The sequence below is a fragment of the Micromonospora sp. NPDC093243 genome, from assembly GCF_044753725.1.
Classification (GTDB): Bacteria; Actinomycetota; Actinomycetes; order Mycobacteriales; family Micromonosporaceae; genus Micromonospora.
In genome coordinates this window covers 391186-436950 of record NZ_JBIVNT010000007.1, presented here as the reverse complement: position 1 = coordinate 436950, position 45765 = coordinate 391186, and the positions used below count along the sequence as shown (strand labels likewise).

General features: G+C 68.6%; 44 protein-coding genes, 1 tRNA gene and 3 pseudogenes (1 of these 48 only partly in view). 28 read left to right on the top strand and 20 right to left on the bottom strand.

The genetic code is table 11. The annotated features are described in order from the left end of the window. The first annotated feature begins 544 nt into the window (after positions 1-544). The 3 genes from ACIP9D_RS25425 to ACIP9D_RS25415 are packed head-to-tail and all read left to right on the top strand — an operon-like array spanning position 545 to position 2659. Positions 545-1150 carry a 1-deoxy-D-xylulose-5-phosphate synthase N-terminal domain-containing protein gene (locus ACIP9D_RS25425; RefSeq protein ID WP_350873391.1) on the top strand — a complete coding sequence of 202 codons (606 nt, stop codon included), beginning with the start codon at positions 545-547 and terminating at the stop codon, positions 1148-1150. Positions 1151-1159: 9 nt separating this feature from the next. Then, complete coding sequence (locus tag ACIP9D_RS25420; protein WP_350873371.1) at positions 1160-2383, top strand: MFS transporter; 1224 nt, start codon at positions 1160-1162, stop codon at positions 2381-2383. Positions 2384-2407: 24 nt separating this feature from the next. Next, a complete protein-coding gene (locus ACIP9D_RS25415) occupies positions 2408-2659 on the top strand; it encodes a hypothetical protein (protein ID WP_350873370.1) in 252 nt (83 codons plus the stop codon). A 241-nt stretch (positions 2660-2900) separates the two neighbouring features. Here ACIP9D_RS25415 and ACIP9D_RS25410 read toward each other — a convergent pair. Beyond that, positions 2901-4023: pseudogene (locus ACIP9D_RS25410) on the bottom strand (IS3 family transposase); the annotation flags it as partial. Between the two features lie 114 nt (positions 4024-4137). Here ACIP9D_RS25410 and ACIP9D_RS25405 point away from each other — a divergent pair. The 5 genes from ACIP9D_RS25405 (at position 4138) to ACIP9D_RS25385 (ending at position 11193) form a co-directional block, all read left to right on the top strand. Further along, positions 4138-4812: a YdbC family protein gene (locus ACIP9D_RS25405; RefSeq protein WP_350873369.1), complete on the top strand. Its 675-nt coding sequence runs from the start codon at positions 4138-4140 to the stop codon at positions 4810-4812. A 1485-nt stretch (positions 4813-6297) separates the two neighbouring features. Then, positions 6298-7287, top strand: a complete 990-nt coding sequence (locus ACIP9D_RS25400) for a hypothetical protein (RefSeq protein WP_350873368.1) — start codon at positions 6298-6300, stop codon at positions 7285-7287. A gap of 1318 nt (positions 7288-8605) precedes the next feature. Then, positions 8606-8986, top strand: a complete 381-nt coding sequence (locus ACIP9D_RS25395; RefSeq protein ID WP_350873367.1) for a hypothetical protein — start codon at positions 8606-8608, stop codon at positions 8984-8986. Between the two features lie 16 nt (positions 8987-9002). After that, on the top strand, positions 9003-9521 hold the full coding sequence (locus tag ACIP9D_RS25390; RefSeq protein WP_350873366.1) for a hypothetical protein: 519 nt from the start codon (positions 9003-9005) through the stop codon (positions 9519-9521). Positions 9522-9876: 355 nt separating this feature from the next. Continuing rightward, positions 9877-11193, top strand: coding sequence for a hypothetical protein (locus ACIP9D_RS25385; protein WP_350873365.1), 1317 nt, complete (start codon positions 9877-9879; stop codon positions 11191-11193). Between the two features lie 555 nt (positions 11194-11748). Here the strand turns inward: ACIP9D_RS25385 and ACIP9D_RS25380 are convergent. The 3 genes from ACIP9D_RS25380 to ACIP9D_RS25370 are packed head-to-tail and all read right to left on the bottom strand — an operon-like array spanning position 11749 to position 14731. Further along, positions 11749-12969 (bottom strand): tyrosine-type recombinase/integrase, encoded by a 1221-nt coding sequence (locus ACIP9D_RS25380; protein ID WP_350873364.1) that lies wholly within the window; start codon positions 12967-12969, stop codon positions 11749-11751. Further along, the gene (locus ACIP9D_RS25375; protein WP_350873363.1) at positions 12969-13166 is read right to left on the bottom strand and encodes a helix-turn-helix domain-containing protein; all 198 of its coding nucleotides are present in this window, start codon (positions 13164-13166) and stop codon (positions 12969-12971) included. Before ACIP9D_RS25375 ends, ACIP9D_RS25380 begins: the two co-directional genes overlap by 1 nt. After that, a complete protein-coding gene (locus ACIP9D_RS25370; protein WP_350873390.1) occupies positions 13163-14731 on the bottom strand; it encodes a replication initiator in 1569 nt (522 codons plus the stop codon). Before ACIP9D_RS25370 ends, ACIP9D_RS25375 begins: the two co-directional genes overlap by 4 nt. A 1134-nt stretch (positions 14732-15865) precedes the next feature. Here ACIP9D_RS25370 and ACIP9D_RS25365 point away from each other — a divergent pair. Then, complete coding sequence (locus tag ACIP9D_RS25365; protein ID WP_350873362.1) at positions 15866-16663, top strand: hypothetical protein; 798 nt, start codon at positions 15866-15868, stop codon at positions 16661-16663. Positions 16664-16683: 20 nt separating this feature from the next. Here the strand turns inward: ACIP9D_RS25365 and ACIP9D_RS25360 are convergent, their stop codons facing one another. Continuing rightward, positions 16684-17394, bottom strand: a complete 711-nt coding sequence (locus ACIP9D_RS25360) for a hypothetical protein (protein ID WP_350873361.1) — start codon at positions 17392-17394, stop codon at positions 16684-16686. A gap of 252 nt (positions 17395-17646) precedes the next feature. Here ACIP9D_RS25360 and ACIP9D_RS25355 point away from each other — a divergent pair. Continuing rightward, positions 17647-17771 (top strand) — tRNA-OTHER (locus ACIP9D_RS25355). A 217-nt stretch (positions 17772-17988) separates the two neighbouring features. Here the strand turns inward: ACIP9D_RS25355 and ACIP9D_RS25350 are convergent. Further along, positions 17989-18585 (bottom strand): hypothetical protein, encoded by a 597-nt coding sequence (locus tag ACIP9D_RS25350; protein WP_350873360.1) that lies wholly within the window; start codon positions 18583-18585, stop codon positions 17989-17991. A gap of 111 nt (positions 18586-18696) precedes the next feature. Between ACIP9D_RS25350 and ACIP9D_RS25345 the strand changes: the two genes are divergently transcribed. Then, positions 18697-19284 (top strand): hypothetical protein, encoded by a 588-nt coding sequence (locus ACIP9D_RS25345; RefSeq protein ID WP_350873359.1) that lies wholly within the window; start codon positions 18697-18699, stop codon positions 19282-19284. 214 nt (positions 19285-19498) lie between these two features. Here the strand turns inward: ACIP9D_RS25345 and ACIP9D_RS25340 are convergent, their stop codons facing one another. Then, the gene (locus tag ACIP9D_RS25340; RefSeq protein ID WP_026268779.1) at positions 19499-19723 is read right to left on the bottom strand and encodes a winged helix-turn-helix domain-containing protein; all 225 of its coding nucleotides are present in this window, start codon (positions 19721-19723) and stop codon (positions 19499-19501) included. A gap of 507 nt (positions 19724-20230) precedes the next feature. Here ACIP9D_RS25340 and ACIP9D_RS25335 point away from each other — a divergent pair. Together ACIP9D_RS25335 and ACIP9D_RS25330 are read left to right on the top strand one after the other, a co-directional pair. Continuing rightward, positions 20231-20449: a flavin reductase gene (locus ACIP9D_RS25335; protein ID WP_350873358.1), complete on the top strand. Its 219-nt coding sequence runs from the start codon at positions 20231-20233 to the stop codon at positions 20447-20449. After that, a complete protein-coding gene (locus tag ACIP9D_RS25330; protein WP_350873357.1) occupies positions 20446-20619 on the top strand; it encodes a hypothetical protein in 174 nt (57 codons plus the stop codon). The genes ACIP9D_RS25335 and ACIP9D_RS25330 overlap by 4 nt, the downstream gene beginning before the upstream one ends. A 219-nt stretch (positions 20620-20838) precedes the next feature. On the opposite strand, the pseudogene ACIP9D_RS25325 reads toward ACIP9D_RS25330, so the two are convergent. Next, positions 20839-21020 (bottom strand): annotated as a pseudogene (locus ACIP9D_RS25325) (site-specific integrase); the annotation flags it as partial. A gap of 138 nt (positions 21021-21158) precedes the next feature. Between ACIP9D_RS25325 and ACIP9D_RS25320 the strand changes: the two are divergent. From ACIP9D_RS25320 to ACIP9D_RS25300, 5 genes and pseudogenes are all read left to right on the top strand, one after another. After that, positions 21159-21698 carry a hypothetical protein gene (locus ACIP9D_RS25320; RefSeq protein ID WP_350873356.1) on the top strand — a complete coding sequence of 180 codons (540 nt, stop codon included), beginning with the start codon at positions 21159-21161 and terminating at the stop codon, positions 21696-21698. A 1382-nt stretch (positions 21699-23080) separates the two neighbouring features. Next, a complete protein-coding gene (locus ACIP9D_RS25315; RefSeq protein WP_350873355.1) occupies positions 23081-23245 on the top strand; it encodes a hypothetical protein in 165 nt (54 codons plus the stop codon). A gap of 94 nt (positions 23246-23339) precedes the next feature. After that, complete coding sequence (locus ACIP9D_RS25310; RefSeq protein WP_350873354.1) at positions 23340-24098, top strand: HipA family kinase; 759 nt, start codon at positions 23340-23342, stop codon at positions 24096-24098. Beyond that, positions 24095-24463 (top strand): DUF3037 domain-containing protein, encoded by a 369-nt coding sequence (locus ACIP9D_RS25305; protein ID WP_350873353.1) that lies wholly within the window; start codon positions 24095-24097, stop codon positions 24461-24463. The genes ACIP9D_RS25310 and ACIP9D_RS25305 overlap by 4 nt, the downstream gene beginning before the upstream one ends. A 57-nt stretch (positions 24464-24520) precedes the next feature. Beyond that, positions 24521-24667: pseudogene (locus tag ACIP9D_RS25300) on the top strand (translocation protein TolB); the annotation flags it as partial. A gap of 301 nt (positions 24668-24968) precedes the next feature. Here the strand turns inward: ACIP9D_RS25300 and ACIP9D_RS25295 are convergent. Both ACIP9D_RS25295 and ACIP9D_RS25290 read right to left on the bottom strand, forming a co-directional pair. Next, on the bottom strand, positions 24969-25934 hold the full coding sequence (locus tag ACIP9D_RS25295) for a CU044_5270 family protein (RefSeq protein WP_350873352.1): 966 nt from the start codon (positions 25932-25934) through the stop codon (positions 24969-24971). A gap of 18 nt (positions 25935-25952) precedes the next feature. Next, positions 25953-26522: a sigma-70 family RNA polymerase sigma factor gene (locus ACIP9D_RS25290; RefSeq protein WP_350873351.1), complete on the bottom strand. Its 570-nt coding sequence runs from the start codon at positions 26520-26522 to the stop codon at positions 25953-25955. Between the two features lie 78 nt (positions 26523-26600). Here ACIP9D_RS25290 and ACIP9D_RS25285 point away from each other — a divergent pair, with 78 nt between their 5' ends. Next, the gene (locus tag ACIP9D_RS25285) at positions 26601-26852 is read left to right on the top strand and encodes a DNA-binding protein (RefSeq protein WP_350873350.1); all 252 of its coding nucleotides are present in this window, start codon (positions 26601-26603) and stop codon (positions 26850-26852) included. Positions 26853-27050: 198 nt separating this feature from the next. Here the strand turns inward: ACIP9D_RS25285 and ACIP9D_RS25280 are convergent, their stop codons facing one another. Then, positions 27051-27575 carry a hypothetical protein gene (locus ACIP9D_RS25280; RefSeq protein ID WP_350873349.1) on the bottom strand — a complete coding sequence of 175 codons (525 nt, stop codon included), beginning with the start codon at positions 27573-27575 and terminating at the stop codon, positions 27051-27053. Between the two features lie 536 nt (positions 27576-28111). Between ACIP9D_RS25280 and ACIP9D_RS25275 the strand changes: the two genes are divergently transcribed. Beyond that, positions 28112-28918: a methyltransferase domain-containing protein gene (locus ACIP9D_RS25275; RefSeq protein WP_350873348.1), complete on the top strand. Its 807-nt coding sequence runs from the start codon at positions 28112-28114 to the stop codon at positions 28916-28918. Beyond that, positions 28915-29607, top strand: coding sequence for a demethylmenaquinone methyltransferase (locus tag ACIP9D_RS25270; protein ID WP_350873347.1), 693 nt, complete (start codon positions 28915-28917; stop codon positions 29605-29607). The genes ACIP9D_RS25275 and ACIP9D_RS25270 overlap by 4 nt, the downstream gene beginning before the upstream one ends. A 362-nt stretch (positions 29608-29969) precedes the next feature. On the opposite strand, the gene ACIP9D_RS25265 is transcribed toward ACIP9D_RS25270, so the two are convergent. Next, on the bottom strand, positions 29970-31175 hold the full coding sequence (locus ACIP9D_RS25265; protein WP_350873346.1) for a hypothetical protein: 1206 nt from the start codon (positions 31173-31175) through the stop codon (positions 29970-29972). Between the two features lie 430 nt (positions 31176-31605). Between ACIP9D_RS25265 and ACIP9D_RS25260 the strand changes: the two genes are divergently transcribed. Next, positions 31606-32007, top strand: a complete 402-nt coding sequence (locus ACIP9D_RS25260; RefSeq protein WP_400451032.1) for a hypothetical protein — start codon at positions 31606-31608, stop codon at positions 32005-32007. Between the two features lie 380 nt (positions 32008-32387). Here the strand turns inward: ACIP9D_RS25260 and ACIP9D_RS25255 are convergent, their stop codons facing one another. The 3 genes from ACIP9D_RS25255 to ACIP9D_RS25245 all read right to left on the bottom strand — a co-directional run bounded on the left by ACIP9D_RS25255 (position 32388) and on the right by ACIP9D_RS25245 (position 34783). After that, positions 32388-32984: a hypothetical protein gene (locus ACIP9D_RS25255; protein ID WP_350873344.1), complete on the bottom strand. Its 597-nt coding sequence runs from the start codon at positions 32982-32984 to the stop codon at positions 32388-32390. A gap of 88 nt (positions 32985-33072) precedes the next feature. Beyond that, positions 33073-33732, bottom strand: coding sequence for a response regulator transcription factor (locus tag ACIP9D_RS25250; protein ID WP_350873343.1), 660 nt, complete (start codon positions 33730-33732; stop codon positions 33073-33075). 7 nt (positions 33733-33739) lie between these two features. After that, positions 33740-34783, bottom strand: a complete 1044-nt coding sequence (locus tag ACIP9D_RS25245; protein WP_350873342.1) for a sensor histidine kinase — start codon at positions 34781-34783, stop codon at positions 33740-33742. Between the two features lie 85 nt (positions 34784-34868). Between ACIP9D_RS25245 and ACIP9D_RS25240 the strand changes: the two genes are divergently transcribed. From ACIP9D_RS25240 to ACIP9D_RS25230, 3 genes are all read left to right on the top strand, one after another. Next, positions 34869-35441 carry a sigma factor-like helix-turn-helix DNA-binding protein gene (locus tag ACIP9D_RS25240; protein WP_350873389.1) on the top strand — a complete coding sequence of 191 codons (573 nt, stop codon included), beginning with the start codon at positions 34869-34871 and terminating at the stop codon, positions 35439-35441. A 109-nt stretch (positions 35442-35550) separates the two neighbouring features. Then, entirely contained in the window at positions 35551-36222 is a 672-nt protein-coding gene (locus ACIP9D_RS25235; RefSeq protein WP_350873341.1) for a TetR/AcrR family transcriptional regulator, read from the top strand. 113 nt (positions 36223-36335) lie between these two features. After that, complete coding sequence (locus ACIP9D_RS25230) at positions 36336-37310, top strand: phosphatase PAP2 family protein (RefSeq protein ID WP_350873340.1); 975 nt, start codon at positions 36336-36338, stop codon at positions 37308-37310. Between the two features lie 463 nt (positions 37311-37773). On the opposite strand, the gene ACIP9D_RS25225 is transcribed toward ACIP9D_RS25230, so the two are convergent. Beyond that, complete coding sequence (locus ACIP9D_RS25225) at positions 37774-38286, bottom strand: polyketide cyclase (protein ID WP_350873339.1); 513 nt, start codon at positions 38284-38286, stop codon at positions 37774-37776. An 86-nt stretch (positions 38287-38372) separates the two neighbouring features. On the opposite strand from ACIP9D_RS25225, the gene ACIP9D_RS25220 reads away from it, so the two are divergent. Continuing rightward, positions 38373-39116: a methyltransferase domain-containing protein gene (locus tag ACIP9D_RS25220; protein ID WP_350873338.1), complete on the top strand. Its 744-nt coding sequence runs from the start codon at positions 38373-38375 to the stop codon at positions 39114-39116. A 62-nt stretch (positions 39117-39178) separates the two neighbouring features. Here ACIP9D_RS25220 and ACIP9D_RS25215 read toward each other — a convergent pair whose 3' ends face one another. The 3 genes from ACIP9D_RS25215 to ACIP9D_RS25205 form a co-directional block, all read right to left on the bottom strand. Then, positions 39179-40114, bottom strand: coding sequence for a hypothetical protein (locus tag ACIP9D_RS25215; protein ID WP_350873337.1), 936 nt, complete (start codon positions 40112-40114; stop codon positions 39179-39181). 139 nt (positions 40115-40253) lie between these two features. Continuing rightward, the gene (locus tag ACIP9D_RS25210) at positions 40254-41198 is read right to left on the bottom strand and encodes an acyltransferase domain-containing protein (protein ID WP_350873336.1); all 945 of its coding nucleotides are present in this window, start codon (positions 41196-41198) and stop codon (positions 40254-40256) included. Between the two features lie 112 nt (positions 41199-41310). Then, a complete protein-coding gene (locus ACIP9D_RS25205) occupies positions 41311-42411 on the bottom strand; it encodes a CapA family protein (protein ID WP_350873335.1) in 1101 nt (366 codons plus the stop codon). A gap of 163 nt (positions 42412-42574) precedes the next feature. Between ACIP9D_RS25205 and wrbA the strand changes: the two genes are divergently transcribed. Together wrbA and ACIP9D_RS25195 are read left to right on the top strand one after the other, a co-directional pair. Further along, positions 42575-43183 (top strand): NAD(P)H:quinone oxidoreductase, encoded by a 609-nt coding sequence (gene wrbA / locus ACIP9D_RS25200; protein ID WP_400451028.1) that lies wholly within the window; start codon positions 42575-42577, stop codon positions 43181-43183. 234 nt (positions 43184-43417) lie between these two features. Continuing rightward, positions 43418-45451, top strand: coding sequence for a hypothetical protein (locus ACIP9D_RS25195; RefSeq protein WP_350873333.1), 2034 nt, complete (start codon positions 43418-43420; stop codon positions 45449-45451). A gap of 72 nt (positions 45452-45523) precedes the next feature. Here ACIP9D_RS25195 and ACIP9D_RS25190 read toward each other — a convergent pair whose 3' ends face one another. Continuing rightward, on the bottom strand, positions 45524-45765 hold the 3' portion of the coding sequence (locus tag ACIP9D_RS25190) for an HAD family hydrolase (protein WP_350873332.1). 430 nt of this gene lie beyond the right edge of the window; 242 of the gene's 672 nt are visible here — the last part of the coding sequence; its start codon lies beyond the right edge, outside the window; its stop codon occupies positions 45524-45526.

The following is a 45765-nucleotide window of genomic DNA, read 5'->3' as shown; positions in this document are numbered from 1 at the left end:
TCTTGGTCGACCGCTGTCTTACCGGGAGCCTCGTCCTGTCGACACGGCCTTCCTTGCACCTGCCGTGACCAGCGCCACCACGATGAAAATGCCTCTGGTGGTTCAGTCTCTAACACCCACACCGGCGAGCATGGCCGACGCGGGAGGCGTCCGAGACGGTGGGCGCACAACCCCGGTCGGGCCATGCAGCCGAGTGCTCCTTGTTCACGTGGCAGCTGGATGCTATGGTCCATCGGCCGACCGGTCGGTCGGCACGCTGATGCGCCCGGGGGATGGGAGCAGGTTCCACCAATGACTCGAGCTTGCCCGCCATAACCCGCCGACACCTTGGAGTTGGGCTAGATGCAAATCTTGGCAGGCCAACCGGCCGGTCGGCGACTCCGAGCCGCAGCAGCGACATTGAGTAGACCTGGACGGCCGCCACTCATGACCGCGATCAGCCGAGGTCGGGGCGGGCTGATGCTGGCACCAGCCAGACCTCGTCGGCGGACCATCGTCAGCAATACGCCTAACGCGCTGCGCTAGATAGGGCGTGTTGACCACCGTGCTGTCACCGATTCGCGGACCGCAAGACCTGGATAGGCTCGGCCCGACGCGACTGGCAACCTTGGCCGAGGAGATTGGGAAGTATCTGATCGCATTAGTAGCCTGCACAGGCGGACATCTCAGGCCAGATTCGGGTGTCGTAGGACTGACCATCGCCCTACATGGCGTTTTCGGCTCCTCTTGCGCCAAGGTCCCGCTCGAAGTCGGTCACCAGACATACGTTCGCAAGCCTCTCGACTCGGCGCTGCCGGAGCTGGCCCCACGCCATCGCCTGGTCGAAACGGTGGAGGACGGTGTCCGCGCCTGCGGCGTCGGGACCATGGTCAGCCAGGTGCTCAACGACGCGAATGTATGGGTTTCCGAACGCAATCTCGATACCCCCGTCGCTTTCCTCTTTCCCGGCAGCCAGGGACTCCGGCGCTGCGGCCTGACCGTCCGTGAGATCGCCGGCCAAACCGAACAGACGCAGACTGTCATGGGCGGGGTGGAGGCTCCAGCTGGCGAGGGTCCACGCGCGAAAACAGCCCGAGTCGCCCGCCGCCGGCCCGTGGGAAACTCGGACGTCGAACGCCGCTGTTTCGCGGCGGCCCGGTCGGATTGCTAGACAGCGCACGTGGCCCTCCGACGCAAGCTGATCCCCCTCGCCCTGGCGCTCGCCGTCGATATGCTCGGCAGCGGCGTTCTGTTGCCGGTCTCCCTGCTGTACTTCACGAACGTCACCGGTATGCGGCTTAGCACCGTAGGACCGGTGCTGAGCATCGCGGCCCTGGCCTCCCTGCCGGTGCCGCTGATCGTCGGCCATTTCGCCGACCGCACTCGCCCACTCGACCGAGTGCTCGCCGCGCAGGTGCTGCAGGGTGCCGCCTACGCGGCGTTCGGTCTGGTGCGCGGACCGGTCACCCTCTTAATCGTGGCGATCGTCGCCGCGCTAGGGCAGCGACTGTTCTGGTCCTCGTTCTTCTCGGTCGTGGCCGGCCTGGCCGAACCCGGCGAGGACGGCCACCATGCCGACCGCCGCTTCGCCGTGGCCGGCATGATCCAGATGGGGGCGACCGGGGTGGGCGCGCTGCTCGGCGGCCTCGCCGTGGCGTACTCCTGGTACCAGCCGGTCGTCTACTTCAACGCAGCGAGCTTCCTAATCTCGGCGATATTGCTGCTGTTCGTCCCGCGCGACGCCCGACCGACGGCACGCGAGCACGTGCGGGGCGGCTACGACGCACTCCTACGTGACCGACCCTACCTGCTGCTTATCGCGGTCAACACGATCTTCGCGCTCTGCAGCATCTTCGTCGGCGTCGCCGTCCCGGTCTACCTAGTGGACGGACTGCCCGCGCCGCACTGGCTGGTTGGCCCGCTGCTCGCCGCCAACACGGTGCTGCTCGCATCGGGCCAGCAGCTGGCCGTGCGGCTGCTGCGGCGGCTCTCTCGCGCGCAGAGCCTCGCCCTCGCAGGCGCGTTCTGGGTGGCGTGGGCAATCGTCTACGCGGCGGCGGTGCACGTGCCAGCGTGGGCGCTGGTGCCCTACCTGCTGGCCGGGATGCTCCTATACGCTGCAGCCGATGTCGTCCACGCGCCGATATCGAACTCGCTGTCGGCCGCCGCGGCACCGGCCGCCCAGCGGGGACGGTATCTCGCGGTCTACCAGTACACATTCGCTTTCGCGAATATCTTGGCGCCGACGTTCTTCACTGCCCTCTATGCCCGCGGGGCAGCGGTGCCATGGTTGACCCTCGCGACGGTCACGGCGGTGGCGACGGCGGTCATGTGGAGATTGCGTACGTCCTTGGCCGCGAGGGAAAAGGCGCCGCAGCCAGCCTCGGACCCGGCAGCGGCCTAAGGGTGCGTCTCTTTTAGTGAGGCGGTGGTAGCAGATCAGGGTGTTTGCGGTGGTGGCGATGGCTTCGAAGTGCTCGCCCTTGCGGTCGTGCCGCCGGATGAGGCGCCGGTGGAGCATGAGTTAGGACATGCAGGCTTCGACGATCCAGTTGTGGCGGTCCAGGCGTTGCGAGGACTCGATGTCCTTGCGGGCGATGCGTATCTGGATCCCTCGCCGCCGGATTCCGCGGCGCAGCAGGCAATGACTACTGTGTTGCCGGGGCGCAGCAGCTGGTAGCTGGCGGACAGGATCGCGGCGAACCCGCCGAGCAGACCGGACCAGCCGGCGTAGGCGAGGTTGCCGCGCTCGCCGTCGCCATAGCGATAGGCCCGCTTCCTGACCTCGGTACCGGTCACCCGGACCAGTCCGTGGGTGAGCCGCCCGTACGGTGGTGAGGTGAGCACGAGCCCGACCTCACCGACCGCCGCGGGGGCGAGATCACGCGGGCGGTCGCCGATAGGGCGATCGGGTGGAGGCTTTCATACTCGATCGGGGTGAGCACGCCCAGTAAGCTGCGGCGGCGTTGCCGGTTGTGGAAGATCTCCAGGTACTCGAAGATCGCGTTGGCCAGTTCGATGCGGGTGCGCCAGCGGCGGCGGTTGAGCAGTTCGGTCTGCATCCGGGCCCAGAATGACTCGATCATGTCGTTGTCGTTGTCGTAGCAGTCGCCGATCGATCTTATTGACGGCGCCAAGCCGGGCTTCCTGGACCCGGCGGGTGAAGGCCCATGAGGTGAACTGCACGGCGTGATCGCGTGGATCAAGGTGCCGGCCGGTTGGCGGTTGCTGATGGCCATACCCAACGCGTTGGACCCCAGCGTGGCCGTCTGAGTGGCTTCGATGGACCAGCCGACAACTCTGCGGGAGAAGGTGGCCAGCACGACCGCGCAGTACACCTTGCCCTCCCGGGTCGGGTGCTCCGTGATGTCGGTGACCCGCAACTGGTTCGGCGACGACGGGCGAAGTCGCGGTTGACCAAGTCCGCCGCGGTAGGGGTCTGGTGCTTCGGCCGGGGCCGGCGACTGCCTGGCAGCCCCCGGACGCCGGCACGGCGCATCAGCATCTCCACCGCGTGATAGCCCACGACCAGTCCGCGGCCCAGCCGCAGCTCGGCGTGCACCCGGCGAGAACCGTACCTGCCTCGGAATGCCAGATGCACCGCACGGATCTGTTCGGTCAGCCATGCGTGACGCAGCGCCCGCTTTGAGGGCGATCGGTTGCGTTGCGCCAGGCGTAGTACCGGACGCAGAGACGTCGAGCAACGGCAGCAGACCTCGACCGGCAATCCCTCAGCGGCCATCCGTTGGATGACCGCGTACCGGTCTTTTGGGCACCACCTCCTTGAGAAACTCAGCCGCGCGGCGATGCACAGCCAACTCGGTCTCCAACTCGGCGATACGCCGCCGAGCCGCGACCAGGTTCGCCTGATCGGCGGAGGTGACACACGGCGGTTGCCCCGTGTCGATCAACTCCTGACGGCGCCAGTTGTAGATCGTCTGATCACTGATCTCCAAGTCCCGGACCAGCTCTGCGACTGACCGGCCAGCCTTGAGTAGATCGAGGAACTTTACGACGAAACTCAGGCGGATATCTCCTCGGCACGTCGCTCCTCAACGAGCGACGAGCCTGACGAGTCAACCAACCCGACTCCATCAAAGTCCCTACAAGAACCGGGGTGGTTCATGGTTGACACCGCGACCTCGGATGGTGCTCCACATGATCGCGGCCACCGCGCTCCTTGCGGCATGTGTGTGCATCCGTGAGGACTACAGTCGCGGTGTGCTGATCAAGTGGGTGGCATGTCGTGTCGTTGACCGTGAAGCGTTCCACCGCGGGCAGCGGGCTTGGGCCGAACTCCACGGACGTCCAGGATTTCTCGGTCAATGCGGTGGCTGGAGTCGCCGCGAAGACGGGCTGGCGCACATCATCGCCTGCTGGGCCGATGAACCCAGTTATCAAGCGTTCATGACAGGGTCACACGACGAGATCGCCGCCGCTCAAATCGGCACCTACGGTGCGCTCGAAGTGCGTCTCTTCGATCACCGCTCGGACATCGGCGAGGGCTTCCTCACCAAAAACGGCCGCGACGCGCTGCTTCGGCTCGCCTACTGCCACGTCCGTACGCACAGGCAGGCGCACTTCATCCAGGCACAGACCGAGGTGTGGAACCCGGGCATGGCGGCGGCGCCCGGGATGCGCGGAGGAATGTTCGCCCAGCGCGCTGAGGCGGAATTCCTGGTGGTGTCCTTGTGGCGGTCCACGGCTGACCACGAGGGCTATCTCGACGGACGCTTTATGGAGCTGCGCCGGTTAGCGAACGCAGCAGAAGATCTCGACGCAATCACCGGCGACCTGGTTGACCTGGAACCGACATGGACAGTGTCGATGTGATCACGGCCCCACCGGTGGAGGCAAGCAGGGCCCCTGCCGACAAGCACTGTCGGCGCTGCAGCGCGACTGATCGCCGCCTCGGCGCGGCGTAGGTCTGGTCGGGCCGGTGACGTCGACACCGCGCGGTGTGTCGGAGGGCGTCTTGACGGTCACTGCGGGCACAATCGCAGGCGTTGGGGTGTACGAAGGCGTTCCCGTCGGAGGTGCCTGTTGTTGCGGTGTCCAGGCCGGCTGGCTCGGTGGACGCTGCGTGGCGCTCTCCTGATCGGTGGTGTGGTCGGTCTTTGGGGCTTTCACGAGGCGGTCGCGGAGGACGCTGCTCTGGCGGCCGGATCCGCTGCTGCCTCTTGCACCCTCGCCGACCGGCTCGGCGCTGGCGGAACCGTTTTTGGCAGCTCCCTGGGGTGTGAGCCCTTCTCGCTCACCGGCCCCGCGATGGAGAGCGCGTCAGGCCGTGTCGGTGGTGAGGTAACGGTCGCAAGCGGGGGCCAGCTGGCGGGCCTGGACGTGCCGGTGCGAATGCCGGCGGGTAAGCGGCCGGCGGGTGTGCAGCTTGCTGTAGGCCAGGTGGTCGACCCGACGGCCGCCGGCGACGTTGACACGGTCGTCGAGGCAGTCGCCTCGGCGACGCGTCCAGTCGTGGACCTGACGTCGCTCGTTGTGGAGGAGATCGACCGGACAGGCCTGCTGGAACCGGTCGGCACCGTCGTCCGGCCAGTGACCGAGCCGATCGTTGACGTTCTACCGCCCGCTTTGGCGCCGGTGCTCGGCCTGACTCAGCCGATCATCGGCTCACCTGCGGCGCCTGCGATGCCTCCCGCCGGCCCCGCCGTTGACGCGCCGGCGTTGACGGATGAGGTGCCCCCGACGGCGACGCCGACCACGATCGTCCGGCCCGCAGCACCGATGACCGCGGTCCAAGGGACAGCGCCGGGGGCGGCGCGGACGTCCGTGACAGCAGGCCTCGCCCCGTCGCCGAAGGCGGTCGGGACGAGGCAGGTTCCGTGGGCAGGCGACCTGGCCCACGCCCTCGGTTTGACTCCCGGCGCTCCCGCCAACGCCGCCGGCCACGGCTCCGCTGCCGGCGGGACAGGAACCCCGGCTGAGACTTCGCCGCGCTCCTGGGCCCCGACCCTGCAGCCTTGCGACGGTTACGTCATGGGATGCGAGAAGCTCGCGGGCCGCTGCGGTCAACCGGACACCAGGCCCGCCTGAGCAACCCTGGCCATCCCCGCCCGAGGCGGGGCAGCCGCGACGACCGTTCGCCCCACGTAGGGCGCCGTCATCGCCCGCTGCCACCCGGGGTCCGGTCCCGCCTACATAGTCCCGCGCAACCGCTTCTGCCCGTACCGCTCCTGGCCCCATCGGCGCGGTTTGTGAAGAAGAAGCCGCCTCTGCCGCCGGGCGTCATGACGTCCCAGAGCTCTGCACAGCCCGGCGACGACGGCATTGCTGACCAGCCGCATCTACTACCCGGAGAACCGCGTGATCAACCTGCCCGTCTGCCGCGCCCATTGGCACGACATCCCCCACATCGTCGATCTGGTCGTCGGTCCCCTCGCCGATAGCACGATCGGCGCATGGCTCGTACCCGACGAACACCGTCGACGGGACATCCTCAGCGCCGTCGTCCGCGTCTGGACCGAACACGCGCTGCTGTTCGGCGAGGCCTACCTCCTGCAGGACCATTCCGCCGCCGCTGTGTGGCTGCACCGCTACGGCCCCCTCTCACCGCCAACCGGGTACGCCGAGCGGCTCGCCGTCGCCTGCGGCGAGTACGTGGTCCGATTCCTGCACCTCGACGACGTTCTGCACACGCACCGACCCGACGGCCCCCACAATCACCTGGCGTTCTTCACCGTCGCACCAAAGCCGTACCGGATCAGGCGTGCCAGCACCCTGCTCGCCACCACCAACGCCCGAATGGGCCAGGCCCTGCTGCCCACCTACACGGAGGTGACAACCCTCACCGACCGGGACCTGTACGCACGGCACGGCTACGTTCCCCTCGAACCCTTCACACTCCCCGACGGCAGCACCACCTACCCCATGTGGCGCACCCCAGGGCAGCGGCGGCCCCGCCACCGTTCATCCGCCCCACCCGCTCGCCCGGGCCAGCGCGCGCCCACCCTGAACGACCTGCCGATCCGGCTCATCCTCGACACATCCGCCATCCTCGCCTTCACCGAGGGATCGACCGCCGTAGGCGAAGCAATCGCCAAAGTCGCCGACGATGGCTGCCTCTTCGGACTACCCGTGATGTGCCTGGCCGAGGCAGCCCGATCAGTCACCGACACCGACCGGCTCGACCTCCTCGCCAACCATGCGTCCGCGGCAGTACTGACCATTGACCCCCTCCAGTGGAAAACCCTCGCCGCCACCCACCGCGCGGTCGGACGGCTCGACACCGCAGCCGCTCTACTCGCAGCAGCGGGCAACAACTGCAGGGTTCTGGCCGAACGGCCCGGGCGGTAGCGGAGCCGATCTGGCAGGCGAACCGTCAAGCTCAGAAATTCAGGACATGCTCGGCCACGCCTCCTACACCATGACTGCCGACCCCTACACGTCAGTTTTGGAGGGGCTCAAGTGGACAACCGCGGAGGCCGCCAGGAAGCTGATGCCCCCGGACCGCACAGGGCGGCATAGCAGGCTGAGCGACCGGTCGAGGCGTTCGAGGTCGATCGCGCGCGGTCGTTTAGGGGGCGTGCCTTACTGAATCAAGGGCAGACAGTTGACGCCCAGACTAACCCCGGCAACTGTCGGCCGGGGTGGGAGAGTGAAGACCACGTACCGACCATTGCCCGCCTACGACATCCGCCGCTGTTTCACGCCGTCGCTTGCAGGCGCTGCAGCGCCCCGGGTTGCCTGGTGCAGAGAGCTGGTGACAGCCCTCACGCCAGCAGGCCGTTGGCTCCGCCACGCTGCTGGTCGCGGCCCCGGTGCAGGCCGCCGGCTACATCGCCGATCCCGAAACCTCCGCCCTGGAGCCGGGCCTGAAGCCACCGTCCGTCTTACGTGGCAGGCAGTCGGCAGCGGCGCAGGCGGCGACAGGGATGCGCCGAACGACCGTCCCAGAGAGAGAGCGGAACAGGCGACCCATCCATGGCTCGCCGACGCTGTAACACATCATCGACGGACAGCGCCTGTCAAAGTTGAAGGTCGGGTGCGCGGCCTCTTGAGTGGGCGGGACCGCCCGACCCCCCGCAGTCCCGCCCACTCAAACCCGAACAGCGCACCATGACGGCCGTCGGAGGCAACCCGATTATGGCTGAGCCGACACCCCGCACCCCACCGCCACGCTGGCTGGGCCGCCACAACGGCGCAGCTGCGCCCCTGGGCTGGAACTTGCCAACTCAGCCCCTTCCGCAGCAACGGCAAGCTGCAGGCGAGTGGTGGCCGTTCGTTATGTTCGGCGGAATCACGATGCTGATCGGGTGTTCGCCATGATCGTGGTCGTGTTAGCACGATGACGCTCCGCGGCCCGCCCCCGGTGCCTGCCGCCGAGGCGGGACCCTCCCTCGATTCCCCCGTCCTGAGCGAACGTGCTGCCCCCGCGCCAGGGCCGGTAACAAGCGCAGCGTGCTCAAGGAGTTGAGCGACGTTACGATCGCAGGCGACGAGCCGTTGGCCAACATCGACCGCCCCTGGTTCCGCCGGTCTCTGGCTGCCGACACCGCGGACGAACAACTATCGGAACTCGTCCACAGGGCGCGCGGAATCCTCAAACGGCGGCGGTCGTCGAGAGCCGCTACCTGATCCCACCAGCCGACGACACCACCCCTGGATCGCGGAGGTGCTGGGGCTGACCGGCCCGGACGACCATGTCCTGATCGCTGCCGTCGGCACCCGGCTCGACCCGGCCACCACCTTCCACCTCGCCCTGGTCACCGCGAATAGCGCGGTCCGCGACCGGCTCCCGCTGCACACCGACTCGGTCGCGTCTGGTCAGCGCGGCGCACGTCTCGTCCTGCGCGACGGATCTGGGCTGTTCACCGCCCGCCTGCAGGCCGAGCACCCGGACCACGGCGGCTCGATTACCACCCAGCTCACCAGCGTGAGCATGGCCTGGCACCACCCCTACCAGCTGCTGGGTGCGCTGCAGCTGTTCCGGCACGCCGAGGCCACCGATCGGCTCGAGGTGCGCCTCAACGACCACGCTCGGCCCACCGGTTGACGTCAACGCCGAGCAGATGGGCCAGATTCTGCTGGCGTTCCGCTACGACGGCGACCTGATCGCCGCCCTCGACCGGATCCATGCTCACACCCGGCAGCGGCACCCGGTCCCCGAAAAGATCACCGCCGCGGAGCGTGCCGACCTGCTGGCCGCGCGGCTACTTGACGGCGAGGCGATCACCCTGACCGACGACATTCTGGCCATGACCGTCAAGCCCGACGCGATCGACGCCTTCCTGCAAGACCAGCACGAGGGACAGCCCGGCGAGCTCATCGCCCTGGGTGCCGGGTACGCCGTCACCTGTGGCGACCACCGGATGGACCTGGGGCCGGTCGAAATCCGTGCCCTGCAGGTCACCCTGACTAGCGTCGGCGAGATACGCGCCGCTGCGGGGGCCGGAACGCCGGTGAAGGCCCGCTACCGATGCCTGCCGGGCAACAAGATCGCGATGCGGCTTGTGCTGGCGGACGCACCCGATGAATCCGCTGAGAGCTTCGGATCAGCGCCTGGCCGGCAGCAAGAACCGACGCCGTGACATGCAAATGCACGCGCGGGTTAAGCCTCGGCTGTCCGGCCAGTCACGGCTGCCTCCTCGCTCGTCATGTCTCTCCGATCGTCATCATCGGGGAGGTGTGCCCAGCAGGAGCTCTCCCGGGCCCCTTCCTCCCGAGAGAGCGACGCCTAACGACGATCGCTGCACATATTCCGAGTATGGCCGGGCCCACCGACACACGAAGCTTCCCGGCCGTCGGCTACGCGTCCTGATGATGCGTGCGTGTCCGAGGTCCTCGCCCGCCCGGCTTTCGAGAAACCCTGGCGTCGGCGGTGGATGACACAATCGACATATGCCTGCTGATCCCGCCCCGGCTAAGCCCCCCGAGCCAAAGCCCGTGACGCTCGCGACCGACGTCATCCCGCTCGGTGAGCGCGGTCAGCGGAGCATTCTCGACCACGTGGTCGCCGTCGGCGACGAGGCCGAGACAACCTACCTCGAGGTCAAGAGCAGCCTCGATCTCAGCAGCAAGGCCGGCGTGGCGAAGGTGGCCAAGTTCCTGCTGGGAGCGGCCAACCGACGTCCGCGTGAGGCGGCACGGCACTTCCAGGGCTATGCGGTGCTGGTCATCGGCGCGCAGAAGGGCAGCACTCCGGGCGTTCCCCGTGGCGTCGAGCCTCACGAGCTGGAGGACCGGCTCCGCCCCTATCTCGGGTCGCAGTTCCCCGCGTTCGAATTCGGGAGGATCGGCGTCGGCGACGATCGTGAGGTGTTGTTCGTCATCGCGCAGCCGCCGCAGGATGGTCAGCCCATCTTCCCCTGTCACAAGAGCTTCCAGGGAGTTGACCGTCGGGACAGTCTCGAGGACGGTGCGGTCTACGTCCGAGGAACCAGCAACACTCGACCGGCCCGGGCCGGCGAGGTGCTTGCCCTCGTCGAGCGGGCTCGCGGAGGGGACAGAGCGCCGATCGATCTCGACGTGGAGATCCTCGGCTCCATCGAGCGCGTTGACCGCGTTGACGAGGTGCTGGAGCGCCTGTACGAGTTCGAAGAAGAAGAGTTCAGCAAGCAGCACGAGCCGGAGGTGGATACTTTCGCGTCCACGTCAGCGCTCCTAGCAAGAAACATCCTCTCAGGGGGTCGGCCGCCGACGGCAGAAGAGCGAGCGGCGCGTTTGGACGCGTGGCGGAGTGAGAAGTCCGCCCATATCGCGAATGGGCGGGAGCACTTCCTCGGCGTCGGTCTGCCTGGCGCAGGAATCAGGGTTGTCAGCCGCGACCGGTTCGTCGCGAAGCCCCATCTCATCGTGACCTTTCATGGTTGTGAGGCTTTCGACTACCGCGAGGCTGACGATGCCGATTTCGAGAAGGTAGTCGAGCCCGTCATGCGACGGCACGACCCGTTCGGAACGGGATTCGATACCGGCGAACTTCTGATCGCGCCCCGTGGCTACCCCGTCGTATGGACCAATCGAGGCGACGACGCCGAGGTCGTGCTCACGCCGGAATCGTTCCGACCCAACGTGCCATGGACGAGCGCCCAGGACGACTACGTGATCCTCGCGCGGGACCCGCAAGCGAGGCTGGTGCCCGTGACGTGGGTCCTGACAGAGGATGGTAACGACGCGGTCACCAGGGGCGAGTTCGAGGTCACCACAGCCGAGATCATCGACGCTGCCGAACTGTTCGAGACAGCGTTCTTCAAAAACGAGTGACGGCCGGTCGCCCTGGCTGAAGGCCAGCGAGAGGAACAAGTCCCACGGTAACGGGTAGCCCGACGACGGCATAAACGGTCTGAGGGGGCGATCGGTATGGGGCGATGCCCAGCTCGCCGACCGCCGGTCCACTACCTGGCCGTGGGAGCAAATCGGGAGCGTCTTAGGCCACTACTCCTTGGCTAGGCATCGGCGTCAGCTAATGGTCACTCTGGCTTGCGGGCGCGACGGAATGGCGAACGACCTGCGGCACCATCCATCCGCCCCGGCCGGCATCAGTCCGGTCGCGGGGCTTGGGTCGGGGGAGCAGGTTGGGAGCAACGGGTTGCACTGAACGGTCTTGGACTGCGCCGAACGCCCTGGAAGGGCGTTCAACTGCACCCACCCCGACCTGCGGCTCCTCGTTCACGCAGGTCAGAGTTGGTGCGGCGTCCTGTTTCACACCGAAGAGGTCACTGGTTCGATCCCAGTATCGCCCACACAGTTCAAAGGCCACTTCCCATTGATGGGGGTGGCCTTTTTGCTGTCTGTACAGCAGCGAAGTACAGCAGTAGGTCAGCTGCCCAGTGAATCGCCGAGGCGCTTGAGGGCGTCGCGAGTCGCCTTCGACGAGACCTGGGTGTAGATCTCCATCGTCACGGAGAAGCGGGCGTGCCGGAGGACGTGCATGGCGACTCGCGGATGAACGTCGAGATCGGCCAGGAGTGTCGCGCAGGTCCGCCGAGCGTCGTGGACGGTGATCGGCTTGACTCCCGCCTTGTCGCACCGCGTCTGCCAGGAACGCTGGAAGTTGCGCGGCTCGATGGGTGTGCCGTAGCGGGTGGTAAATACGAGGCCGTTCTCGTGCCATGCCTTGGCGGCGGCTTCTCGGGCCTCGTCGCGTTGTTCGCGTCTCAGCTTTAGCGCGGTCAGGCAGATGTCGGGCAAGGGGAGGGTGGCGTCGGAGGCTCGGGTCTTGGTGTCGCGGTGCAGGAGCCGGCCGCGGACTCGTTGCAATTGGCGGCCGATGGTCAGCTCTCCGGCATCGAGGTCGACGTCCTCCCCGGTGAGCCCCAACGCCTCGCCTTTGCGCAGGCCGGTGACGAGGACCAGGGCGTAGGCGGCGTAGAGCGGGTCCTCGTCGTGACGCGCGGACTCCAGGAACCTCCGGGCCTCGTCGCTCGACCACGACTTCCCCCGCCGCCGTCGGACGGTGGCCAGGGTGACCGCCACGGCCGGGTTCTTGGTGATGAGGTCTTCGGCCTGGGCGTGGGTGAGGGCGGCCCGCAGCGCGGCCCGGATGTCGCTGACCGTGCGCGTCGACGGGACGGCTTGGCAGCAGCGGCCGACGGCGCAGCAGCGCCGCTTCTCCTTCCGGCGGGCAGCGTCCTTGCCCTGGGCGCAGCACTGGCAGGTGCGGGCCACCTGGTTGATCCATGTCTGCACGTCGCGCGACTGGAGCCGGTCGAGCCGCTTGGTCCCGAGGCCTGGTGCGATGTAGCGGCGGACGAACGTCTCGTAGGTGGCGTAGGTCAACGGTGCTCGGTTCGGCTGGATGATCTCGGTCAGCCAGTAGGTGAGGAACGTGCCGACCGTCGGGACGCTCGTCGCTACCGGTCCCTGCTTCGCCTGCTGGTGCAGCTTGATCCACTTGTCGTGGACGGCCTCCCGGGTCTTGCCGTAGACGTACTTGCGGGTGCGTTTGCCGTCGGGCTTGGTGACCCAGACGTAGGCGGCGAAGCCGTTGCGGTACGGAAAGATCGAGCCTTCGCCGTTGGCGCGGGCGCGTCCGGGCATCAGGCGGCCTCCTGGCGTTCGACCTGTTCGCGGATGTAGTCATCGACCCATTTGGGGAGGATGCGGCGGTACTTTCCGTCCTTGATGGAGCGCAGCTCGCCGGTGGCGATCTTCATCTTGACCTTGGAGATGCCGAAGCCGAGCAGGACGGCGACTTCGGCGGGGGAGTACCAGCGCGGGGTGAAGTCATGGCTCATGCGGCGGCCCCGGTGAGCCAGGCTTCGTGGGCGAGTTCTTCCCGGCAGATGCGTCTGCTCTCGCGGCGCTGCTTGGCGGCGGTGTTGGCGAGCAGGGCGTCACCGTCGCTGAGCCAGCCAGCCCCGACGAAGGTGAGCAGGCCGACCGTCACGGTGTCCGTGTCCTCGTTGTCCTCGGTTCGGCGATGAGTGGCGCGGGTGTCGCGGAGCTGGCCGAAGGTGACCGAGTAGCGACGGGCCTTGGTGAGGAAGTGGCCACCGAAGCCGAGCATGTGGGCCCACCGACGTAGGCCGGCGTAGGCGCTGGATTTGGCGTCAAGCTCGCCTTGACGGTCGTCGGCTGTTGCGGCGCCGCTGGTCGTGGCGTCGTTGGTGGGGCGGCCAAGTCGCCAGCAGGCGTCGATGAGGCGGGCGAGGTGATCGCCCCTGGGATCGGCGTAGTCGTCGATGGTGGCGGCGATGAGTCGGGTGGAGCAGTGGCCGGTGGCTTCGGTGGCCTTGGTGGCGTATTTGGCGAGGTAGGCGGCGACCTTGCTGTCGGTCAACTCGCCGCCGGCGGTGTTGATGCGGCGGACGTCGACCTGCTCGCCCCAGGCGACCAGCCAGCCCTGCGGCCGGTCGAAGTGTGGGGCCGCGCTGACGGTGATCCGGGAGGCGGCGACGTCGACTGCTTCCTCCAGGTCGGCGACGGCGATGCCGGCCGGCGGTGGCACGAGGGCGCCCGGGTCGTCGGGATGGACGCCGTCGAGGCGCAGCAGGACGTGGAAGTGAACGGCTGCCCGGCGCTGCATCTCGGCGACCTTGCCGTGCGATACCCGGACGGGCGGCACCCAGCGGACCCTGCCGGAGGCGGTGACAACCCGAACGAGCGGGATGCCGCGTCGGCGGCACAGACCGGCGAGATGCCGTTCGATGGCCTGCTTGGTGCGCCGCCACAGCTCGCCCGAGAAGTAGTTCCAGACGACCTGGTGGTCGTGGTCGTAGCAGTCCAGGCACAACGGCTGCCCGAGCCGCGGATCGTCGGTGTCGTGGCGGGCGAAGCAGGCTGCGGGCTGCCCGTGCTGGCAGGTGCCGGCGGTGCTGCGGGCGCGGCAGGGAGCGGGGCGGCAGTCGCAGCGCTGCCGGGTAGCGCAGGTGTGGCGGGGGACGTGCCGGTGGTGGACCGGGCCGAAGGACGGTGCGGTGAAGGTGGCGAAGACGACCGGGTGCCGGCCTACCGAGGCGGGGACGCCCTTGCCGCCGGTCAAGCCACAGCGGACAACCTGGTAGGCGTCACCGGCGTAGACCCAGGCGCAGTCGGGGCACTGGGCTTCGCGGCGGTTGCCGCACGCCTTGTAAAGCGTGCGGTCGGGCAGCTCGTCGGTGTGCTGCTCGCCCAGGACCCGGCCGGTGTCTCGCTCGACAACGGCGAGGGTGCCGGTAAGGCGGACCGGGCGGGCGCAGCCGCCCGCAGCAGCGGTGTGCTCCAACCATCCGGCGAACTCCGGCATGGCGGCGCGGTGCAGGGCTTGGGTGTTACGGCCGGCGGCGACGCCGCGCCGGTACAGGTCAAGCGGGGTGGACAGGACTTCCTCCTCAGGGGGTGGCAGGGACGGGAGACGAAGCACCACCAGTCGTGGACGTATGTCCGGTGGTGGTGTTCGTCGTGTCTCCTGGCACCGCCGAGAGGGCGGCTGACGCCGGAGGGCGGATTCGTGGTGGTGCCACGTTCCGCCGATGGTCTTGTCCTCTCGCGCTCGTGGACGTCATGGGGCCGGCACGGGTGGGGAGCCTGGGATGTCGGCATCCGGCGGGTTACCGCAGGCTGCCCCCACCCGTGGAGTTGAGCGAATCCGGGCCAACGTGGACGGCAGGAAAGGCCGTGCTGGGCCGATCAGCGGATTCCGAGAACCGGCACAGCGGCCGGTGCGATCGAGAGCCGGCGGGGCGTGGCCTGCGTCAGCGGCAGGAAGGCCGCTCGGCATCTCCGAGGTCGAGTCCAGCGAGCCGGCAGGAAAGCCGCGCTGGCGTGCTCGACGAGCGCCAGAGTAGCACCGGGTGCCGACACGTCAACCCGCCGTGATCCCTCAGGCCGGGGGCGGGACGGCCGGCTGGCGGCCGGTCTGGGAGGACTTTCTGTACGTCTATCAAGGCGGCCCTTGACGGGCCGCACGCGCCGCCGCCTGGGCGCGCGCCGGCCGCTGCCGCTGTCGCTCTGCGGCCGTCACGGCTGACGCCCGGCGGCTGGCGCGGAGAGCGGGAAGCCCGGAGGGGGCCGCCGCAGAACGACAGACCGTTGACCGGTGGTGTGGCGGGCCGGCAGCCGGCCGGGCCGCGCCGCCACGAGCCGACGCGGCGTAGGGGAGCGCACGCCGGCCGCGTCGACGAGCCAGCGGCGATCGCGGGGTGCGGTTAGTGAGCCTCCGGCGGGGGCGCTCCGGCTCCAGGATGACCGGGGCTCCGCTGGCGAGTCACGGTCCGCGGGTGGTTGCGGTAGGCCATCCCGCCTGCCACCGACCCGGGCAAGCCGAGCAGACCGCCGCCCGACCCGCCAGCGTCCGAACGAGCCGTCAAGGTCCGCTTGACGTGGCGGGCCGGGCGGCGGCCCGCTCCCCGAGAGGGCGGGTCGACGGCAGACGGGATGGCAGATAGGACTCCGACTAGCGTCGATCCGTCACGACGATTCGATTTGTAGTCGAGCTGGTATACCGTCTCGTCACATGGACTGGAGCTGGTTAACGGCTGATCGAGCGAGTGTGACAGTTGCTGTTGGTGCACTGATTTTTTCTGCCGCCGCGTGGCGAACCACAAGACGCGGGGTGCAAGAGGCGACACGCCAGGCTCGGGCCGCAGAAATCCAGGCCACAGCAGCGAGATCGCAAGTAGCTACTGCGGAACAGGCGGTCGCCGTAGCTCAAGAGCAGGCAAAGGCCGCACGAGATCAGGTGGAGCTTGCAGAGCGAGCAGTTGGCGTTGCTCAGGACCAAGCAGCGGCTGCCCGACAACAGGTTGCGCTGGCGACTCGCCAGGCCGAGCAAGCCGAAGAGGCGCGACGGGAGCAGAACCGCCCCTACGTGTTCGCCGACATCCGGGGCGACGAGTATCAGCCCCAACTCCTGGTACTGATAGTGCGGAACCAAGGACCCACCTTAGCGCGTCGCGTTCGAATAACCCTGGACCCGCCATTGGATATTGGCGGAGGGCGGAGGGCCCTTTCAGAATGGCAGATTTCCGCGCTTCCTCCTGGTGCCCAGCTCTCACGGCCGCTGACTATAGGCCACCTCCTCATCGAAGGGCGCGAGCAGACCATCTATCGTATAACGATAGATGCCGACGATCGAGACGGTTCGATCGAAACGCTCTCGTACGAAATCGATCTCAGTGCCCTCGAAGATGTGGGAGCGTACGGCAAGACGATTCACCACGTAGCTTCGGGGGTCGAAAAGATCGCCGACCAACTCCGGGGATTCAGGCGGTCTGGTGGTTTGTTCCCACCGCGTCAGCCGCAAAATGAATAGTCGAGGCGGAGTGCAACCACTTAGTATTTGTCCGACTGATCAACCGAAGGGAAGAATCTGCCGCGATACTCCTCCGCCCATTCAGGCAGTTGCCGACCTGCCGTCTTGGCGTAGAGCTCTAAGGACTCCCAGTGGAACTGCCTCACATCCATCGTCGGATTAGGGTCGCTCAGTTCATAGTTAGCGGCAGCGACATATGCTGCTTCGAAAAGGCGTAGGTCTTCCGGGTGGAGCCCCTTCCTTTGGGATTCTATCCATGCCCGGCTTGCCTGATGCATTCCTCGGGAGCCGAGGAAGACAATCTGTGTCATGGATTCAATCTGACTGTCGGTCAGATCTAGTTGAGCTTGCAGCTCACTCTTAAAGCGCTCCATAAGCGCTATCTGCTCTTGGTTGTACTCCGCATCGGCCGGCAGTAAACCGACTTGGCTTCGCAAGTTTTCTACCATGTTACTTTGGGACGTTAGCTTCTTCGAGAGCCGCCAGAACTCGATGTAGGCAGATTTGCGGGCCTCGTGTGTTCGAGCCTCACGCTCTTTGCGAAGTTCTTCTCTCTGGGTCGCTTTCTCATGGTCTAGCTGAGCTTGGCGAGCCTTTTCGTTTTCCTCCGCCTGCAACCGAAGCAGACGCTCTCCGTTCTTTTTCTGATAGGCGGCCGTGATCCAGCCTGCCGACACGGCTGCCGCCAGAGTGCTCCCCGCTGGGATCGCCAGCTCCCACCAACGCGCCATGCAAGGCAACCTACCGGCGACGTGCAACCGGAAGCGTGATCGTCTCGTGGAGGATTGCTGCCCTCTGCCTGCCAGCAGTGGCCCGTCGCGGAGCCTGGCCGCGTGCCCGATCCGTGCCCGATGCAGCGGTCAACACCGGCCTACAGGACACCCCGCTCGGCACGCTGCGTGCTTCCTGGCCAGGCAGCGCGGCTACCTACGGTCTAGATCAAACCGATTCCCAAGCTGACAGTGTCGGGGCAGACTGTCGACGGACCGGTGGCAGAGCCGGGTTATTGCAGCGCTGGGATGCCGGTGCCGTACGCGCGGCAGCTCGAAGGCGTGTGGGGCCACTGGCGTGCCATGCCCCACCGGGGGTTCGAATCCCCTCCGGTCCGCTCGCAGCGTCCAGGAGGGCCGAGTGACTATCTGAGTGACGATCGGGACGGACACCGGCGGACTGTCACGAACACTGGGGGATCGTCGTGGCAGCTCGGCGGCTTCGGAACCGCAGGTCAGCGTCCTCTGTTGGTTGCCTGGGGGTCAAGGAGTCGCTGAGTTGACATCCATAGGAGCATCGGGATGGCAGATGTCACCATGCAGTTGTCTCGATGCTTATTCCCGTGACTCTCGTTGTTGCAGCAGCAAATCTGAACGGACTACGCCACTTAGCCCCTGCTCGCTCTCGCAAGTCTTTGAGATCGAGCGGATTTCGCTGTCACGCGAAAGCGAGTACGAGATCTGGGCGAAGCCAAACATTCCTTTGTCCTCAAGTCGCAGAGTCGGATTTTGCCATGTGAATGCTCGCGCATCGTTGTCGTGAATATAGAGCGGGAACTTCCCCATCTCCTCGCGTGCGAGGGCAAGACTGAAGGGGGGAGGAAACTCGTAGCGCCCATCGGCCACAACTATCGTCATGTCCACTTCGACCGAATGAACGTAAACGTTCGCGCCAATAGGCCCGATGTGAAACCAGACCGCTCCATCCTTGTGTCGAGCGATCTCCACGCTAAAAGATATCTTTAGCCCGGCTTCGGCTACTGCTGCGGCACGGGCAGAAACCTCAACGGTTTTTTCCGCCATACTTGCTGACTTGTCTGCCGCCTCGGCGGACTTCTCGGCCGCCCTGCTTGACCGAATTGAGTAGACTAGTCCGAATAGGCTGACAATCAGCGAGATTGTAGAGAATGCCATGGTGAGCCACTTGTCCACGGCGTCAGAATAGTGATGTATGGATACAACGGAAGGCGACACGCTGCGCGGTCTACTTCAAGGTCTGACGCTCGGCGTGCACCGCGTGGCGCCCTCGCTACGCTACAGCGCATGCGGCTGAGCAGATCGAATCGCCTCTTGCTAGTCCTATTCGGCGTCCTAGTATTCGGCGTCGGCATCCTCGGCACGGTAGTCGAGTGGCCATGGGGCACACCGATCACCCTGGTCGTGCTCGGCGTGCTACTCGTAGTCTCTGGCATCCTCGGGGTGCTACCCAACGGCAACCTGCGGCAGATGGAGATGCGCTGGCCGGACCCGGCACTCTACGACCGGGTCGACCAGCTGGAGAAGGAGTTGCCCGCACTGCGTAACGAGCTTGCCGCCAAGGAGAAGCAGATGCGCGGCGAGATTAGCGCTGTGGGCCAACGCCTCGATGACTACCTGCTGTCGCTGGAGCCCGAGCCGGTCGACGACTACGAGACCGCAGAGGAACGCGTCGCTGACTGGGAGCAGGCGTACGCCGACCTCGATACGGAGATCAGCTGGCGACGAATGAACGGTGTGCACCCCGAGGAACGCGACGACGGCCTCGACGAAGCGGAGGCGATTGCCGCGCGCGACGAGCTGCACGCTCAGCTGACCCGCGAGCGACGCCGGCTTGACGCCCGCACCCGGTTCGCTCACCTCAAGCGCGGCTAAGCACTCGCAGCCAGCACTGTTGCTGTCGACAGCAACGGCGACAGCAACAGTGCTGTACGTCGAGGGCCAGCGACGGAGGGCTACGGATCCGGGCTCGACGTCAGAGACGTGCCCGGACGCAGCCGGACGAAGCGCGCAGATCTTACAAGCGAGGGGTCACGAGCCGGCAGCGAGCGCGGACGTCGACTGGGTCGACCAGATCGACGCTCACGATCTACCGGGGGAGTGGGTTCGCGACGTAGACGCCCTTGCCTTGCCGGCCGTCGATCAGCCCTTCGGCCTTGAGTAGGAGCATGGCGGCGCGGATGACGGTGTTGCTGACTTCATAGTGTTCGCAGAGGGCGGCGAACGAGGGCAGCTTGTCGCCCGGCTTCAACTGTCCGGAGCTGACCTGCTCGCGGATATCCCGGGCGACCTGTAGGTACGCAGCTTCAGACATGGTGGTGCTCCCAGCTTGGCGGCTGGTGCAAGCAGATCACACCGCAAGCTCGACTTACAACGCTATGTGTCGTAGCTGTTGACCCTGCGCACATTGCGTCCTAAGTTGCTCGTGGGGCTACCCAGCTTGGCGGCCGGGTGTCCTGCCGTGGGTGCCCCTGTTTCCGGATTGCAGCCGGCGGGGTGCCCGCGGCTCCCTCAGGGCGTCACTAGGAGGCGTTGTGACTAGGCCAAACGACACAGCTTCCAGTGCCCCTACTGGCGCGAGCCTTGCTCAGAAGAACACCCAATCACCAGCCCGCGATGAAGGATTCGGCGGCAATCGCCGCCGCGTCTCGTACGAGGAGTACGTCCTGGCGGCAGCGCTCACCCTCGCCCGCCGCCACCGGCCCGTATGGTCTTGGCGGTACTGGCGACACGTCTGCCGATGCGGCGCGACGCTGCCGTGCCGAAGCCGTCACCGCATCCCGATCAACCGCGGTCACTGGCCCAGCCAGGACGGCCCGCGATGACCACTCACCACCCGCTCAAGCCGGAGTGGACGTGCGGCGGCTGTGCGGGAGAGTGGCCCTGCCAGACCCGGCGGCGCGAGCTGCGAGCCGAATACGACCGCGCCCCGGTATCGCTGGCCCTCTACCTGGCCGCCCATCTCGTCGACGCCACCCGGGACCTGGCCCACGTCCCCGCTGGCCACCTGCACCACCGATTCCTCGGCTGGATCCGATGAGCATCCTGCGAGCCGGCGACGAGAAGTTCCACTACAGCGACGGCTCCCACAAGTGGATCCCGCCAGACCCGGACTACGACCAGGACATCTGGGACGAGCAGGTCCGCCAGCACAAGCACGGCCACCTCAAGAACGAACGCCCGAAGGTCCGCATCCAGCGGCTGATCTGATGCCAGCAGTACAGCAGCGAAGTACAGCAACCGTGCCAGCCGAACCGAGCCGAGAGACGTGTCAGTAGGACCCTTGACCTCGCACCAAGCCCGAACCGACCGGCCCGCCGACAGTTCACACCGAAGAGGTCACTAATTCGATCCCAGTAACGCCCACGCAGGTAGAAGGCCATTCCTATCCATCGGGGATGGCCTTTTGCTGCCTGTACAGCAACGGGCTCATTGCGCGAGGGAATCGCCGAGGCGCTTGAGCGCGTCCCGGGTCGCCTTCGACGAGACCTGGGTGTAGACCTCCATCGTCACGGAGAAGCGGGCGTGCCGGAGGACCTGCGTGGCGACTCGCGGGTGGCGTCGAGATCGGCGAGGAGTGTCGCGCAGGTCCGCCGAGCGTCGTGGACGGTGGCCGAGTTGCGAGACGTCCCTTAGGGACAGCGAGGATTGTCGAGCGGCGCTAGGCTCCGCGTGCTGTCATGCAATGGGGAAGCACACCCGGCACTGGTGGTAGTAGATGTCTCGCTAGAGAAAGGATTCGAACTTCCATGTTAGAGCACGAGGAGGTTGAGGTGCAGCACACTCCCGCCTCCAGAAAACTGGTGCGGCCGAGTGGGATGCTACGTCGCATCGTACTTGCGTCGGCGCTTGCGATCGCGTCATTCCTGGGGTCGATCGCTTTGCCTGCCACCGCCCATGCCAGTACCAGAGGTTATAACTTGTGGAACTGTACGGTCGCAGGCGAATCCGGTACTTGTACAACCATCGTCGGCACGTCCCCTGCCGGCGTTAAAGTTTACGACCACATTACCCGAACGGTGGTGACCTGGTACGACGGGACAAGCGTACAGCTTGGTACATGGTCGTGGGATACCTCAAAACAATGTGGCACCTATGGTGACCAGTACGTTTGGAAGGTGTGGTGGTATTCCAACAACAGTTGGCACTGGGCCTACATTGGCGACATTTGGCTGGCAACCGGTGACAGCGACTATTGGCGGAACTGGCCGAGCCCGTGGGGCCCTTTGTGGGGCTTTGAGGAAGGCGACGGATTCGGCTCCGGCTACTGCAACAACTACGTGGTGTAGTGATAGCTAAGCCGCTACGGGGGTGACCCACCCGCGCGTCTTTAAATGCGGTCGCATCTTCGGTTGGTGAGCGCGAGCCCCCGAGACTGCTGGGCATCTGGCGAACCTCGGGGGCTCTCTCGTCGGATCAGGCGGAGCGGCACGCTGAGCAGCAAACGAGCAGCCCAACCGGCGAGCACCGAAGGACGATCACGGACAGGGCAGCATGTCGGGCACCGGGCCCTGACGGTTGGCGAGCACTCGTAAGGCGTGGACCGGGTGGCGATTAGCCACGCGAGTAGCCAAGGCGGTGCACCCGGCTGGACGACTGCGCACCTCGGCGGACCCGTTGAGCTGTGCCGGCCGAGGCTGGCCTCTCTCGGCCGGCTCCTGGCAGTGTGGGGCGCACAGGGGGGCACAAGACACTGTCAAACGTCGCCAACCATCCACTAGCGATGGCAGCCCGAAACACCGTGTGAGCAGGTGTCGCCGGCCGCTCCCGCTGGTGGCGGGACGGCGGCTCTATGTTCCGCTTCAACGTCTGACACTCGGGCCGGGTGACCAACTGGGCGACGACGGGCGCGAACGGCCGGACGTTCGTCGACTCTGGTGTGCCCTTGGCGCAGGTAAGGGTGCTGCTCGGGACCTCGTCGATGACTGATCGCAATTTGGGAGACGACTCAAGCTCCGCTGGCGGGATGGCCAACGGAGCTTGACATCGCATCCAGCTACTCGCCTAACGGGCGACGATGACGGTCCCCGCCTTGACGTGATGACTCCACCCCCGGCGCGTCAGGACGTCCACGACCTCACGAAGCCGCGCAGGATCCGACAAGAGGCGCTTGCACTCACCGCAGACGTCTGGCCCGCTTCCGGACGCCGATCCGCCGCCCGGCTGGCACCTGAGCTCGTCCGGAACGCCACGCGACACCTGGACGCAAAGGTTCAACGTCTGCCCACGGTCCTTGCACCGCAGGCTACGCCCGGAGAGAAATGCCACTTCCGGGGCCAACGGGAAACTGGACGACCCGTCCAACCGGTCCCAACGGGGAGCTTGAGCACCACTCAACCGACTTACCTGGTAGCCGCACTGTCCCGGTGGACTTATCCGACCTCTCACCTGACCCGGCATACCGCGAGCGGGTGCGCGAACTCGACGCGCTTGCCGGGCGATGGGGCGGCAGGCTCCTTGGGTCCGACCGCTAGTTGGCTGTCTGACAGCAGCGGCGACAGCAACGGGCTCGGACGGAAGCAGCCGCACCGGAGGCGTCCGGATCGCCGCTCCACGTGAACGACACCCACGGACGCAGTCGGACGGGTTGCGCAACCCTTACAAGCGGGGCGATGCCGAGTTCCCCGTACTCGCGCTCGGGTTCAAGGGGTCTGCGGCGGTCCTCCATCTCATGTCGGACGAGGGTGTCATCTCTCTGCTGGCTGTGGATGAGCCTGCGGACGCGGACGCGGAGGTGCTGGTGTTGGACGACCTGGCTGCGTTCGCCGCGGATTTCGTGCTCGATCTCGATCGCGCATGGCAGGTGGTCGAGGAGTTTGCTCGCACCGCGCGGTAGGGGACGTGGGCCCTCAAGGCCAGGGGCGTCCTGACCTGCGACTTCCTGCATATGGGCTCGATCGGACGCGGCCTCACTCGGCTAGGGTGGGCGGGTGCTGCGTCATTTCACCGGGATCCGGTACGTCACCCCGCTGCGCGAGGGCGGTTCGCTGCCCGGCGTGGTCGAGGCCGACGACCTGGGCACCTACGTGGCCAAGTTCAGCGGCGCTGGGCAGGGTCGCAAGGCGCTGGTCGCCGAGGTGGTCTCCGGCGAGCTGGCCCGTCGGCTCGGACTGGCGGTGCCCCGACTGGTGGTGCTCGACATCGACCCGGTGATCGGCCGGGCCGAGCCCGACCAGGAGGTGCAGGAGTTGCTGCGCAACAGCGGCGGCGCCAACCTGGGGATGGACTTCCTCCCCGGCGCGCTCGGCTATGACCCGGTGGCGCATCCGGTGGACGCGGCGCTGGCCTCGCAGGTGCTCTGGTTTGACGCGTACGTGGAGAACGTCGACCGTAGCTGGCGTAACCCGAACATGCTGATCTGGCACCGGCAGCTGTGGCTCATCGACCACGGCGCCACCCTCTACTTCCACCACAACTGGCCGCGTGCCGACGCGGTGGTGGACCGTCCGTTTCGGGCCGACGACCATGCGCTCGCCTCGTACGCCACCCGGCTCGCCGAAGCCGACGCCGAGCTCGCGCCCCGGATCACCGCGGACCTGCTCACTGAGGTGCTCGCGCTGGTCCCCGACGAGTGGCTGGCCGGGCCGGACTTTGACGACCCCGACCAGGCCCGGGCAGCGTACACGGATCATCTGGCCCGCCGGCTCGCGCACAGCGCCTCCTGGCTGCCGACGGGGAGCGCGGCGTGAGGAAGCCCTTCGAGTACGCGGTGATCCGGCTGATGCCCCGGGTGGAGCGGGGTGAGCAAATCAACGTGGGCGTGATCCTCTACTGCCAGGCCCTCGGTTTCCTCGGCGCCCGTACCCATTTGGACGCCGACCGGGTGCGGGCGTTCGCGACAGACGTGGACCTGGTGGCGGTGGCTGGGGCGTTGGAATCCTGGGACCGCACCTGCTCCGGTGCCGGCCCGGCGCACCGAATGACGCCGGGGGAACGGTTCCGGTGGCTGGTCGCCCCGCGCAGCACCATCCTGCAGGCCGGGCCGGTGCACACCGGCCTGACCGCCGATCCCGCCGCCGAGCTGGACCGCCTGTTGGAAAACCTGGTCCGCTGACACCTGTCACTTCGGCAATAGAGTTTCGGCTATCCCCTTCTGCGGCGGACGAACCCGCGGATCACCGGCCAGAGCTCATCGGAGATCTGCGGTCCCGCATTCACCCCGGCCGGGGATCGGCTCTACTTCTCGTCCCAACGCGGCACCTCGGGCTCCTCCTCCGGTGGCAATACGTACTGCATCACCGGGCCGTTCCGCACCTGAGCCCCGCTCGCCACGCGACCCCGCCGCGGCGCACGCTCCCTGGGTCCTGAATCGCGGACATCGGAACACAGCGCTCCGGCCACTGCGGAAATTGCGACTGTACGGCCGACCCCAACACCGACGTTCCCGCCGCGCCCCAGTCATCCCGGCTGGGGCGCCGCTGGGTTGTGCGTGGATCCTTGGCGCCGATGGTCAACTTCGTCGGGCACCAGAAGAGCTCTGCTCGCCCACGCAGAGCGACCCAGCCGTGAGCCGTGGCGGCATAGCGCGGATCCGATCCGGATCGGGCGAGCCAACAGTGTCAGGGCAACTGGCCCGGCTGGTCGACGATTGCGAGCCGGAGTAGCGCGGCAGCCGCGTGCAGCGACTCCTTGCCGTTGCGCACCACCGACCCACGGGTGCCAAGGTAGACGTGGGTGTCTCGGTCGAAGATGAAGTCTTCGTTACCACCGATCACACCAGGCATCCGAATCGCCACCCCGTGCCGGCCGGCGGCGTCCACCACGTCGCCCGATATGACGACTGCTCCGGGCTCCCGTGCCAGCAGTTCGAACAGCGCCGCCAGCGCTCGGGGCGGCACGTACCCTCTGAGCATCGACCGCGCGGTGGTGTACGCCATGCCCTCGTCCCCGTAGACGGCCTGTTCATCGGCTGCTTCCGGGAGATGCAGCTCGACCGGATGTTCCCGAAGGTATCGAAGCAGCTCGTCCGGGTCGGCGGGCAAGTCGCCGTGGTACGCGGGCGACGGGAGTTCATCGAGCTCCCTGTCGGGATCGGCGGGATCGTCCGGGCGGAGCACCCTCAATTCGCCCCATCCGTTCGGATCGGTCTCCGGTCGGTAACGTGCCTGCGTGTGCGCTATTCCCCCGGCCGACTGCCAAATCTGCGTCCGTACGGTGGTGTACGGGCCGCTGTCCGGCTTCTCCCGCATCGTCGCCAGGAATTCCGTGAAGACCCACTGATCGGGTCGGGCGGTGAGCTCGGGCTGCTGCCGAGCGGCATCGGCCGCCATCCGGAGGATCTCCGACGCGCTGGCTGTGGGCGGCGGCTGGTTGCCCACCCCCATCGTCTGTACCGCCAGACCACCAACGGTCAGTGCGACCACCAGCCCGAACGCTCCGACGAGGCGCCAACCACCCAGCAGCCGGGTACGGCGTCCGACCGGACGGGACGCCGAAACCAGCTCGGCCCGCCGGGCTACGTGTGCCGTCAGATCCGTGAGGAGCTGCTCTTCGAAACCGTGCGGCGACTGATCGATCTTGTTCATGGCGTCATCTCCTTTTCGTCATGCGAGGGTGGTGGCCGGGTGGGCGAGCACGGTGCGGACAACTCGACGGGCACGATGCAGGCGGACCCGAGCGGCGACCGGGGACATCCCAAGCGCGGTCGCCGCCTCGGCGACGGTGAGGCCGTCCACGGCGACGAGTTCGACAAGCGTCCGGGTGCCCTCGGGCAGTTCGCTCAACGCTCGATAGGTGCGGCGGGCCGCCGACTCGGCGTCGATCCGCTCCTCGATGCGGGCGATGTCGTCGGCGCCCAGGTCCCGTCGTCCGGCCAGTCGGCCGGTCACCCGCAGCCGTTGGGCCGCCCGACGCCGCTCGTCTCCGATGACGTTGCGGGCCACCCCGAACAGCCAGCCGATCTGGCTACCCCGCTCTGGCCGGTAGCCGGCCGCCGATTCGATCACCGCCAGGAACACGTCGGCAGTCAGGTCGGCGGCGAGGTGTGGGTCGTCGACCCGCCGCGCCACGAACCGGCCCACCGCCTCCAGGTGCCGCCGGTAGAAGACCTCGAACGCCACCGGATCGACTCCGATACCGGAGATGTCACCCTCCGCTTGGCTAGGGTCATTCACAGGCCGTCCTCTCTGGTAGCCGTTACACCCCTTCTTCGTGAGTCAGAGCGCGGGTGTTACCGGACCATCCGGCACGAGGTGAGTTCACAGCCTTCCGCTGGTCAGCCGGACCCGCAGCTGTACACGCCGGCGGAAGCCGGCGCGCGGCTACGCGTCCCCGAATCGCGGCTGCGCCGCCGCGCCGGGCGCCGCCAGATCCCCTGCACCTTTCTCGGCAAGCACCTGCGCTTCTCCGCAGCCGGCCTCGCCGCGATCATCGCCGCCTCCGCCGAAGCGGCGACCGGCCGACGCGCCGCCCGCACGGCCGGCATGACTGTGCGCCGGGCATGATGCGACGATCACGGCGAGCGCCGCCGGCATCTCGGGCCGCAGAACTCCGCCGCGGCACCGCTGACAGGCATTGACGAGTGCCGTTCAGGCTGACCTTCAGGAGCGCGCCGGCGTGCCGTCAATTGGGACGCTGATCCCACGGGCAACGCCCTGCCCAGGCGCTGTTGGTTGGAGACCTCTTCGGCAGACCCGAAGGTGTCAGCCTTGGTGCTCCCGGTTGTCAGTTGGGCGACGTCCGCGCAAGTAGCCGATGAGCGGACGTAACTCGAGGATGATGCGGCGGATTTGCGGACGCCAGCTGCCGCCGAGAATCTGGTCCTGGTACCGCTGGAAGTCGTGCCAGCCAGCGATCTGAGGGGGATCGCCGGTCAGGAACTCGCCGCTGGAGATGTCGAGCGCGCGGCCACCAACCGACGCGACTATCCGCGCGACAACAGCCAGAACGTCGTCGCCGCTGCCCCGCACGTGCAACATGATCGAATCAACGGGATCCTCCGATCCGATGTTGAGTTCGATGCTCCACGTCGGGCCGACCAAGTGCCCCCACGCAGGATCCGAGAGATCGAGGTCCCGGAGGTTTCCACGTAACCGCTGCCTGACATCTGGCCCAGTGCCCAAGGGCGGCGGATTGAAGTCCTGCGGTAACTGGTCAACCGATCCGGCGTGGGCCGGGGCGTCGAAGATGAGAACGTCCCAGCTCACAGCGTCCTCCGGCGTGCTCAACCTGGGCAGCTTACTCGTGGTCGTTGCACGACGGGCCGCCTGCCATCCGCTTCTGCCGCCGACCGTGCGCGCGGTGCCTCCGCGCACCGGCCACGCGGAGTACACGTCAGCCCTGGTGCTGTTCCTTGGGAGACGTGCCGAAGCGAAGCGCCGGGGCGCCCGGCGACGCCGCGGTCGCGCGCCGGGATGGGGAGGACCTGGGGCGGTCAATTGAAGATTTGGACACCTAGGACGAACACCGCGAAGGATGTTCCGAGCAGGGCGGCCACGCCGATGACGATCAGCGTTTCCCGACCAGATCATTGATCCGGCTGACCGGGCCGGGTAGTTGATCCTTGAAGCGGTCGAGGACGTGATTCGGCACGGACACGAGCAGGAAGAGCGCGATGCAGCTTTCAGACACGGGGTCGCCGGGACGTATTCCGACCAGTTACGGTCGGCGATGCCGGAGTGAGAGGCGCTGCGACGGACTGGGTCCGCCACGCTCACCCGGGAACATCGGATCCAAGGGCGCCTTCCGCGATGAGGGAGGCGCGATGAGTGCATCCGTGACCACGTGGGCTGCCGGCGATTACCCGGCCATGGCGCGGCGGCTGATGCCGGTCGCCGAAGCGGTGGTGGCCGCCGCGGCGATACGGCCGGATGACCGGGTCGTCGATGTGGGCACCGGTACCGGCAACGCGGCGATACTGGCCGCACAGTGCGGAGCCCGGAGCGTCGGGGTGGATCTGGAGCCCGCTCTGTTGGAGTTGGCCCGGCGGCGTGCCGTGGATGACGGCCTGGCGATCGATTGGCGGCTCGGCGACGCGAGCCGGTTACCTCTCCCAGACGACTCGGCCGAAGTGGTCCTGTCCGTGTTCGGCGTAATCTACGCGAACGACCACGATGCGGCGGCCCGAGAGTTGAGCCGAGTGTGTGCCCCCTCAGGCCGAGTCCTGCTGGCTGCTTGGACGCCGGGCAGTCTGTTGCCGGCCATGGGGCAGGTCCTCGGCGGCTATCTACCGCCGCCACCGGCCGCCGGCGCCCCGCCGAGCCGGTGGGGTGACCGCAAGCTGGTCGGACGGCTCCTAGCAGCCGCCGACCTGTGGATCACGTCGGCGGTCGTTCACCGGCTGGGCTTGAGCTTCACCAGCGCCGACGCGGCGACAAGCCTGCTCATCGACACCGCCGGGCACGTCGTCGCTGAACGGGATCGGCTCGTGGCCCAGTGCCGGTGGGAGGCATTGCGCGCGGACCTGCGCTCGTTCGTTGGCGATCGTGGGGTGACCGGCGGTGGTCGCTTCCGGCTTGAGCTTGAGTACCTGCTCACAACGGCCGTGCCGGCATCAGCGGTGACAGCATGACGCGGGCCGATCTGAACAAGCAGCCGCCAGCGGTCGCGGCGATGTTCGACGGCGTCGCCGAACGGTACGACCTGGCCAACAGGATCATCTCGTTCGGCCAGGACGCCAGGTGGCGGCGAGCGACCAGAGCGGCATTGGACCTTCGCGCAGGCGAACGCGTGCTCGACGTAGGCGCCGGCACCGGCGTTTCCACCGAGGAACTGGCCCGTTCCGGGGCGTTGGCAGTGGGAGTCGACCTTTCCATCGGCATGCTGCAGGTCGGCCGACGCGTCCGGCGAGCAGTGCCGCTGGTGGCGGGCGACGCACTGTGCTTGCCGTTCCCGGATGGCGCTTTCGATGCGGTAGCCATCTCTTTCGCGCTACGCAACGTGGTCGATCTCGATGCTGCGTTGCGCGAGTTCGCCCGGATCGTCAGGCCAGGCGGGCGGCTCGTGGTCTGCGAGTGCAGCCACCCGACGAACCCCGCTTTCCGTACGTTCTACCTCGCCCACTTGCTTCGGGTGATACCCATGGTGACCAGATGGGTGTCCAGCAACCCCGACGCCTACGTCTACTTGATTGAATCCATCCGTGCCTGGCCGAATCAGCCGGACCTGGCGAAGCGGATCGCCGAATCGGGCTGGCAGCGGGCCAGTTGGCGCAACCTCAGCGGCGGTGTCGCGGCGCTGCACCGTGCCACCCGTTGTTAAGGACGTCCAGGTCTGCAACCAACGTCCGCTTCTGCCGCTGACAATGGGCGCGCGCCGTCCGCACATGCGCGGACTTCGAAGAGAGGCTCAGTTGCTCGTGCACTGGGGCGGCCGAGGCCGGCTCGACGATCCCGTTGGCGTGTCCGTGGGGGAGCGGGTTGAGAACTACGGGCGCGTGGGCCCGCGGGTCGCCTGCGCCGCGGCCGAGGGCCGGGGCCGCGTGGTGGCGAGGCGGTCCGCATGGGCGTCGGCTTGCCCGAGGGGAGACCGGTCCAAGCGATCGGTTGTCCCCGGATTTGGCCCGGCGGTCGCGGTCCTGAAGGGCCAGTGACGCACCGCCAACACCGGTCACCCGTCGAGGATCACCGGATGGTCCGGCGCCGTCGGGCCAGGAGCAGCAGCACGCCGCCACCCACCAGCATGACGAGGCCGGTCCCGGCGGTCAGCCCGGCCTGGGACCCGGTGATCGGCAAGCTGCCGCCACCACCGGCGCCACCACCGTCACCGGGGTCGCCGCCACTGCCTCCGCCGCTGCTGTTCGCGGCCACCACGACCGCGAACCCGTCCTGGTTGTCGCTGTCGTCCACGTCGACGGCCGGTACGGCGACGGCGTTGGTGGGAAGGTCGCTCCGCGCCGGGCCGGATCGGTCCGACCGCGGCTGGCTCAGGCCCTCGACCCGGACGGTCCCGTCTCGCAACGTGACCGGCGCCTTCGTGGCGGCCGGCACCGTCACCAGGTGGTACAGCTCGACGGCGGAGTGGAGTTGGTCGTTCGGGTCGGTGTCCTGGTCGACAGGAACGAGGGCCAGCCGGTCGTAGGTGCAGACCGCCGTACGCCCGGCGTCACCGAGGACGCATTCACCCGGTGGCCTGGTGAACGTCGCGCCCGTCGGCGCGCTCAGTTCGACCTTGACGCCATCGACCGGCTCCCGCCCCTGGTTGGCGATCGTGTAGCGCACTGCGCCCGTCTCGCCCGGATTCAGCGCGCCGGTAGATTCGAGGCTGCCGTCGGCAGCGACCTTCACCGACTGCGTCACGTCCGGCGCGACCACCGAAAGGTCGGCTTCGGGGTGATCCACCACTTCGATCGGGAACCACTTCATGTTGTCGGCCGGATTCGTGTCGACCGGTTTGACATCGACCGTCACCTTGATCCGGCCCGCGAGGGGCTCTTCGGTCTGGACGGTGGCGACGACGGGAAGCTCCACCGTCTCGCCCGGCCCCGGAAGGTGATCCGGCAGCAGGTCGCAGTACCAGCCGGAGAAATCGCCGTCGCACTCAGCCAGCCCGCCGGTCGGCCAGAGCATGATCCTGAAATCGAACCTGTCCAGATCCGACGCGTCGACCCGGACGACGACCCGGGTCGGGGTCGCGTCGCCCCGGTTGCTGAGCTTCAGGTGAAGCGTCTTCTTCGTGACCCCCAGCGGAATCGTCCCGCCGGCCAGGTCGACGGTGAGGTCCGGACCCGCCGGCGCCGCCGAGGCGGACGTTGCGGGCACGCCGACCCCTCCGAGAAGAAGCAGCACGGTGGCCACCGTTCGGGGCAGCCACGGAAGTCCGAACCTCATGACGGAGTCCTCCGGATGAACGGGCGGTGCGATCCGTGGACACTATCGGCACCAGGCCGGGTTCGGTATCCCCCGCGTGACCCGTGTCGGAGGCGTCCAGGGCCTGTTTCGGAAGTGCAGGACTGAGAGGTTCAGCCCGGTCGGTTGGGCCTGGGGACTCGGATGCGGGCCAGGGCGCCCGGGTGAATTGCGGGCTGTCGCTGCGCTGTCCGCCGGTCAGCAGCATCGCCAGTGGCTTGCGGCCCTGCCCGTAGCCGCTGCCCAGCCGCACGTGGTCCCGGATCTTGATGTCGGCTGGTTCGCGGTGCCAGGGCAGCGATGGAGATCATTGCGAAGGGACATCGAGGACTTCTCGCATCCCCTACCGTCATTACCCATGACCCACCCGTACCAGGTGCCCCAACCCCCGAAGCGGCGGACGCTGCGAACCGTGTTGATCGTCGTCGGCGTGGTCGTCGTGCTGTGCTGCGGTGGCGCCGGCATCGGTGGTTTCTTCCTCTACAAGGGGGTCAAGGGCGCGACGGATCCGGCGCGGCAGGCCGCCGAGTCGTTCGTGAGCGACCTGGAGGCGGACGACGCGGACGCGGCGTACGGGCTGTTGTGCAGCGGCACACGCGGCGCATACACGAGGGACGCGTTCGTCCAAGGCGTCGCCAAGCAGCCGAAGATCCGCGGCCATAAGGTCCACGGCGTCAACGTGTCGAGCGTGAACGGCCGCACGTCCGCGACGGTAAACATGGCCCTGACGCTGGACAGCGGCTTTACCGACCAGCACATGTTCACGCTGGTGAAGGAGGATGGAGCCTGGAAGGTGTGCGGCCGGCCGTACTGAGCCCTGTGCACCTGCCCAACCACCGGCGGGCGTCGGGTGCTGACCTTGCTGCCCGACCTCGCGCGGGTGATCATCCCCGGCGACCAAGGGGCCGGGGCCCAGACGCTGACGCGGGGACACGGTGTGACCTCACGGCCGACGCGGGACGCGCGTGGTGGTCGTGGCTGGCTCCGTACCCGTGCTCGCAGGTGGATTGGGCGACCAGCCGCCAGGCCCGGACGAGCACCCGCCCGGTGCCTGGATGGTGTGCGGTGAGCACCCACGGCCCGGTCATGCCGATCTGGAGCTGCGGAGACTGCGCGGCCGGCAGGCTGCACGCCGCTTCGTTGGATGGGGCCAGGGCGGCTGGGACGGCCGTCGACCACCAACTCCGGTAGGCCTCATGCCGCGCGGCTGGCCTGGCGCTGCCGCGAAGTGTGCGACGGGTCCCGGGTAGCCAGTTGCCAGGCGATCGCGACGAACGCGACGACGAGGAGCGCGTCGGCCAGGTAGGCGACGACGTCGATCCGGGGGATGCGGCTGAGCGGGAACGCGACCGCTCCCGCGCACAGCAACGCCGCCGTCCACAGTGGTACGAGGCGGGTGCGGGCCAGCACGACGCCGAGCACGAGCAGGCTGAGCGGCATCACCGGGCCGGGTATCCACAGCAGCAGGTTCGCGGCGAACGGGTGCTCGGCGAGCGCGGCGAGGGACGCGTCGGTCGACTGCTCGAAGATGTCCTCGAAGACGCCCTGGAATCCGAACGCCGCGCCGCCGATGACGCCGTACAGGAACACCGGGAGCGCGACGGCGGCATACCGCGGCGCGTGCGGCCGGACCGCGTCGAGCAGGCCGATGAGTCCGTACGCCCACACCACCATGGCGAGCACGAGGACGGTGCCGCCGGTGGCGCCGTAACGTCCGTCGATCCAGAAGTACGTGGCCAGTGCGGAACCGGCGGGGCCCAGAACGAGCGCGGTGCGGTATGCGATGTTCATGGTCCGATCGTCTGCGGGCGTGGGGCCTGGGGAATCCGTCGTGGGCAGGATCCCGGCGTACGCGGATGTTGCGCCCGCCCCCGAGTCGTCACGGGGTGCCCGGCACCACCAGCCCTGATTCGTACGCCATGATCACGAGGTTGGCGCGGTCCCGGGCGCCGACCTTGGCCAGCAGCCGGCTGACGTGCGTGCGGGCCGTGGCCGGGCTGATCCGCAACGCGTCGGCGATCTCGGTGTTGTCACGCCCGGCGACGACCAGGTCGAGCACCTCCCGCTCCCGCGTCGTCAGCCGCTCGAGCCCGAGACGCCCGGTGTCCGGGGACGGCGACCGGGCGAAGACGGCGATGAGGCGACGGGTGACGGCGGGCGCCAGCATGCCGTCGCCCCGCGCGACGGCCCGTAGGCCGTCGACGAGTTGACCCGGGTCGAAATCCTTCAACGCGAAGCCGCTGGCGCCGAGGCGTAGCGCCCGGAACACGTACTCGTCCAGGTCGTAGGTGGTCAGTACGACCACGCGGACGCCGGCGGTCACCGGGTCGCTGAGGATGCGGCGGGTCGCCTCCAGCCCGTCCAACTCGGGCATCCGGATGTCCATCAGCACCAGGTCGGGTTGGTGTTCACGGGCCAGCCGCACGGCTTCGGTGCCGGTGGCGGCCTCTGCCACCACGGTCAGGTCCGGTTCGTCCAGGATGACCCGTAGCCCGGACCGGACGAGTTGGTGATCGTCGGCGATGAGGACGGTGATCACCGGATCATCATCGGGGAATCGTCGCCCAGACCCGGAACCCGCCACCCGGACGGGGCCCGGCGCTGAACCGTCCGCCGAGCGCGGTCACCCGTTCCCGCATCCCGTCGATGCCGTGACCGCCGGCGGTCCGATCGCCGTCGCCCCCGGCTCCGCCGCCCCTGTCGAGCACCTCGATCTCGACGTGGCCCGGCAGGTACGCGAGCCGGACCTCCGCCTCGGTCACGCCGGCGTGCCGGCGGACGTTGGTGAGCGCCTCCTGCGCGATCCGGTAGGTGGCGGCGTCGACGTCGGGTGGCAGCGCGGCGGCGTCGCCGGACACGGTCATCGTCACCGCTAGCCCCGCCCGCGCCCCCAACGCCGGCACCGCGTCGCACGCGTTCCCAGCACCGGCGGGCTCCGCGCGGATGACACCCAGCACCGATCTGACCTCACGCAGGGCGTCGCCGGCGACCTCGCGGACCGTCTCCAGGGCCGGGTAGGCCAGCTCCGGTCGGCTGTCGCGCTTACGGAGCGCGGCACCGGCCTGGACGCTGATCGCGGTCAGCTGATGCGCCAGCGTGTCGTGCAGGTCCCGGGCGATCCGCAGGCGCTCCTGCGCGGCGGCGCGCTCGGCGTACGCGTGCCGCTGCTCGCGGCGGGACCTGGCAAGCTCGCCGAGCCCGACCGCGGCGACCAGGACAGCCGAGACCGCCACCAGGTCCGCACCCTCGGGCGCCCGGCCGGCAGCCACGTCGGTGGCCAGCACCAGCCCGACCGCGAGCGGGACCGCCGTCACCGCGATCCACCGCCGGCCGGCCTCTGCCGTCGCAAAGAGCGCCACGACGAACGGCACCGGCTCCGGACCCAGCGGATAACCGAGCAGGTAGTAGCTGACCGCGGCGGCAGCAGCGACCGCGAGCACGACGGCCGGGCGGCGGCGGCGCCAGTGCAGGGCGGCGGTCGCGCCGAGCAGAAGCGCGGCACCGGGCAGCCAGCCCGCGGCGGACACATCGCCGTCGGCGGCCTGCACCCCTCCGACGACCAGAGCTGCCACCACGATCAGCAACGCCACCCGCCGACGGTAACGCCTCCTGACGACGCGGGAGCCCCCGCCACCGCCCGATGGCGGCGACCGCCGTCATGGCGAGAGCGTGTCGATGGCGATGATGCTCGTCCTCGAGACGCTCTCACCGACCGAGCGCGCCGTCTTCGTGCTGCGCGAGGCATTCGAGATCAGCTACGACGAGATCGCGGCGGCCGTCGACAAGAGTCCGGCGGCCGTACGCCAGATCGCGCACCGCGCCCGGCGGCACGTCGACGCCCGCCGCCCCCGCACGGTGGTCTCCCCGAGCGAGAGGCGGGCGGCGCTGGAGGCGTTCCAGCGTGCGGTCCAGACCAACGACCTGCGGGCCCTGCTCGACGTGCTCGCGCCCGAGGTGGTCGTGGTCAGCGACGGCGGCGGCCTCAAACTGGCCGCGCTGCGGCCGATCGTCGGCGCGGAGAAGGCGGTCCGCATGTTCATCGGCAGCATGCAGAAGGTCGGCGGCACGCTCACCACCGAACCGACCGTGATCAACGGCAGCCCGGCACTGCTGTTTCGCCTCGACGGGGAGATCGACGGCGTCGCCGCGCTGCGGATCGAGGACGCCCGTGTCACCGGCATCTACTACGTCCGTAACCCGGAGAAGCTGTCCCGCATCGAGTCCGAAACCCCGCTCACCCTGCACTGACAGTTCAGCAGGCCCATCAACTTGCCCTGCTGCTCTCGTGTGACCCACTCCACGATTTTTCCGACATGGAAACTTTGCCGGTCCGGAAAGTCGCGCGGATAGTTGTGCCGTGACCTCGGACGTTGGCCTGCGCGAGCGGAAGAAGCGGGCGACCCGCGCGGCGTTGAGCCACGCGGCATGGTCGCTGATGGTCGAGCAGGGGATCGACGCGGTGACCGCCGAGTCGGTCGCCGCGACGGTGGACGTCTCACCCCGGACCTTCCGCAACTACTTCGCGAGCCGGGAAGAGGCGATCCTCGACGGGATCGTGCAGCGCTCGAGCTGGCTCGTGGAGGCGCTGCGCGCCCGCCCCGCCGGCGAGCCGGTGTGGGACTCCTTCGCCCACGTTCTGCCCGACGCGATCATGAGAGTGCTCGGCGAGCGCGAGGACGACGTCCTCGCCCTGGTACGCGTCTCCGCCGAGAACCCGGCGATGCTGGCGCGGCAACTGACGGCGTTCGCTCGCGTCGAGCGGCTCATCGCCGAGGTCATCGCGGAGCGGACCGGAGCTGACGTCGAGCGTGACCTCGCTCCGCACCTGCTGGCTGCCGTCCCCGGAGCCACGATGCGGGCGGTGGTCACGTTCTGGGCCGACGGCGCCACCGACGCCACCCTTCCCGACCTCGTCCGGACCAGCGTCGCGCAGCTGCGCGAGGGCCTTCCTCTCGGCCACCCGCCGTCTGAGGCCTCGCCCGCTCCGCCAGCTGGCCGGCAGCGAGCCGGAGAATCCTCCCGTCCATGAGGTGGAGCAACTACCCGTCTGACCAGCCGCCCCTCCCACGGAGCCACCGCCGTTCGCAGACGAGGTCAGCGGCCCTGCGTCTGCCCATCCCTCGCCGCCGCGAAAGGAACGCCGTGGGTGCCGACGACCGCGGGAAGCGCCCGCACCCCGTTCGCGAACTGCTGATCGTGGCCGCCCTCTTCCTGGCGTACAAGGTCGGTCGGCTGCTCGTGGTCGGGGACCTGCCCACGGCGTACGCCCATGCCACGCACGTCTGGGCGCTGGAGCGCGCGTGGGGACTGCCCGACGAGGCGACGTTGCAGCGGAGCGTCCTGTCGCACGACGGTTTGGTCCGGGCCGCGAACAGGTACTACGCGTCGGTGCACTTCCCGGCCACCGGGGCGCTGCTGCTGTTCACGTACCTGAGTCGGCCGGCCCTGTACCGGTGGGCGCGCACGCTCCTGGCGGCGCTGTCCGGCGTGGGATTCGCCATCCAGGCCCTCATCCCCCTGGCCCCACCGCGGCTGCTGTCCGCGACCGGCGTACTGGACACGGGCCGCGTGGTGGGGCCGAGCGCCTACGGCGACCCCGCCACCGACACCCTCTCCAACCAGTACGCGGCCATGCCCTCGCTGCACGTGGGCTGGGCGACGGTGGTCGCCATCGTTCTGATCGCGGCCGGCCGTACCCGGTGGCGCTGGCTCTGGTTGTTGCACCCGCTGCTCACCCTCACCGTTGTGGTGATCACCGGGAACCACTACTGGCTCGACGCCGTGGCGGCCCTCGCCCTGCTCGGCGCGATCCTGCTGGTCGCGCCCCGACCCCGGTCGGCGCCCGCCGCCGCGACACGGTCGACGGCCGAAACGACCACGGAAGAACCCGCCCGTCCGCTGGTCGCGGTGGCCGGGGTGCGCCGCCTGCTGGCCCGGGACGCGGGCGGGTGGCGACGCGGGCGTACGGCGGCCTCACCTGCTCGGCCTTTCGGCGTCCGGCAGGGACGCGATGACCTGGCTGCGGGCGTACTGGTCAAGGACCGAGCTTTGGCATCACAGGATCTCCCGGCGTTTGCCGAACGCGCCCACGAAAAAGGCGTGCGGCACGATCTTTAGGAGCATTCGGCCGGAGGGTCCGTTTTCCAGCGGTTTCGCGGGCAGAGAGGCGGAAAACTCTCAGGCGTCGATTTCGGCACCCCGGCCGGCGCGGGTGCCGACAATGAAGAAATGACAGCGCAGAGGTACCTGAAGAGGCAACCGGTCGTGACTCGTCGTCGTGCTCCGAAGAGGCAACAAGCCGCTCGTCGTCGTACTCCATGGCCACTGATGGCGGGACTGCTTGCGGCGGGAGGTGCGGCGGGAGCGGCCGGAGCCGAGGCGGTACGGCGCCTCAGGGGCGCCAAGCGCAGCAAACCCAGCGGAGCCGGGGCGACAGGTGACCTCAGCCAGGGCGGTCATGCCAGCGATGCCGTCCGGTCCGTCAGCAGCCCCGAAGGAGCCACCCAGCGCTGGCCCCAGGGAAGGTGAGCCAGCGGTGCCCCTCCGGCGTCAAACGAGGTACGGGGACGCCTTGAGGACTTCACCGTTCAGGCCCGACCTTGGCCTGGTGCTCGGCGAGTTGCTTCAGGTTCAGTAGCTGACGTCGAGCCATGATCAGATCGCCGATGGACAGGCCGAGGGCGGCCCAGCGGCCGGTCTGCATGACGACCTTGAGCAGCAGGCGCGTGTCGTGCTCCTGGGGCACGAGGACGTAGGACATGAAGGCGCCCATGACGGTGCCCGTCAGCTGTGTCCCTGGGTCGACCGAGACGATCCTGCCCAACTTCCGCCCGCCAGCGGTGGTGAATCTCTCTCCGACCTGCGGTTCGGGAAGGCCTACCAGTTCCTGAGGTGAACGGCGGCCAAGATTGTCGATCCAGTCATAGGAATAGGGTGCCAGCCTCACCTGTGCAACCCACGGCCACACCACTTCGGCAGATGCCTCGACGCGCACGCCCCGCCACGCCTGCAACGCGGGTGAGACGACAAATTCGTCGCACGGATAGCAGCGGGATTTCTCGCTGTCGGTTACGCCCCACCGATCACCGATCATGTATCCATCCCCGCTCGTCGAGGGCTGCACTCCGCCGGGATGACAACCCGAGTGCGGCGTCGGCCGGACTCGTGTTGACTCTGGCGGTGGATCGTCAACGGCTCAGCAGCATCGCGCACTCGCACCACCCGATCGCGGCCCCGATCTTCGGTGTCAACCTCAACCGGCTCCTGCGCCGAGCGGGCCGTCAACCGGCGGCTCGTGTTCTCGACCTCGGCTGCGGAGCGGGATCCTGGGCGCTGCAGGCCCTCGCCCACTATCCCGACGGGCACGCGGACGGCGTGGACGTCAGCCCGTACGCCCTCGAACGCGCCGCCAGCGCCGCCGCCGAACGCGGCCTCGCCGACCGGCTCACACTGCACGAGCGCGACGCCCGGACGTACGTGCCGGACGGCGATTACGACCTGGTGCTGTGCGTCGGGTCGACGCACGCGTTCGGCGGATTCGGAGAGACGCTCAAGCTGGCCGGCAAGCATGTGAATGCCGACGGCATCCTCATGGTCGGTGAGGGATTCTGGCAGGTCCCACCGACTCCGGAGGCACTCGCCGCACTCGATGCGAAGCCCGAGGACTTCACCGACCTCGCCGGCCTCGTCGACGCTGCCGAGCAGGCCGGCTGGACGCCGATCTACGCTCACGTCAGCGACGCCGCAGAGTGGGACGACTACGAATGGTCGTGGGTCGGCTCGCTCACCGAGTGGGCGCTGGACAACCCGGGCCATCCGGACGCTACCGAGGCACTCACCGTCGCCCGCGAGCACCGCGATCAGTGGTTGCGCGGGTACCGCGACGTTCTGGGCTTCGTCACGCTGGTGCTGCGCCGCATCTGATCGTGGTCCGTCTCGGCAGGCTCGCCCGGAGGCGTCCCCCGGTGCTGCCCGAACAGAACCCGTCACCGGCCGCAGGCCCTGCACGCGTCGCGGGTGCGCAGGTGGTAGTCGCTCGACGCCGAGAGGAGGCCGAGCCCCAGGACGCAGTACGCCGACATCGCCACCCAGAGGAACGCGTCGGAGAACTGGCTGACCGATCCCGACATCAACTGCACCAGCCCCATGCCGAAGTAGCCGACGATGCCCGCCCCGAGCCCGAAGCCGGGCACCAGCAACAGCAGACGAGGGATCCTGCGGCCGGCGAGCAGCGGCACCCGCCCCGGCCAGATCTCGCCCCACCGGTGTACCAGCGCCAGCGGCAACAGCACTCCAGCCAGCAACAGGCCGACCTCCAGCCCGATCACGGAGGCGTCGTGCGTCAGGCTGTCGAATCCCACCACGACCTGGGCCGCGAAGCGGATGACGAGGCCGGCTACCGCGGCGTACGTGGCCCAGCGCGCCCACCGCGCGGGTGCCGAGCGCCGCGCACCCGGTCGGACCGTCCGGCAACAGTCCGGACAGTCGCCCCGGGTACGCCGCTGATAGCGGGCGGTGGCCAGACCGAGTAGGACGGCTCCGGTGACACAACCGAGCCGGCTGGCGAACGCGACCGGGTCGAAGTACGGGCCGACCGCGAACAGCAGGAAGCCCACCAACTCCGGCAGCAGGATCGCGGCTGCCGCGATCAGGGCCCCGGCGAGCGTCCAGGCGGCTCCTGCCAGCGCCGGCCGCCAGGTCGCCGCCCGGTCCAGAGCAACCGCCAGAACACCCGCGGCGACGCACAACGCCACCGACCGCCAGCCGGTGAAACCGAGCAGGTCCGACCCGAACTGCCGGAACTCCGGAGCCTCGCCGACGGTCCACGCCAGACGCACGCCCCCGTACGCCACGGCCCAGCCGAGCACCGCGTACGTCAGGCCATGACCGGTCATGCGAGCGATCGATGCCGATGTCGTCATGCATCCGATCCTTGCGGCGCCCCGGCGCGGGCGAACCCCACCGACAGGGGATGTCACTCCCTCGCCGGAGGGACCTGCCGAGGCGACCGGCCGCCCGCTGTCCCCGACCGCCAGGCGCGGAACGGAACCTGGGGTGTGGCTAGATGGGGAAGTGGCCGCGGCGGATGTGCCAGTGGCGGCCGGCCTTCAGGTGGTCGACGATCGCGCGCTGGAGCACGGTGCGGCGCGGCAGCTGGTCGAGCGGCGTGGTCAGGGTGCGGAACACGAACCGCAGCACCTCGACGTCGGCGTCCAGCCCCTCCGGCTCCGCATAGGGCTCCAGCTCGAACCTCTGCTGGAACCGGACGATGTTGGAGTCCCCGGGCAGGTACTCCAGCAGCTGCGGGTCGAGCAGCCACGAGCCGCAGGAGAACGCCGTGTAGCGCTCGTCGGGAAAGTGGCGCGGGAAGAACGCGCGGGCCTCGTCGAGCGACGCCGCGACCGCTTCCGGGGTCATCGGCCCTGACTCGGGGATGTGCAGGTCGATGGCGCTGGCGCCGCGCTGGTACTGCAGCCGGCCCAGCTCGTAGAGGCCGCCGCGCGCGTGCAGTGTCAGCCAGCTCTGCATGACCGGCCAGCCCTCGCGGTGCATCCGCCGGTCGATCGCGAGGTTGCGGCCCAGGTCCGCGAGGGTCACCCACGACACGGCGTCGGCGATGCCGTGGTCGCGGTGGTATCCCCTGACGACGTCGACCAGGGCCAGGTACGCGTACACGTAGAGGTGCCGCCAGGCGGGGCCCCGTTCGCGCGGCAGCTCCGGACCGGGCGGCAGCCAGCCGTGGCCGCCGAGATCGGCGCGGACCAGGGCGATCGAGCGGTCGAGCAGCCAGCGCAGCTCCGGAGTCCACAGCGGAGAGTCGGCATCGGGCCAGCCCGCCATGATCTCGGCGGCGTCGTCCGGGCGCACCGCGAGCCGGTCGAGGATCGCCGGCGCGTCGGCCTTGGCGGGCAGTGGAGCCGACGGCCGGTCGCCGGCGAGCCGGTGCACGCGGTCGACGTCCTCGACGGGTACCCCGAGTCGGGCGGCGGTGTCGTCCAGATCCACGCGGACGACCCTACCGGCCGGTCGACGTCTTCCACGGCCCGTACCGCTCGGGCAAATCCCGCCACGGTGACCCGGTCCGCAAGCGTCTGGTAGGTGGCGCGGGCCAGCCGGGTCAGTCGCCGGCCAGAGTGAGCAGCCCGTCGGCGGCGACCTCGAAACGGGTGCCGAGGCGGCCGAGCAGATCGGCGAGCCAGCGCGCCTCGTCGGGGCTCGCGGTCTCCAGCCGCATCCGGCGGATCCGCACCGGGGCGGCCCGCAGTCCGCGCAGCCGGCCGGTGTCCCAGTCGAGGGTCGGCAGCCAGAGCAGCCGCAGTTCAGGCCGGTACACCTCCTGCCCGCTGATGCCCTCGTAGTCGTCGACCAGGTCCCCGCAGCCGTAGAGGATCAGCCGGTCCCGGTAGACCTCGACCGGTCGTAGGTGGTGCGACGAGTGCCCGTGCACCACGTCCACGCCGGCCTCGAGCAGGCGGTGTGCGAACTCGATGTGCTCGGCCGGCACCTCGTACCCCCAGTTGGTGCCCCAGTGCACGGAGACCAGCACCCGGTCGGCGGGCTCGGCCTCGGCGGCGATCCGCCGCGCCAGCTGCTCGGCGGTGGCGCCGGAGGTCTCCGGCAGGTACGCCACTCCCGGCCCGTCGGTGGTGGCCGCCCAGTACGGGGGCACCCCGCTGGACGGAGCGGCCACCGAGAAGACCAGCACCCGGCGACCTCGGCCGAGGTCCACCCGGGCCGGCTCCCACGCCGCCGCGGCGTCGCGGCCGGCACCGGCGGCGGCGATCCCGGCCCCGCCCAGCGCGTCGAGGGTGTCGGTGAGGCCCACCGGGCCGAAGTCGAGCACGTGGTTGTTGGCCAACGCGCAGACGTCGAGCCGGGCGGCGGCCAGGCAGGACACGTTGTCCGGGTGCATCCGGTAGTGCACCGACTTGGCCGGCGCGTGCTCGCCCCGGCCGGTCACCGCGGTTTCCAGGTTCACGATCCGCGCGTCCGGCCGCAGCTGGTCCAGCAGTGACAGGGCGATGCCCCAGGGCCACTGCGGTGGCACCGGCCGGGGAACCGGCCCGCTGACCGACTCGGCCAGTCCGACGTAGGTCTCCGCGTCGCGGACCACGCCCTCGCGCAGGTCGGACGGGCCTGGCCGGGGCAGGATCCGGTCCACCCCACGGCCGGTCATCACGTCGCCCGCGAGGAAGAGGGTCAGCGCATCGTCGGGCATCCGGCCGCTTTCCCCGCGGCGCCCGAGCCTCACCTGCCACGCGGCCGCCGCTGGGAGGTCGGGTGCCGGCGCCAGATCAGGCCCGGTGGCGACCGCCTCGCTGCCGTTGCTAGGGTCATGTTGTTGCCGAAGCAAAATTATCAACGGCAACTACTTTGAAAGGATGCCTTCGATGACCAAGCTCTCCGTCATCTACTACTCCTCGACCGGTACGGTCCACGCCATGGCCAAGCGGCTCGCCGAGGCTGGCGAGAAGGCCGGCGCCGAGGTGCGCCTGCGCCAGGTGCCGGAGCTTGCCCCCGCGGAGGCCATCGCCTCCAACGCCGCCTGGAGCCAGCACTTCGACGCCACGAAGAGCGAGGCGAAGGCGACCGCGGACGACATCGTCTGGGCCGACGCGGTGCTGTTCGGCACCCCCACCCGCTACGGCAACGTCTCCAGCCAGCTGAAGCAGTTCATCGACACTCTCGGCCCGCAGTGGGGGCAGGGGCTGCTGGCCGACAAGGTGTACGCCGGCTTCACCGCATCCATGACCGCCCACGGCGGCCAGGAGTCGACGCTGCTGGCGCTTTACAACACGATCCACCACTTCGGCGGTCTGGTCGTCGCCCCCGGCTACACCGACCCGGTGAAGTTCGGCGACGGCAACCCGTACGGCGTCTCGCACGTCACCGGCGGAGGCAACGACGCTCCGCTGGGCGACGCCCAGCTCAGCGCCCTCGACCACATGGCTCAGCGGGTCGTCAAGATCGCCGGCAAGCTCAACGCCTGACAAGCCCCGCTGGTGCCGGGCGGCCTTCGGGGCGGAGGCCGCCCGGCAGGTTAAAGGGCCGGTTTCCCGTTGTGGGAAGCCGGCCCTTTGGCCCGCTCTGCGGGGTCCCGGCCGGGTGAGAGGGGCGTGCCGGCCCTTGCTGAGATCCCTTCACGAGCGTAGGAAGAACACCACGCTCCATCCACCACGGTCGACCCTGCAGCGATCCACCTTCCCCCGTCGAAGGAGATGCGCGTGGCCACACCCAAACGGCTCCGTCTCGCCGTGTCCGTGCTGGTGACCGCAGGCGTCGTCCTGCTCGGCGCGGCCGCCACCGCGGCACCGCCCGCGACTCCCGGACAGGTCGGGGACCGGGCCTGCGACCCGATCGACCCGGCGGCCTGCCTGCTGCCGTTCCCCAACGACTACTTCACCGTGCCGGATCGGACCAGCCCCACCGGCAAGCGGGTGCGGTTCGCCACCTCCGCGATGCCCGCCAACGTGCAGGGGACCCCGATCGACCCGACGGAATGGAACCGGCAGGACGGGTTCAGTCCCGGCTCGCCGATCCTGGTGCGGGTGCCCGGCCTCGACGCCGCCACGACCCGGATCGCGCCGGTCACCGACATCGGCCGCTCGATGGCGCCGGACGCGCCGATCGTGCTGCTCAACGCTCGCACCGGCAAGCGCACGCCGTACTGGGCCGAGCTGGACGCGCACGCCGCCGGCCAGCCCGACCGGCAGCTGCTGATCATCCGGCCGGCGGTGGCGCTGGCCGAGGGCACCCGGTACGTCGTCGGCCTGCGTGGCCTGCGCGACGGCAACGGAGCATTGATCCCGGCGCCGAAGGCGTTCACGGCGTACGTGACCGGTGCCGGCCTCGGCCACCGGGACCGTCGCGTGCCGCAGATGAAGCGGATCCTCGCCGACCTGACCAGGGCCGGCGTCAAGCGGCACAGCCTCTACCTGGCCTGGGACTTCACCGTGGCCAGCCGGCACGGTCTGACCGGGCGGATGCTGGCGCTGCGGGACGGTGCGTTCGCCGCCCTGCGGCGGGCCGCACCGTCGTTCACCGTCACCCAGGTGACCGACTATCCACCGGAGCAGGAGCCGTTGATCGCCCGGCAGGTGACCGGCACCATCGGCGTACCGTCCTATCTCACCGGCGACGGCGGACCCGGCTCCCGGCTGCACTACGGGCCGGCCGGCGGCGACGGGACAGCACCGACGCCGAACGCCCTGCCCACGCCGTCGGGCGCCACGGTGGCGGCGGACTTCGTCTGCAACATCCCGCGCAGCGCCACCGCCGCCAAGCCGGCGCACCTCTCGCTCTACGGCCACGGCCTGCTCGGCAGGCCGACCGAGATCAACGCCGGCAACGTCAAGACGATGTCGAACACCTACGACTTCACCTTCTGCGCGACCAGTTGGATCGGCATGGCCGCCGCCGACGTCCCGTACGTGGCCGGCGCCTTCACCGACCTCAGCGCCTTCCCCGCGGTGGTGGATCGGTTGCAGCAGAGCTTCCTGAACTTCCTCTTCCTGGGCCGGGCGATGATCCATCGCGGCGGGTTCGCCGCCGACCCGGCGTTCCAGGGCGCCGACGGGCAACCGCTGATCGACGTGGCCGGCGGGCTGCACTACGACGGCAACAGCCAGGGTGGCATCAACGGCGGCGCGCTCACCGCCATCGCCCAGGACTGGACCCGGTCGGTCCTCGGCGTGCCGGCGATGAACTACTCCACGCTGCTGCAACGCAGCGTGGATTTCGCCCCGTTCCAGGCAGTCATGGACGGCTACTACCCGGACAAGGTCGACCAGCAGCTGATTCTCGCGCTGCTGCAGATGTTGTGGGACCGGTCCGAGGCCAACGGGTACGCCCAGCACATGACCGACCGGCCGTTGCCGGGCACCCCGGCGCACCAGGTGCTGATGCACGTGGCCTTCGGCGACCATCAGGTCTCGCCGGCCGCGGCGGAGGTCCAGGCGCGGACCATCGGCGCCCGCCTGCACACCCCTGCGCTCGCCGACGGCTGGTCAATGGACGTGCAGCCGTACTGGGGCATCGCGCCGATCCGCAGCTATCCGTACACCGGCTCGGCGATCGTGATCTGGAACAGCGGTGCGGCGTACGCGCCACCGCCGACCAACCTCGCCCCGGCCGGGCCGGAGTACGGGGACGATTCGCACGAGTTCCCGCGCGCCCAGGCCGGCGCCCAGAAACAGAAGGCGGTGTTCCTGCTCACCGGCAAGGTCATCGACGTCTGCGCGCGGACGCCCTGCCCGTGACGCGGTGACCGTCGCGCCGGACGGGCCCGCCGGGATCACCATTCCGGCGGGTCCGTGCGGGAACGCTCTGGCTCAGAAGCCCGGAGCCCGGCCGCTTGCCGCGTTGTGCTTCGCGACCAGGCTGGGCAGTTCGTCCAGCGAGTCGATGCGGAACAGGCACTGCTCGGACACGGCTGGGATGTCGAGGATGTGACCCCACGGAGAACGCCGGATCAGGCAGGTCTTCATACCGGCCTCGTTGGCGGGGCGTGCATCGTTGTCGGGCCGATCGCCGACGTACAGGATCGACGACGCATCGCCGCCGCCTTCGCGAA

What these genes read in the sequence shown, in the direction of transcription:
- ACIP9D_RS25255 (WP_350873344.1), bottom strand. Translation starts at nt 32,984, where the DNA reads ATGAACATCGCATACCGCACCGCGCTCGTTCTGGGCCCCGCCGGTTCC.
- ACIP9D_RS25265 (WP_350873346.1), bottom strand. Translation starts at nt 31,175, where the DNA reads ATGAGGTTCGGACTTCCGTGGCTGCCCCGAACGGTGGCCACCGTGCTG.
- wrbA (WP_400451028.1), top strand. Translation starts at nt 42,575, where the DNA reads ATGCCTTCGATGACCAAGCTCTCCGTCATCTACTACTCCTCGACCGGT.
- ACIP9D_RS25320 (WP_350873356.1), top strand. Translation starts at nt 21,159, where the DNA reads ATGTTAGAGCACGAGGAGGTTGAGGTGCAGCACACTCCCGCCTCCAGA.
- ACIP9D_RS25375 (WP_350873363.1), bottom strand. Translation starts at nt 13,166, where the DNA reads ATGAGCCATGACTTCACCCCGCGCTGGTACTCCCCCGCCGAAGTCGCC.
- ACIP9D_RS25225 (WP_350873339.1), bottom strand. Translation starts at nt 38,286, where the DNA reads ATGATCGGTGATCGGTGGGGCGTAACCGACAGCGAGAAATCCCGCTGC.
- ACIP9D_RS25405 (WP_350873369.1), top strand. Translation starts at nt 4,138, where the DNA reads ATGATCGCGGCCACCGCGCTCCTTGCGGCATGTGTGTGCATCCGTGAG.
- ACIP9D_RS25240 (WP_350873389.1), top strand. Translation starts at nt 34,869, where the DNA reads ATGGCGATGATGCTCGTCCTCGAGACGCTCTCACCGACCGAGCGCGCC.
- ACIP9D_RS25275 (WP_350873348.1), top strand. Translation starts at nt 28,112, where the DNA reads ATGAGTGCATCCGTGACCACGTGGGCTGCCGGCGATTACCCGGCCATG.
- ACIP9D_RS25335 (WP_350873358.1), top strand. Translation starts at nt 20,231, where the DNA reads ATGACCACTCACCACCCGCTCAAGCCGGAGTGGACGTGCGGCGGCTGT.
- ACIP9D_RS25340 (WP_026268779.1), bottom strand. Translation starts at nt 19,723, where the DNA reads ATGTCTGAAGCTGCGTACCTACAGGTCGCCCGGGATATCCGCGAGCAG.
- ACIP9D_RS25315 (WP_350873355.1), top strand. Translation starts at nt 23,081, where the DNA reads ATGTCGGACGAGGGTGTCATCTCTCTGCTGGCTGTGGATGAGCCTGCG.
- ACIP9D_RS25295 (WP_350873352.1), bottom strand. Translation starts at nt 25,934, where the DNA reads ATGAACAAGATCGATCAGTCGCCGCACGGTTTCGAAGAGCAGCTCCTC.
- ACIP9D_RS25345 (WP_350873359.1), top strand. Translation starts at nt 18,697, where the DNA reads ATGCGGCTGAGCAGATCGAATCGCCTCTTGCTAGTCCTATTCGGCGTC.
- ACIP9D_RS25215 (WP_350873337.1), bottom strand. Translation starts at nt 40,114, where the DNA reads ATGACGACATCGGCATCGATCGCTCGCATGACCGGTCATGGCCTGACG.
- ACIP9D_RS25390 (WP_350873366.1), top strand. Translation starts at nt 9,003, where the DNA reads ATGGGCCAGATTCTGCTGGCGTTCCGCTACGACGGCGACCTGATCGCC.
- ACIP9D_RS25380 (WP_350873364.1), bottom strand. Translation starts at nt 12,969, where the DNA reads ATGCCCGGACGCGCCCGCGCCAACGGCGAAGGCTCGATCTTTCCGTAC.
- ACIP9D_RS25360 (WP_350873361.1), bottom strand. Translation starts at nt 17,394, where the DNA reads ATGGCGCGTTGGTGGGAGCTGGCGATCCCAGCGGGGAGCACTCTGGCG.
- ACIP9D_RS25330 (WP_350873357.1), top strand. Translation starts at nt 20,446, where the DNA reads ATGAGCATCCTGCGAGCCGGCGACGAGAAGTTCCACTACAGCGACGGC.
- ACIP9D_RS25270 (WP_350873347.1), top strand. Translation starts at nt 28,915, where the DNA reads ATGACGCGGGCCGATCTGAACAAGCAGCCGCCAGCGGTCGCGGCGATG.
- ACIP9D_RS25365 (WP_350873362.1), top strand. Translation starts at nt 15,866, where the DNA reads ATGGACTGGAGCTGGTTAACGGCTGATCGAGCGAGTGTGACAGTTGCT.
- ACIP9D_RS25205 (WP_350873335.1), bottom strand. Translation starts at nt 42,411, where the DNA reads ATGCCCGACGATGCGCTGACCCTCTTCCTCGCGGGCGACGTGATGACC.